Raw genomic sequence first — 54,771 nt, 5'->3', positions numbered from 1 at the left:
GGGACTCCTCCAGGGCGCCGCCGCCGACCCGGCCGCGCGAGGCGGCGAAGGCGGGCCAGCGCAGGCCCTCGGCGCTCTCGCCGCCGAGGAGCACGTCGAGTCCGCCGCCCAGCGGATCGGCGTCCACCAGAAGGGTGCGCACGCCCTCGCGGGCGGAGGTGACGGCGAGGGCGCAGGCGAGGGTGGAGGCCCCGGCACCGCCCCGGCCGCCGATGACCCCGACGGTGAGGGCGGGGCGGCCGACTCCTTCGGCCACGTCGGCGATGCGGTCGACGAGCCACTGCTCGCCGTCGGGCAGCATCAGGACGTGGTCGGCGCCGATCTCGACGGCGCGTTTCCACACGTCGGGGTCGTCCTGGTCACGGCCCACCAGCACCACTCCTCTGCGGCGCGCGGCCCCGCGCACCCGGCGGGCGGCGTCGTCCCCGACGAGCACGAGCGGGGCCTCCGACCAGCCGCCGAGGTCGGGGACGCAGTGGTGGACCTCGGGTGTGGCGCCCGCCGCCGCGCACAGGCGCAGCAGGTCGTCCAGGAGCAGGGCGTCCTCGGTGACGATGAGCGGGCGGGCCGCCCGGTCTCCGGCGGTCGGTGGCGGATCGTGGGTGACGATTCCGGTCATGGCGGATTCCCTTTCGCTGCGTGGTGCGCGCGGTCCCCTCGGGCCACGCGATTCCCCAAGTTGTGGAGAACCGGTAAAGGTCTCCATATGAACGGCCGATAGGAACCGGCCATACGCGCCCCCGGCATTGCGATCAGGCCATCGAGCGGCCCGCTCCGGAGCGCGGTGGAATCACGATGCGGCGAACCCGGAAATGATGTGGATCTTGATCGAAAACTGTGGATGCCGAAGGGCCTGTGAATATCTCCGTCACTCAAACCAGTGACGCGCACACGGTTCGTGTACGACTTCCAGAGAGCACCCTGATGATTACCGTACGTAATCAATCATGGGCATGACGAAACGGCGGCCAGCCTTCGGCCGCCACCGGATCCACACCGGAAAAGGAAGGAGAAACCCCACTTGGACATGCGACGACCCCCGCCGGGGGGGAGAGCGGGGGTCGTCCCCACGGTCCGACTCGGGGGGGGAGGAGCCGGACCGGGTTAGCACGGTCGCGAACGATCCGTGACTTCCATGGTGTACCCGAGAGGCCTCTCAGGCAAACCCACGCGCCACACCTTACGCCGAATGGTGGGCGCCTATGCTCGGGGTCGTGGAAAACCACTCCTTGCCCCGCGCAGCGGCCTTCTTCGACCTGGACAAGACGGTCATTGCGAAGTCGAGCACACTCACCTTCAGCAAGTCCTTCTACCAAGGCGGACTGATCAACCGCAGGGCGGCCTTGCGCACCGCATATGCCCAGTTCGTCTTCCTGGCCGGAGGTATGGACCACGACCAGATGGAGCGGATGCGCGAGTATCTGTCCACGCTGTGCCGCGGCTGGAACGTGCGGCAGGTCAGGGAGATCGTGGCCGAGACCCTGCACGACCTGATCGACCCGATCATCTACGACGAGGCCGCCTCGCTCATCGAGCGCCATCACGCCGCCGGACGCGACGTGGTAATCGTGTCCACCTCCGGCGCCGAGGTGGTGGAGCCGATCGGCGAACTGCTCGGCGCCGACCGCGTGGTGGCCACACGCCTGGTCGTCGGCGAGGACGGCTGCTACACCGGCGAGGTCGAGTACTACGCCTACGGCCCCACCAAGGCCGAGGCCGTCCGTGAACTGGCCGCGTCCGAGGGGTACGACCTCGACCGCAGCCACGCCTATAGCGACTCGGTGACCGATCTGCCGATGCTCCAGGCGGTGGGCCACCCGCACGCCGTGAACCCCGACCGCGCGCTGCGCCGCGAGGCGGTCGCGCGCGGCTGGCCGGTCCTGGAGTTCCGCAAGCCGGTCCGGCTCAAGCAGCGGCTGCCCGCGCTCTCGGTGCCACCGCGGCCCGCACTCGTCGCGATGGCGGCCCTGGGCGCGGCGGCGGCCACGGCCGGCCTCGTCTGGTACGCCAACCGGCGCCGCACCACGACCGCCTGACCGTTTCTCCCCTGTCCGCACCGGTTCACCCGGGATTCAAACCTGAAATCCCGGATGGGACGATAAGCAAAGAAGTGCGGCCAGGGGTTCCGATTCCTCCACTTTTGCAGTACAAAGGAATCAACGGCCCGCGAGACCAAAGGACATCCGCGAGGATTACCTGTTACTACGCACTTGGCCCCACGGACCTTGCATGAACACTGGGCACCCACGCGACGTCGGACCGTCGATTACGGGCCTGCTACACCAGGGCCGGGCAAAGCACCCCGACCTGATGAGCAACACACGAGGACGCTTGGTAACCCGGGTGAACATGCCAGCGGCGGTACGAGAGGGATTCGTACCGCCGCAACCCTGTCCGGGGCGCCCCGCGTTCGGCCGCCCCTGATCCGTCCCGGCTCAGGCCGCTCCGCGCTGCAGCGCCTCGCACACCGCCGTCGACTCACGGGCGCCGAGTTCGACCGCGCGGCCGCAGTGTGCGATCCAGGCCGCCATGCCGTCGGGAGTGCCCGAGACGTATCCCTCCAGCGCGCCCAGATAGGCCGCGCGCCCCAGTTCGGCGTGGCCGACCTCGGAAGGGCACACCGCCTTCGGGTCCAGACCGCTGCCGATGAGCACGATGCGCTCGGCGGCGCGGGCGACGAGCCCGTTGTGCGAGGTGAAGGGGCGCAGCGCGAGCAGTTCACCGTGCACCACGGCGGCCGTCACCAGGGCGGGCGCCGAGCTGCCCGCGATGATCAACTCCGCGAGGCCGTCCAGGCGGCCCGAGACCTCGGGGGCGTCCGGCAGCGGCAGCTCGATCAGCGGCTCGTCGGCCGTCTCACCGGCGCGGCGCGGACGGCCCACCTCGTCGCCGTCGCTCGCGGCCGCCACCAGATGCAGCCGGGCCAGCACCCGCAGGGGTGACTGCCGCCAGATGGACAGCAGCTGACCCGCCTCGGCGGTCAGCCTGAGGGCCGCGCCCATGGCGCGCGCCTCGGTGTCGGTACTGAAGTCCGTACGCCGCCGCACCTCCTCCAGGGCCCAGTCGGCACCGGACAGCGCGGCCGAACCACGCGCAGCGCGCAGCGCGGCCTCGGAGGTGATCGCGTTGCTGCGGCGCCGCATGATCCGGTGCCCGTAGACCCGGTCCACGGCCTTGCGCACGGACTCCACGGAGTCGGCCACACCGGGCAGCGACCCCAGGGCGGCGAGCGGGTCGGCGGTCGCACCAGTCGTACTCATGCGTACGACCCTACGCGTCCGCCCCTCGACCGGTCCCGCACCCCTGGGGAAGCCCTGCGGGCACCTGACGGCCACCCCACGAAGGAGTGGTCTTCGCCGGACTCCCTGACACGTAAAGCGATGAAGCGACTACCGTTCGTGAACATGAAAATTGCTTTCGTCGGGAAGGGCGGCAGCGGCAAGACCACGCTCTCCTCCCTCTTCATCCGCCATCTGGCGGCCGCCGGAGCCCCCGTGGTCGCCATCGACGCCGACATCAACCAGCACCTCGGCCCCGCTCTCGGCCTCGACGAGGCGGAGGCGGCCGCGCTGCCCGCCATGGGCGACCGGCTGCGGCTCATCAAGAACCATCTGCGCGGCAGCAACCCGCGCATCGCCTCCGCCGAGACGATGATCAAGACGACCCCGCCCGGCGAGGGCTCGCGGATGGTCCGGGTGCGCGAGCCCAACGCGATCTACGACGCCTGCGCGCGCCCGGTGGAACTCGACGGCGGCGCCGTCCGTTTGATGGTCACCGGCCCCTTCACGGACGCCGACCTGGGGGTCGCCTGCTACCACTCCAAGACGGGAGCGGTGGAGCTGTTCCTGAACCATCTCGTCGACGGCCCCGACGAGTACGTGGTGGTGGACATGACCGCCGGTTCGGACTCCTTCGCCTCCGGCATGTTCACCCGCTTCGACATGACGTTCCTCGTCGCCGAGCCGACGCGGAAGGGGGTCTCCGTCTACCGCCAGTACAAGGAGTACGCCCGCGACTTCGACGTCACGCTGAAGGTCGTCGGCAACAAGGTCCAGGCCCAGGACGACATCGACTTCCTGCGCAAGGAGGTCGGGGACGACCTGCTGGTGACGGTCGGGCACTCGGACTGGGTGCGTGCCATGGAGAAGGGGCGCCCGCCCCGCTTCGGGCTCCTGGAGGAGACCAACGCGGCCGCGCTGCACCGGCTGAGGACCGCCGCCGACGCGACGTACGCGCTGCGCGACCGGGAGCGCTACACCCGTCAGATGGCGCACTTCCATCTGAAGAACGCCGAGTCGTGGGGGAACGAGCGCACCGGGACCGACCTGGCGGCGCAGATCGATCCCGGCTTCGTACTGGGCGAGGGTGTCGCCACCCCCGCCTGACGCGTCCTACTGCTTGGCCGCCGGCGCCCCGGGTACGCCCTTCGGCGCCGGTGCCGGGCGGCCGGAGAGGAAGGACGCCCAGCCCTGCCTGGGCGTCTCCCCGACCTCCAGGGTGCGCAGCTTCGTGAGGGTCTGCGGGTCCTGCGTGTCCAGCCAGTCGGCCAGTTCACGGAAGGAGACGCAGCGCACGTCGGGCTTGCCGCACACCGTCTTCACCACGTCCTCGATGGCCCGCATGTAGGTGCCGCCGTTCCAGGACTCGAAGTGGTTGCCGATGATCAGAGGCGCGCGGTTGCCGTTGTAGGCACGGTCGAAGCCCTTGAGCAGGCCGTCACGCATCTCGTCGCCCCAGAGGCCGAACTTGTCGGGGTCGCCCTGGGTCTGGGTGCCGGACTGGTTGACCATGAAGTTGTAGTCCATGGTCAGCTGCTCGAAGGTGTGCCCGGGGAAGGGGACCAGCTGCATCGACAGGTCCCACAGGCTGTCCTTCTTCTTCGGCCAGAGCTGGTTGTTGACGCCGCTGGAGTCGTAGCGGAAGCCCATCTGGCTCGCCGCCTTCATGAAGTTCTTCTGCCCCTCCAGGCAGGGGGTGCGGGCGCCGATGAGTTCCTTGTCGTAGTCGAAGGGCAGCGGAGAGGCGTTCTTCAGGCCCGAGTTGGTCTTCCAGGTCTTCACGAACTGCTTGGCCTGGTCGATCTCGCTCTTCCACTCGTCCACCGACCACTGGCCGACCCCGCCGTCGGGTCCGCAGAAGTGGCCGTTGAAGTGGGTGCCGATCTCGTTGCCCTCCAGCCAGGCGAGGCGGGCCTGTTTGGCGGTGTCGGCGATGCCCTGGTCGTCGTTGAAGCCGATGTCGGAGCGGCCCGGCGAGTGCTGCGGCGGCTTGTAGAGGTCGCGCTTGGCCTCCGGCAGCATGTAGACGCCGCTGAGGAAGAACGTCATGTTCGCGTGGTTGTCCTTGGCGACCTTGCGGAAGTGCGAGAACAGCTTCTGGCTGTCCTCCCCGGCGCCGTCCCAGGAGAACACCACGAACTGCGGCGGCTTCTGACCCGGCTTCAGCTTCTCGGGCCTGGGCAGGTGCGGCTGCGATCCGGTGTAGGCGGTGGATCCGTCACCGATCAGACGGACCACGCTCCTGGGGGCGTCGACCCCCTTCTGCGGGCCCGGCGCACCTTCCTTCACGGGGTGGGAGCCGGTGGCGCAGCCGGCGAGGGATGCGGCACCGGCCGCGGCGACCATGGCACAGACGGCGATCCTCTGGGTGGCGGCCATGTTTCCGCCCACCTTCTTCCTTCTCTCAGGCGCTTCTCTCGGGCGAGTTGATGACGGCGTTCTGTGGTGCTGCGCCGGGTTCGCCCCGACGGCGCCGCCAAGGTCGCACGGGGCCGAGAAGGAATTAGTACGACAAGCCGATGAAATGCCCCCTTCACTCTGGAGGGTGGAGATATGCGCCATATGCCTCGAAAGGCTATGCGGGACATTTACTCGCCATTACGATTCATTTACCGAAATTTGATCCATCCCGCCGCTGTACGCCGTGACCCACGGCCGCGACCGAACACCCGCCCCATGTCCGCCACCACACGGCGGAATACGGGCGAGCCACCCCAAGTCAGCGACCGCGCAGCCCCGGAGGAGACGGGAAACGATGTCAGCCACCGCCCCCACCCGCGTTCACTCCCATTCCCCACCCACCGACCCACCGCCCCGGCGCCGCCGTTTCGCCGTCGAGGGTGCCGACCTGTCCGCTTCCGTCGCCGTCTTCCTCATCGCCCTGCCGCTCTCGCTCGGCATCGCGCTCGCCACCGGCGCGCCCCTGCAGGCGGGCCTGGTCGCCGCCGCCGTCGGCGGGATCGTCGCCGGCCGGATCGGCGGCTGCCCGCTCCAGGTCAGCGGCCCGGCCGCCGGACTGACCGTGGTCACCGCCGACCTGATCCACCGGTACGGCTGGCGGGCGACCTGCGGCATCACCGTCCTCGCCGGACTCGCCCAACTCGGCCTGGGCTGCCTGCGGGTGGCGCGCGGCGCCCTCGCGGTCAGCCCGGCCGTGGTCCACGGGATGCTCGCGGGCATCGGCGTCACCATCGCCGTGGCCCAGCTGCACATCGTGATCGGCGGCAGCCCGGACAGCTCGGTGCTGAGCAACCTCCGTGCGCTGCCGCACCAGTTGGCGCACCTGGACCCGGCCGCGGTGACGGTGAGCGCGCTGACCCTGACACTGCTGCTGGCCTGGCCGCGCCTGCCCGGCGAACCGGGACGCCTGCTGCGCAAGGTCCCGGCCCCGCTCGTCGCGGTCACCGGGGCCACGGCGGCCGCCCTGCTCACCGGACTCAGCCTGCCCCGCGTCGACCTGCCCTCCTGGAGCAGCCACGCGCTGGCCGGGCTGCCCGAGGGACCGGCACTCGGTGTCGTGGCCGCCGTGCTCACCACGACCCTGGTGTGCAGCGTGCAGTCCCTGCTCGGCGCGGTCGCCGTGGACAAGATGGCCGCCGCCCGCACCGGAGCCCAGGCCCGGCTCGGCCGCTCGGACCTCGACCGCGAACTCCTCGGCCAGGGCGCGGCCAACATCGTCTCCGGCGCCCTCGGCGGCCTGCCCGTCGCCGGAGTGGCCGTCCGCAGCACGGCGAACGTGAACGCGGGCGCGGTGAGCCGCAACTCCACGATGCTGCACGGCGTCCTCGTGGTGATCGCCACGCTGCTGATGGTCCCGCTCCTGGAGCACATCCCGCTCGCCGCGCTCGCCGCCCTGGTGATGGCCGTCGGGATCCAGATGGTGTCCCTGCACCACATCCGCACGGTGAACCGCCACCGCGAGGTCCCGGTGTACGTCGCCACCACGCTCGGCGTCGTCGTCCTCGGCGTCCTGGAGGGCGTGCTCCTCGGGATCGCCGTGGCCGTCTTCCTCGCCCTGCGCCGCCTCACCCACACCCGCATCACGCGCGAGGAGAAGGACGGGGTCCACCATGTGCACGTACGCGGCCAGTTGACGTTCCTCGCCGTGCCCCGGCTCAGCAGAACCCTGCATCACGTGCCCCAAGGCGGCCGCGCGGTCGTGGAGTTGGACGGCTCCTTCATGGATCACGCGGCGTACGAGGCGCTGCAGGACTGGCGGACCTCCCACACCGCGCGCGGGGGCTCGGCCGAACTGACCGGCAGACACGGCACGTTCCACTCCCCCGAGGCGCCCTCCACCGCCTGCCGCTGCCGCCCCTGGACACCATGGCGCAACCACCAGTGCGCGATGCCGTCCGGCGGTTCGGCGCAGGGCACGCGGCCGGAAGCAGCCACCTCGAAAACGGCCTCGCCGGGAACGGCCGCAACCCTGGTGCCGGGACACACGGACCTCGCCCCCGCCGCCGCCCCCGACACCACCGCCAACACCCCGGCCCCCGACACCTACCCCCACGAACTCGCCCGTGGCATCAGCTCGTTCCAGCGGAACACCGCCCCGCTGGTCCGGGAGGAGCTGGCGCGGCTGGCGCGGGAGGGGCAGCGGCCCTCGCAGCTGTTCCTCACCTGTGCCGACTCCCGGCTGGTGACCTCGATGATCACCGCGAGCGGTCCCGGCGATCTCTTCGTGGTGCGCAATGTGGGGAACCTGGTCCCGCCGCCGGGAGAGGAGCACGGCGACGACTCGGTGGGCGCCGCCATCGAGTACGCGGTGGACGTGCTCGGGGTCCGCTCGATCACGGTGTGCGGGCACTCCGGGTGCGGCGCGATGCAGGCGCTGCTCACCGCGGAGCCCGGCGCCGCCCCGACCCCGCTCAGACGCTGGTTGCGGTACGGGCTGCCGAGCCTGGAGCGGATGGCCACCGACGCGGGCACGGCGCCCCGGCTGGCGGAGCGGGCGGCCGCCGACGCGGTGGAGCGGCTGTGTCTGACCAACGTGGTCCAGCAGCTGGCGCATCTACGGGCGCACGAGTCGGTGGCCCGCGCCCTGGCGGCCGGTGCGCTGGAGTTGCACGGGATGTATTTCCACGTGGGTGAGGCACGCGCCTATCTGCTGGGCGGCCCCGTGGAGGAAGGGGTGTTCCACGACGTCAGAGAGGACATGAGAGAGGTGGAAGAGGTCTGCGGTCCCGCGTGAGCGGTCATTCCGGAGGGGCCGCAGAAAGGTCTAAACCAATTCTGCGGCCCACCCTTGTCATCGGCCTCCGGGTCTGATGAGGTGTGGCCCGGGACACAACGGACACCCTGGGAAAGGGAGATGTCGTGAGCAACGAGAGCCTGGCCAACCTCTTGAAGGAGGAGCGCCGCTTCGCGCCGCCAGCTGACCTGGCGGCCGACGCCAACGTCACGGCCGAGGCGTACGAACAGGCCAAGGCTGACCGGCTCGGCTTCTGGGCCGAGCAGGCCCGGCGGCTGAGCTGGGCCAAGGAGCCGACCGAGACGCTGGACTGGTCGAACCCGCCGTTCGCCAAGTGGTTCCAGGACGGCGAGCTGAACGTCGCCTACAACTGCGTGGACCGCCATGTCGAGGCCGGGAACGGCGACCGGGTGGCCATCCACTTCGAGGGCGAGCCGGGCGACAGCCGCGCGATCACCTACGCGGAGCTGAAGGACGAGGTCTCCAAGGCCGCCAACGCCCTGCTGGAGCTGGGTGTCCGCAAGGGCGACCGGGTCGCGATCTACATGCCGATGATCCCCGAGACCGCGATCGCGATGCTGGCCGCGGCCCGCATCGGCGCCGCGCACTCGGTCGTCTTCGGCGGCTTCTCGGCGGACGCGCTGGCCACCCGCATCAAGGACGCGGACGCCAAGGTCGTCATCACCTCCGACGGCGGTTTCCGGCGCGGCAAGCCGTCCGCGCTCAAGCCCGCCGTGGACGAGGCGGTCGCCAAGGCCGGCTCGGTCGAGCACGTGCTCGTGGTGCGCCGTACCGGGCAGGACGTAGCGTTCGACGCCGAGCGGGACGTCTGGTGGCACGACCTGGTCGGACGCCAGTCGGCCGAGCACACCCCGGAGGCGTTCGGGGCGGAGCACCCGCTCTTCATCCTCTACACCTCGGGCACCACGGGTAAGCCGAAAGGCATCCTGCACACCTCGGGCGGCTATCTCACCCAGGCGGCGTACACCCACTGGGCCGTCTTCGACCTCAAGCCGGAGACGGACGTCTACTGGTGCACGGCCGATGTCGGCTGGGTCACCGGGCACTCGTACATCGTGTACGGCCCGCTGGCCAACGGCGCGACCCAGGTGATGTACGAGGGCACCCCGGACACCCCGCACCAGGGCCGGTTCTGGGAGATCGTGGAGAAGTACCGCGTCTCGATCCTCTACACCGCCCCGACGGCGATCCGGACGTTCATGAAGTGGGGCGACGACATCCCCGCGCAGTTCGACCTGACCTCGCTGCGTGTCCTCGGTTCGGTGGGCGAGCCGATCAACCCCGAGGCGTGGATCTGGTACCGCAAGAACATCGGCGCCGACCGCACCCCGGTCGTCGACACCTGGTGGCAGACCGAGACCGGCGCGATGATGATCTCGCCGCTGCCCGGCGTCACCGAGACCAAGCCCGGTTCCGCGCAGCGCCCGCTGCCCGGCATCGGCGCGACGGTCGTGGACGACGAGGGCCACGAGGTGCCGAACGGAGGCGGCGGCTATCTGGTCCTGACCGAGCCGTGGCCGTCGATGCTGCGCACCATCTGGGGCGACGACCAGCGGTTCCTGGACACGTACTGGGCGCGCTTCCCGGACAAGTACTTCGCGGGCGACGGCGCCAAGAAGGACGACGACGGCGACATCTGGCTGCTCGGCCGGGTGGACGACGTGATGCTGGTGTCCGGGCACAACATCTCCACCACGGAGGTGGAGTCGGCGCTCGTCTCGCACCCGGCGGTCGCCGAGGCGGCGGTCGTGGGCGCGGCGGACGAGACCACGGGCCAGGCCATCGTCGCCTTCGTGATCCTGCGAGGGAACGTGACGGAGGACGACAAGCTCGTCGCCGAGCTGCGCGACCACGTGGGCGCCACGCTGGGCCCGATCGCCAAGCCGAAGCGCGTCCAGCCGGTCGTGGAGCTGCCCAAGACCCGCTCCGGCAAGATCATGCGCCGTCTGCTGCGCGAGCTGGCGGAGGACCGTGAGCTGGGTGACGTGACGACTCTGGCCGACTCCACGGTCATGGCGCTCATCCAGAGCAGGATGCCGTCCAAGCCCAGCGACGACTGAGCGACGCGGTACGGCCGAGTGGGGTGCCCGGTGCGCGGGAAGCGCCGGGCACCCCTCGCGCGTACGGTCCACTGCAGGGGATGCGTCACCCCCTGAACTTAGGTAAAGTAAACAAAATCGGCACGCGCGACGTGCCCAAGGTGCGCCGGGAAGTCTGGTCGGCAAGCGTTTCGTCCTGCCCACGACCGGAAGGCCCCCGTGATGACCGCGCCCCGCACCCCGAACGCCACCCGCCGGGCCCTGGGACGTCTGTCGCTGCCCGAGCGGACCGCCGTCGCGGACGCGCTGCGCACCGAGACCGTGGGCGGTGTCCTCGTCCTCGTCGCGGCGATAGCCGCCCTCGTCTGGGCGAACGTCCCGGCACTCCGCGACAGCTACGAGGCGGTCAGCCACTTCCACCTCGGCCCCGCCGCGCTCGGCCTGAACCTCTCCGTCGCGCACTGGGCGGCCGACGGCGTGCTCGCGGTGTTCTTCTTCGTCGCCGGGGCGGAACTCAAGCGCGAGCTGGTCGCAGGCGATCTGCGCGACCCCAGGGCGGCCGCGCTGCCCGTGGCGGCGGCACTGTGCGGAATGGCCGTACCCGCGCTGGTGTACACCCTCACCGGCCTCACGGGGGGTGGCTCACTGGCCGGGTGGGCGGTGCCCACGGCCACCGACATCGCCTTCGCGCTCGCCGTGCTCGCGGTCATCGGCACCTCGCTGCCCAGCGCCCTGCGCGCCTTCCTGCTCACGCTCGCCGTCGTCGACGACCTCTTCGCCATCCTGATCATCGCGGTGTTCTTCACCGGCCGGCTCGACTTCGTCGCGCTCGGCGGGGCCGTCGCCGCCCTGGCCGTCTTCTGGCTGCTGCTGCGCAAGGGGGTGCGCGGCTGGTACGTGTACGTGCCGCTCGCGCTGGTGGCCTGGGCGCTGATGTACCGGAGCGGGGTGCACGCCACCATCGCGGGCGTCGCCATGGGGCTGATGCTGCGCTGCACCACCCGTGAGGGCGAGGAGCGCTCGCCCGGGGAGCGGATCGAGCATCTGGTGCGGCCGGTGTCGGCCGGGCTCGCGGTGCCGCTGTTCGCGCTGTTCAGCGCCGGGGTGCCGGTCTCCGGCGGTGCGCTCGTGCAGGTCTTCACGCGGCCGGAGACGCTCGGTGTGGTGCTCGGTCTGGTCGTGGGCAAGACCGTCGGTGTCTTCGGCGGCACCTGGCTCACCGTGCGCTTCACCCGGGCCACGCTCGGCGAGGGTCTCGCGTGGGCCGACGTGTTCGCGGTCGCGACGCTCGCGGGGATCGGTTTCACCGTCTCGCTGCTGATCGGCGAGCTGGCCTTCGCGGACGACGCCGCGCTGACCGCCGAGGTCAAGGCGGCCGTCCTCGTCGGATCGCTGATCGCGGCCATCTGTGCGACCGTGCTGCTGAAGGTACGTAATGCGAAGTACCGGGGCATGTGCGAGGAAGAGGAGCGCGACGAGGACGAGGACGGCATCCCCGACATCTACGAGGAGGACGATCCCGCGTACCACCTACGCATGGCCGCGATCCACGAGCGCCGGGCCGCCGAACACCGTCGGCTGGCCGCCGAGAAGGCCGCCGCCGCGCGGCACGCGCGTGCGGAAGTGCCCGGCGGGGCAGGCGACGGGAACGGTCGTCCGGCATGATCTGACGAGACGGTACAAACCAAGCGGTACACCAAGACGGCACCACTTCAGAGGGAGAACGCGATGAGCGCACCCGACGGCAGCCCGGTCGGCGCCGAACACAGCATCGGCCAGTTGTTCGCTTCGGCGTCGACCGACTTGTCGGCGCTGGTGCACGACGAGATCGCCCTGGCCAAGGCGCAGCTCAGGCAGGACGTCAAGCGCGGTGCGATGAGCGGCGGTTCGTTCTCGGTGGCGGGCGCGCTGCTGCTGTTCTCCCTGCCGATGCTCAACTTCGCGCTGGCGTACGGCATCCGCACCTGGAGCCACTGGAACCTCGCGATCTGCTTCCTGCTCTCCTTCGCGGCCAATGTGCTGCTCGCCGGGCTGCTCGCGCTCGTCGGCCTGATGCTCGCCAAGAAGGCCAAGAAGAGCAAGGGCCCGCAGAAGGTGGCCGCTTCGATGAAGCAGTCGGCGGGCGTGCTCCAGAAGGCCAAGCCGCACCCGCGCGGAACCGGCCCGCAGCACCCGCGCGCGCTGCCTCCGGCCGAACGCGGGCGCAAGGCTGTGGCACGCTCGTCCTCATGACGGAACCCGCCGCCGCCCCGGCCGTACGCATCGGCATCCCCTCCGGGGAGAAGGTCACCCACCGGGACGTCGCCGCCAACGGCGCACGTTTCCACATCGCCGAACTCGGCGACGGACCCCTGGTGATGCTGCTGCACGGCTTCCCGCAGTTCTGGTGGACCTGGCGCCATCAGCTGTCCGCGCTCGCCGCGGCGGGCTATCGCGCCGTCGCCATGGACCTGCGCGGCGTGGGCGGCAGCGACCGCACCCCGCGCGGTTACGATCCCGCCAACCTCGCGCTCGACGTGACCGGTGTGATCCGCTCGCTGGGCGAGCCCGACGCCGCCCTGGTCGGTCACGACCTGGGCGGCTATCTGGCGTGGACGGCCGCCGCGATGCGGCCCAAGCTGGTGCGGCGGCTCGCCGTGGTGTCGATGCCGCACCCCAGGCGCTGGCGGGCGGCGATGCTCCGGGACACCCGGCAGACGGCGGCCAGTTCGTACATCTGGGGTTTCCAGCGGCCGTGGATTCCCGAGCGCAGGCTGACCGCCGACGACGGGGCGCTGGTGGGGCGGCTGATCCGGGACTGGTCCGGGCCGCGCCTGCCGGAGGACGCGGACGTGGAGACGTACCAGCGGGCCATGTGCATCCCTTCCACCGCGCACTGCTCCATCGAGCCGTACCGCTGGCTGGTGCGCTCGCTGGCGCGGCCCGACGGCATCCAGTTCAACCGCCGGATGAAGCGGCCGGTGCGGGTGCCGACGCTGCATCTGCACGGCTCCCTCGACCCCGTCACCCGGACGCGCAGCGCGGCCGGTTCGGGCGAGTACGTGGAAGCGCCGTACCGCTGGCGGCTGTTCGACGGGCTCGGCCACTTCCCGCACGAGGAGGACCCGGTGGCGTTCTCCACGGAGCTGATCAACTGGCTGAAGGACCCCGAACCCGACCGGTGACCGTACGGGCCGCGGAGTGCCCCTTTTCCCGACCGTTCCTGAACACTTGTCCGCCGAACGGCCACATGCCTGACGCATAGGCCGATCGGTGGGCGCGGAAGCGGTTATCGACCTTGGGGCGGGGGCACACGTCGGGGTATGGGCTGGACGCACGACTACAGTGACGCACCCCGCGACCGCCGTTCCCTCGCCGGACCCGGTTCGGCGCGGCGAGGGACACCGCAACTGGCGGAAGCGGACCCGAGGGTGGGGATTCCGCGCATTCTGCGCCGCCGGGCCCGCTGGGTCTCGGTACGCCTGCGTCACCCGCGCGGCTGAACGCACGGCTCAAGCGACACCGGCCGTCGGGCCGCCCCCACACCAAGCCTCACAGGGCGCAGTTGTCCGTGCCCACCTGCTCGGTGGCGGTGCGTCCCTTGGCGATGTCGGCGCGGATCTCGTCGGCGGTCAGGGCGTAGCCGGTCTCGGCGTCGTCCAGCGACTTGGCGAACACCACGCCGTACACCTTCCCCTTGGGGGTGAGCAGCGGGCCGCCGGAGTTGCCCTGGCGGACGGTGGCGTAGAGCGAGTACACATCGCGGGCGACGGTGCCCCGGTGGTAGATGTCCGGCCCGTTGGCCGTGATGCGCCCGCGCACGCGCGCCGCGCGCACGTCGTACGAGCCGTTCTCCGGGAACCCGGCCACGATCGCGCCGTTGCCGCCGTCGGCGTCCTCGGTGGAGAACCGCAGTGCGGGCGCCGTCAGGTCGGGCACGTCCAGGACGGCGATGTCGCGCCGCCAGTCGTACAGCACGACCCTGGCCTCGTACGTGCGGCCCTCGCCGCCTATCTGGACGGTGGGTTCCTCGACGCCGCCCACCACGTGCGCGTTGGTCATCACGCGGCGGTCGCCGAAGACGAAGCCGGTGCCCTCCAGGACCTTGCCGCAACTGTGCGCGGTGCCGGTGACCTTGACGATGGAGCGCTGGGCCCGCACGGCGACCGCGCCGCGCGCGAGGGCCGGGTCGGGCGGCTGGACCTCCTGGATGGGCTCGTTCGAGAACGGGCTGAAGACCTGCGGGAAGCCGTTCTGCGCGAGGACGGAGGTGAAGTCCTTGAACCAGATGTCGGCCTGACCCGGCAGCACCTGGTCCATGCCGACCAGCACCCGGGAGTCGCGCACCTCGCGGCCGACCGTCGGCAGCGTGGTCTGGGCGAGGGCGGAGCCGAGCAGCCAGGCGACCAGCAGCATCGCGGCGACGTTGACGAGGGCGCCGCCGGTGGCGTCCAGGGCGCGGGCCGGTGACCACGTGATGTGGCGGCGCAGCCGGCCGCCGAGGTGCGTGGTCAGAGCCTGGCCGACGGAGGCCACGACGATGACGACGACCACGGCCACCACGGCGAGCGTGGTGCCGACCTTGCGGCCTCCGGTCACGGCGTCCCAGATCACCGGGAGCGCGTAGACGGTGACGAGACCGCCGCCGAGGAAGCCGGTCACCGACAGGATGCCGACGACGAAGCCCTGGCGGTAGCCGACGACCGCGAACCAGGCGGCCGCGGCCAGCAGGAGGATGTCGAGCACGTTCACCGCTTCTGGCCCCGCCCCATCACGTTCGCTCCGGCCCCGGCGGCTCGGCCGGGGACCCGGGGAGCGGCGGCAGTCCCGCCGCTGTCGTGTCCCCGGGGAAAACACCGCACGGACACCCTGTCACGACCGCCGGTCGAGCGGGACCTGCCGGGATCGGTCCCAGGGCATTTCCCAGCCCGCGTAGTGCAGCAGCCGGTCGATCACCCCGGCGGTGAAGCCCCACACCAGGGCCGATTCGACCAGGAACGCCGGGCCTCGGTGGCCGCTGGGGTGGGTGGCCATGGCGCGGTTGGCGGGGTCCGTGAGATCCGCCACGGGGACGGTGAAGACCCGCGCGGTCTCGTTGGGGTCGACGACACCGACCGGGCTGGGCTCGCGCCACCAGCCGAGGACGGGCGTGACGACGAACTCGCTGACCGGGATGTAGAGCGCGGGCAGCACGCCGAAGAGCTGCACGCCCGCCGGGTCGAGCCCGGTCTCCTCCTCGGCCTCGCGCAGCGCGGCCCGCAGCGGCCCGTCGGCCTTCGGGTCGCCGTCCACCGGGTCGAGCGCGCCGCCGGGGAAGGACGGCTGGCCCGCGTGCGAGCGCAGCGAACCGGCGCGTTCCATCAGCAGCAGCTCGGGGCCGCGCTCGCCCTCGCCGAAGAGGATCAGCACGGCCGACTGGCGGCCCGAGCCGTTCTCCGGCGGCAGGAAGCGGCTCAGCTGGAGCGGCTGGACCGTCTCGGCCGCACGGGCCACCGGCTCCAGCCAGCCGGGCAGCCCCTCCCGGCGCAGGGCCACCGGCCCCTCGTGCGTGTCCCGCGTGTACGTCATGCCCGCCCCTCGCCGTCGCCCAACGTCCGTGCTCCCCGCACCCCTGCCGTCATCCGGCCCCCAGCGGCGGGGCCGCGATGCCGCCCGCGTCCAGATACGCCTGCGGCGGGTTCAGTCGCTGGCCGGGGAAGCCGCCCTTCTCGTACTTGAGGAGCTTCCGCGCCTTCTCGGGGTCCGTCTCGCCCTCGCCGTACGAGGGGCAGAGCGGGGCGATGGGGCAGACGCCGCAGGCGGGCTTGCGGGCGTGGCAGATGCGGCGGCCGTGCCAGATCACGTGGTGGGACAGGTCGGTCCAGTCCTTCTTGGGGAACAGCTCCCCTACGGCCGCCTCGATCTTCTCGGGCTCGGTCTCCTCGGTCCACTTCCAGCGCCGCACCAGCCGCTGGAAGTGGGTGTCCACGGTGATCCCGGGGCGCCCGAAGGCGTTGCCGAGGACCACGAAGGCGGTCTTGCGGCCGACTCCGGGCAGCTTGACCAGGTCTTGCAGCTTTCCGGGCACCTCGCCGCCGAAGTCCTCCACGAGGGCCTTGGAGAGCCCTATGACCGAGCGCGTCTTGGCCCGGAAGAAGCCGCAGGGCCGCAGGATCTCCTCGACCTCCTGCGGGTCGGCGGCCGCGAGGTCCTCGGGGGTCGGGTACTTGGCGAAGAGCGCCGGGGTCGTCTGGTTGACGCGCAGGTCGGTGGTCTGGGCCGACAGGACCGTGGCGACCACGAGCTGGAAGGGGTTCTCGAAGTCCAGCTCGGGGTGGGCGTAGGGGTAGACCTCGGCCAGCTCGCGGTTGATCCGGCGGGCGCGGCGGACCAGGGCGGTGTGGGACTCACCGGTGCCGGACGTTCCGGGGACGCGGGAGCCGGTCTTCTTCGCCGGAGCCTTTTTTACGGTTTTCACCTTTTTGCCACTTCCATCGGAACCCTGTTCGCCCACGGCGGAATCGCGGCGCACGGTCACCCGTTCAGCCCCCTCGGCCTGTGCTCTCACCGGCTGTTTGGACACCCGGCCAGCCTAAAGCCCGGCACCGACATCCGCCCCGGACCCGGAGGATCAGCCCCCGATTGGACCCCTGCCGCTCACGTTGGGACACGTGTGCGGCATCCTTGTGACAGATCACACTGTTTGGACCGTCCGGCAAAATGGGGAGCACGGTCCCCTGGCACGTGGGGGAGAACCATCCCCTGAGCAGGTCGACAAGGAGAGAACTCGTGGACGACGTTCTGCGGCGCAACCCGCTCTTCGCGGCTCTCGACGACGAGCAGTCCGCGGAGCTTCGCGCCTCCATGAGTGAGGTGACCCTCGCCCGTGGAGACTCCCTGTTCCACGAGGGCGACCCCGGCGACCGGCTGTACGTCGTCACGGAGGGCAAGGTCAAGCTTCACCGCACCTCCCCCGACGGGCGGGAGAACATGCTGGCCGTCGTCGGCCCCGGCGAGCTGATCGGCGAGCTGTCGCTGTTCGACCCGGGCCCGCGCACGGCGACCGCCACCGCGCTGACCGAGGTCAAGCTGCTCGGCCTCGGTCACGGCGACCTCCAGCCCTGGCTGAACGCGCGCCCCGAGGTGGCCACGGCCCTGCTGCGCGCCGTCGCCCGCCGTCTGCGCAAGACCAACGACGCCATGTCGGACCTGGTCTTCTCCGACGTCCCCGGCCGCGTCGCGCGCGCTCTGCTCGACCTCTCGCGCCGCTTCGGCGTGCAGTCCGAGGAGGGCATCCACGTCGTCCACGACCTCACCCAGGAGGAGCTGGCCCAGCTGGTGGGCGCCTCCCGCGAGACCGTGAACAAGGCGCTGGCCGACTTCGCCCAGCGCGGCTGGCTGCGCCTGGAGGCGCGGGCCGTGATCCTGCTGGACGTGGAGCGCCTGGCGAAGCGCTCGCGCTGACCCGACACACTCACGCGGTGACAGGGGCCCTGCCGGACGGCGGGGCCCTTTCCCGTGTTCCCGTTGGCCCACGGTGACCCGTCCCGGAGCGGCCCGTCGTGATCGCCGTAATTCGGCTGATCGCAACCGCCCCGTACCGGCAGAGTGCGGGGTATGCCCGAGCCTCAGCGCCTTCCCGCCCCGCACGGCCTGGACCCCGACGGGTTCATCGCGCGCGAGGGCTCCCTCGCGCGCGTGCCGCCCTCCTTCCGCCCGGTCGTGGCCGCCGCGCGCGACCGTCTCACCGCCGCCTACGGCGACCGCCTGGACAGCGCCTACCTCTACGGCTCGGTCCCGCGCGGCACCGCGCGCGAGGGCCGCAGCGACCTGGACCTGCTGGTCGCGCTGGTCGCGGAGCCGACCGAGGCCGACCGGACCGTCGCGCACGCCCTCGGGGCGGCCCTGGACCGGGAGTACGGCGTGATCGACGGCGTGGGCACCCTCCTGTACGGCCAGGAGCGGCTGCTGAGCGAGGCGGAGCGGCACGACCTGGGCTGGTTCGTGGCCTGCCTGTGCACCCCGCTCGCCGGGGACGACCTGGCCGCCCTGCTGCCCCGCTACCGCCCGACGTCCCTGCTGGCCCGCGAGACCAACGGCGACCTCGCCCGGCTGCTGCCCCGCTGGCGGGCCCGGATCGCGGCCGCGCCGGACACCGAGGAGGCGCGCAGACCGCTGGTGCGCTTCATGTCCCGGCACCTCGTGCGCACCGGCTTCACCCTGGTCATGCCCCGCTGGCGGGGCTGGACGAGCGACCTGGGCGAGATGGCCGAGGTCTTCGGGGCGTACCACCCGGAGCGGGCCGCGCCGATGCGGGTGGCGGCGCGCTACGGCCGCGAGCCCGCCGGGGACACCGGGGTGCTGCGGCTGTACACGGACGACCTCGGCCCCTGGCTCGCCGCCGAGTACGCGCGCGTGCACGGCGAGAAGGTCCTCCGTCCGGAGGAGGAGGCGACGCCGTAGCGCCGGTCAGATCAGCCCGTGCTCACCCAGATAGTCCAGCTGGGCGCGGACGGACAGCTCGGCCGCGGGCCACAGCGAGGGGTCCACGTCGGCGTAGACGTGGGCGACGATCGCGGGCGCGTCGCGGTGGCCGTTCTCCACGGCCGTCTCGACCTGGGCGAGCCGGTGGGCGCGGTGGGCCAGGTAGAACTCGACGGCGCCCTGGGCGTCCTCCAGGACCGGCCCGTGGCCCGGCAGGACGGTGTGCACGCCGTCGTCCACGGTGAGCGAGCGCAGCCTGCGCAGGGAGGCCAGGTACTCACCCAGACGGCCGTCGGGGTGCGCCACCATGGTCGTGCCGCGCCCGAGGATCGTGTCGCCGGTCAGCACCGCGCGGTCGGCCGGGAGATGGAAGCTCAGCGAGTCGGAGGTGTGCCCGGGGGTCGCCACGACCCGCAGTTCGAGGCCGCCGGTGGTGATCACGTCTCCGGCCGCCAGGCCCTCGTCGCCCAGGCGCAGCGCCGGGTCGAGGGCACGCACGCGCGTGCCGGTCAGTTCCGCGAAGCGGGCGGCGCCCTCGGCGTGGTCGGCGTGGCCGTGGGTGAGCAGGGTGAGGGCTATGCGCCGCCCGGCCCGCTCCGCCGCGTCCACGACCGCGCGCAGATGGCCCTCGTCGAGGGGCCCGGGGTCTATGACCACGGCCAGGTCGGAGTCCGGCTCGGCGACGATCCAGGTGTTGGTGCCGTCCAGGGTCATCGCGGAGGCGTTGGGCGCGAGGACGTTGACGGCCCGTTCGGTCGCGGGGCCCGAGGCGACCACGTTCCGGGGCTGGCCGGGCAGTACGGCGGCGTCGGTCATGCCGCACCTCCGCCGGGGGCCGCCGGGACGTGCTTGGTGAACTCGTCGTGTCCCGGCCAGCTCAGCTCGACCTCGCCGCCCCGCAGCCGGGCGCGCGCGAGCACCGGGGTCATGTCCCGCTCCGGCGCGGCCGCGAGCACGTCGGCGGCGGTGCCGTACGGCAGCAGCTGGCGCAGGGTGGCGATGGTGGGCGGCATCATCAGCAGCTCGCCCCGGTCGTACCCGGCGGCGGCCTCCTCGGGGCGTGTCCAGACCGTGCGGTCGGCCTCGCCCGAGGTCTCGCGGGTGCGCTGGCCCTCGGGGAGGGCGGCGACGAAGAACCAGGTGTCGTAGCGGCGGGACTCGAACTCCGGGGTGATCCAGCGGGTCCAGGCGCCGAGCAGGTCGGAGCGCAGGACCAGGCCCCGGCGGTTCAGGAACTCGGCGAAGGACAGCTCGTGGGCGGTCAGGGCGGCGCGGTCGGCCTCCCAGTCGTCGCCACTGGTGTCGCCCACGACCGCGTCGGGGCCGCTCCCGGCGAGCAGGACGCCCGCTTCCTCGAACGTCTCCCGCACGGCCGCGCAGACGACGGCCTGGGCGCTGTTCTCGTCCACCCCGAGCCGGTCGGCCCACCACGCGCGCGAGGGGCCCGCCCAGCCGATCTCGCGGTCGTCGTCGCGCGGGTCGACCCCGCCGCCCGGATACGCGTACGCGCCTCCGGCGAAAGCCATGGAGGCGCGTCTGCGCAGCATGTGCACGGCCGGTCCGCCCGGCGTGTCCCGCAACAGCATCACGGTCGCCGCGCGCCTGGGCGCCACGGGAGTGAGCGTGCCGTCCGCGAGCGCGCGGATGCGGTCCGGCCACTCCGGGGGGTACCACTGACCGTTCGCCATGGCCGGAGGCTATCCCGGACAGAGCGAATGTTCGAGAGGTGGCCGGGGGTCGTGCGAGGGGTTTGACGTGGGTGTTACGTGAGCTGCTCCCCCTGGACCGGTGAGGACCGGGGAAGCGGCTCGCACCCGGGCTTCCGGACCTACGGAAGCAGCTCCACCTGGATCTCGACCTCCACCGGCGCGTCCAGCGGCAGCACCGCGACGCCGACCGCGCTGCGGGCGTGCACGCCCCGGTCGCCGAGGACCTGGCCGAGCAGTTCGCTGGCGCCGTTGAGGACGCCGGGCTGGCCGGTGAAGTCGGACGCGGAGGCCACGAAGCCCGTGACCTTCACCACGCGGGCGATGCGATCCAGATCACCCGCGACGGACTTCACGGCGGCCAGCGCGTTCAGCGCGCAGGTGCGGGCGAGCTCCTTGGCCTCCTCCGCGGTGACCTCGGCGCCCACCTTGCCGGTGACCGGCAGCTGCCCGTCCACCATGGGCAGCTGGCCCGCGGTGTAGACGTACACACCGGACAGCACGGCCGGCTGGTAGGCGGCCAGCGGCGGCACGACCTCGGGCAGTGTCAGCCCGAGGTCGGCCAGCCGGGCCTCCACCGCGCTCACGCCTGCTTCTCCCGCTTCAGGTAGGCCACGAGCTGCTCCGGGTTCGGTCCGGGCACGACCTGGACGAGCTCCCAGCCGTCCTCGCCCCAGTTGTCCAGAATCTGCTTCGTGGCGTGGACGAGCAGCGGCACGGTCGAGTATTCCCACTTGGTCATGGGGCCGACTGTAGTCGCTGTTATCCACAGCCTCCCGCGTGACCGCGGCCCGGACTGGTTAGTCTCGAAGACGTGAGCAGGCTCCAGGTCGTCAGCGGCAAGGGCGGGACCGGAAAGACGACGGTCGCCGCCGCCCTCGCGCTGGCCCTCGCGACCGAGGGGAAGCGGACGCTTCTCGTGGAGGTCGAGGGCCGGCAAGGCATCGCACAGCTCTTCGAGACCGAGGCGCTGCCCTACGAGGAGCGGAAGATCGCCGTCGCTCCCGGGGGCGGGGAGGTGTACGCACTCGCCATCGATCCCGAACAGGCCCTTCTGGACTACCTCCAGATGTTCTACAAACTCGGCGGCGCGGGCCGCGCCCTGCGGAAACTGGGCGCCATAGACTTCGCGACCACCATCGCGCCGGGCCTCAGGGACGTCCTGCTGACCGGCAAGGCGTGCGAGGCGGTGCGCCGCAAGGACAAACAGGGGAAATTCCTCTACGACCACGTCGTGATGGACGCGCCCCCGACCGGCCGCATCACCCGCTTCCTGAACGTCAACGACGAGATGGCGGGCCTCGCCAAGATCGGCCCGATACACAATCAGGCGCAGGCCGTGATGCGGGTGCTGAAGTCGCCCGAGACGGCGGTGCACCTGGTGACGCTGCTGGAGGAGATGCCGGTCCAGGAGACCGCCGACGGCATCGCCGAACTCCGCGCGGCGGGGCTGCCGGTGGGCGAGATCATCGTCAACATGGTCCGCCCCGAGGTGCTGGACGCGGCCGACCTGGAACTCGCCCGCACCGTCTCGCACTCCGCCGTCGCCCGCGCGCTGTCCTCGGCCGGACTCGGCGGCGCCCGCCGGGGTGGCAACGCCGAGCGGCTGGTCGACCCGCTGCTGAACCAGGCCGCCGAGTACGCCGAGCGGTACGCGCTGGAGCAGGAGCAGCGCGCGGTCCTCGCCGAGCTGGGCCTGCCCATGCGCGAACTGCCGCTGTTCGCCGAGGGCATGGACCTCGCGGGCTTGTACGAACTCGCCACCGAGCTGCGGAAGCAGGGGTTGTCATGAGTCCGGACCCGGCACGGCCGAAGGCCGCCGGAGCGCACGCCGAGGACGGCGAGCGCCCCGGCCTGTCCCCCGCCCGCGCGCTCGACGTGGACGCGCTCCTGGACGACCCCGGGACCCGGATCGTGGTGTGCTGCGGCTCCGGGGGGGTCGGCAAGACCACGACGGCGGCGGCGCTCGCGCTGCGCGCGGCCGAGCGGGGCCGCAAGGTGGTCGTCCTCACCATCGACCCCGCCAAGCGGCTCGCCCAGTCCATGGGCATCGACTCGCTGGACAACGTGCCGCGCCGGGTCAAGGGCACCGAGGACCGCCGTCCGGACGCCGGGTCCGACGACACCCCGGGCGGCGAACTGCACGCCATGATGCTCGACATGAAGCGCACCTTCGACGAGGTCGTGGAGGCGCACGCGGATCCCGAGCGGGCCGCCCAGATCCTGGCGAACCCCTTCTACCAGACGGTCTCCGGAGGCTTCGCCGGTACGCAGGAGTACATGGCGATGGAGAAGCTCGGCCAGCTCCGCGCCAAGGACGAGTGGGACCTGATCGTCGTCGACACCCCGCCCTCCCGCAACGCGCTGGACTTCCTGGACGCGCCCAAGCGGCTCGGCTCGTTCCTGGACGGCCGCCTCATCCGCGTCCTCACCGCCCCGGCCAAGCTGGGCGGCCGCGCCGGAATGGCCTTCCTGAACGTCGGGATGTCGATGATGACCGGCACGCTCGGCAAGCTGCTGGGCGGTCAGCTCCTGAAGGACGTACAGACCTTCGTCTCCGCGATGGACACCACCTTCGGCGGGTTCCGTACGCGCGCGGACGCCACGTTCAAGCTGCTCCAGGCACCCGGTACGGCATTCCTCGTGGTGGCCGCGCCGGAGCGGGACGCGCTGCGCGAGGCGGCGTACTTCGTGGAGCGCCTCGCGGCGGAGAAGATGCCGCTGGTCGGGCTGGTCCTCAACCGCGTGCACGCGAGCGGGGCCGGGCGGCTGTCCGCCGAACGGGCGCTCGCGGCCGCGGAAAATCTTGCGGAGGACCGCATTGTCGATCAGGGGGACGGGAAAGCTGGATCTCGTAACTCTCCCGACATGTACGGAAGTTCAGACTCCGCTCCGTCCGAAGACCCGGCCCCCGGCGCAGGCTCCCCCGCCACGGACCCGGACCGGTCCGTGGACGAGCTGACGGCGGGCCTGCTCAGGCTGCACGCCGACCGGATGCAGTTGCTCGCACGCGAGCAGCGCACCCGGGACCGCTTCGTCGCCCGCCACCCCGAGGTGGCGCTCGTCGAAGTCCCGGCCCTCCCCGGTGACGTACACGACCTGGCGGGCCTGCGCGACATCGGAGACCGTCTCTCCGAGGGCCGCACGGAACTGACCTGACGGGGGCCGCACAGAGCTGGCCTGATGAGAGCCGCACGAAACTGACCTCATGGCGCACACGCCCGTACGGCAGCAGCACACACGGCCCCGCCGCACCTGGGCAGCGGCACACGCAGCCGCCCGGTACCTAGCCCGTACCCAGCCCGTCGGCCTATGCCGGGGGCAAGCCCTCAGCTGACCGCCGCGTAGTTCTCGTACACCTCGTCGTTGTCGAGGGGCACGATTCCCGCGCCGCGCTCGTACTCCGAACGGGCGGTCTCCAGCAGACGCCGCCAGGAGGTGACGGTGGGGCGCCGGCGCAACAGGGCGCGGCGCTCGCGCTCCGTCATGCCTCCCCACACACCGAACTCCACGCGGTTGTCCAGCGCGTCCGCCAGGCACTCCGTCCGCACCGGGCACCCGGTGCACACCGCTTTCGCCCTGTTCTGCGCTGCTCCCTGAACGAACAGTTCATCCGGATCGGTAGTGCGGCAGGCGGCCTGCGCACTCCAGTCGGTAACCCAGCCCATACCGGCGCCGTCCTCTCCCGAATCGAGGCTCCCCCACGGCGGCAGCGGCATATTCACCGCCGCCAGTTGAGGACGTTACGGAAGGCGCGGACAGCGCAACACCCCCGTCGGGCCCAATCTTGAATGGCCCGAACGGACTATGGGTAAGCGGCAGATCACCCGGAGGAGTGAGCTGACGACATGCGTGATCATCCCGGCGAAGCGGGACAGTTGTGGTGCACCACAAGGGGCGTCCGGTGACACATGAGGCGGATTCGGACACGCCCCGCCGGAAAGTGGGGGTACTCCCGGAACGATTCGGGGTCGCCGGACGTATTGCTACATGGCCGCACCGCTGTGACAGTTGAGAGCAGCTTAGGCCAATGCCTGTGCGCGTGTCCGGCGAATGAACACGGACGCGCCCCGCCGCGCCGTGCCATGACGCCCGCGTGTCCCCATGACGCCCGCGTGCCATCGGCGTACGTCACGATCCTGCACCCGAACATCCCGAAGGACTGTCGGTCCATCGGAACGCTCATCAGTACGGATTAGGCTGCCCCCATGCCAAAGAAGCGCTCCGGCGGTGGCCTCTCGACGACGCAGCAGGCCGCCAAGTTCCTCGGTGTCAGTGTGCTGGCGGGGGCGGTGCTCGCGGGCATCGCACTGCCCGCCGCGGGCGCGCTGGGCCTCGCGGCGAAGGGCTCCGTCCAGGGCTTCGACGAGATCCCCGCCAACCTCAAGAGCCCCCAGCTCAGCCAGCGCACGACCATACTGGACAGCCGGGGCCACCAGATCGCGACCGTCTACTCCCGTGACCGCACGGTGGTGGACCTCAAGGACATCTCGCCGTACATGCAGAAGGCGATCGTCGCGATCGAGGACTCGCGCTACTACCAGCACGGCGCGGTCGACCTCAAGGGCGTGCTGCGCGCCCTGAACAAGAACGCCCAGGAGGGCGGGGTCGCGCAGGGCGCCTCCACGCTCACCCAGCAGCTGGTGAAGAACTACTTCATCGAGGAGGCCGGTGACGACCCGACCAAGGTCGCCCAGGCCACCCAGCAGACCCTCGGCCGCAAGGTCCGCGAGCTGAAGTACGCGATCCAGATCGAGGAGAAGCTCGGCAAGAAGAAGATCCTGGAGAACTACCTCAACATCACGTTCTTCGGCGAGCAGGCGTACGGCGTCGAGGCCGCCTCGCAGCGCTACTTCTCCAAGCACGCCAAGGACCTCAACCTCCAGGAGTCCGCGCTCCTCGCCGGCATCGTGCAGTCCCCGAGCCGCTACGACCCGGTGAACGACGAGGCCGAGGCCACCAAGCGGCGCAACACCGTGCTCCAGCGCATGGCCGAGGTCGGCGACATCTCCCAGGCGGACGCCGACAGTGCGATGGACAAGCCGCTCGGGCTGCACGTCAGCCAGCCGAAGAACGGCTGCATCACCGCGACCCGCGGCGCGGCCTTCTTCTGCAAGTACGTGGAGTACGTCTTCCTGACCGACCCGGTCTTCGGCAGGACCCGCGAGGAGCGCGCCAAGCTCTGGAACAAGGGCGGCCTGACGATCCGTACGACCCTGGACCCGCAGGCCCAGGACTCCGTGCAGGACTCCCTCAAGGACCACGTCTACAAGTCCGACAAGGTCGCCGCGGCCGCCACGCTGGTCGAGCCGGGCACCGGCAAGGTCCTGGCGATGGGCCAGTCGAAGCCGTTCGGCTACGGCAAGGACGAGACCGAGTACAACTTCTCGGTGGACAAGGCGTACGGCGGCTCCAACTTCGGCTTCCCGACCGGCTCGACGTTCAAGCCGTTCGTGGCGGCGGCCGCGATCGAGGGCGGCAAGCCGCCGACCCAGTCGTACTCCTCGCCGTACAAGATGGAGTACCCGAGCCCGGTGCAGGGGTGCAAGGGCACCGCGTACCGCAACACCGAGCACGAGACCGTGGAGAACGAGAACGAGTCCGAGAAGGGCCCGTACCGCATGAAGGAGGCGATGGCCAAGTCGGTCAACACCTACTTCGTGCAGCTCATCTCCGACATCGGCCTGTGCCCCGTCGCGAAGATCACCGACGCGATGCACGTGGTGCAGGGCAACGGCACCAAGATCCCGCAGTCGCCGTCCATGGCGCTCGGCTCGATCGGCCTGTCGCCGCTGACCATGGCGAGCGCGTACGCCACCTTCGCCTCGCGCGGCACGTACTGCACGCCGGTCGCCATCGAGTCCATCACCCAGAGGGTCGGCACCGAGAAGAAGTCGCTCCCGGTCCCGAGGACGAGCTGCTCGCGCGCGATGAGCCAGAAGACCGCGGACACGGTGAACACGCTGCTGCGCGGCGTGGTCGACTCCGGCACCGGCAAGGAAGCGGGCCTCACGGACCGCGAGAGCGCGGGCAAGACGGGTACGACGGACGAGCGCAAGAACGCCTGGTTCGTCGGCTACACGCCCAACCTGGCCGGCGCGGTCTGGGTCGGCAGCGCCCAGCAGGACCTGAAGATGTCCCGTATCACCATCGGCGGGATCTACCGCCCGCTGGTCTACGGCGGCGAGGTCCCCGGCCCGATCTGGAAGGACGCCATGGCGGGCGCCCTCGTCGGAAAGGCCGCCCCGGACTTCCAGCTGATCGACATCCCCGACGACGATGACGACGACCACGGCAGGGACGGCGGCCGGGACAACGGCGGCGACAACGGCCGTACGGGCGGCGGTCATCGGGGCAACCCGGGCGGCGGCGGCCTGATCGGCGGTCTCTTCGGCGGCCTGACGAACGGCGGCGGCACGGGGACCCGGGGCGGCACCGGCGGCGGCACTCCCGGTACGACGAACCCGACCGTGACGGTGCCGCAGAACCCGACGCAGGGCCAGGGTCAGGGCAACGGCGGGGCGAACGGCGGCCGCCGGAACTGAGGCACGTACGACGGCGGGGCCGCACCTTCTGCGCGAGCAGGGGGTGCGGCCCCGAAGTCGTTTTACGGGCGGGACTCCCGGAGTCCGGCCGGGGCCGTCAGCCCTGGAGGAGCTTCTTCACGACGGCGGCGACGCGGCCGCCCTCGGCCAGACCGGCGACCTTCGGGTTCACGATCTTCATCACGGCGCCCATGGCACGCGGGCCCTCGGCACCGGCGGCCTTCGCCTCCTCGACCGCCTGGGAGACGATCGCGTTCAGCTCGTCGTCGGAGAGCTGCCTGGGCAGATACGTGGCGAGGAGCTCGCCCTCCGCCTTCTCCCGCTCGGCCGACTCCGCACGACCACCCTGCGCGAACGCCTCGGCCGCCTCGCGACGCTTCTTGGCCTCCTTGGTGATCACCTTGAGGACCTCGTCGTCGGACAGCTCGCGCTTCTCCTTGCCGGCGACCTCTTCCTTGGAGATCGCGGCCAGGGTCAGCCGGAGCGTGGAGGAGCGCAGCTCGTCGCGCTCCTTGATCGCGGCGTTGAGGTCGTCGTGCAGCTTCGCCTTGAGCGTGGTGGTCATGGTCCGATTGTCGCAGGTGCGCGGTCGGGGGCGCGCCCGGATTTCGCGGCCCGAACACCCCTTGCGCCAAAGGGCTCCCGGTCTCGCCGTCGCACCGGGGTCTGACACGATGGTCGTATGCGCGCGCGATACGGAGTACCCCTGGGGATCATGGCGGCAGGCGCCGCCGGAGTGGCCTACGCGGCGGGGTTCGAGGCCCGCTCCTTCCGCCTCCGACGAGTGACCGTGCCGGTCCTGCCGCCGGGGATGCGCCCGCTGCGGGTGCTCCAGGTCTCCGACATCCACATGGTGAGCGGCCAGGGCAAGAAGCGGCGCTGGCTGCAGTCGCTCGCGGGGCTGCGCCCCGACTTCGTGATCAACACCGGCGACAACCTCTCGGACCCCGAGGGCGTCCCCGAGGTGCTGGACGCGCTCGGCCCGCTGATGGAGTTCCCGGGCGCCTACGTCTTCGGGTCCAACGACTACTACGGCCCCAAGCTGCGCAACCCCGCCCGCTACCTCCTGGAGAAGGCCAGCGGCCGCCACGGCCTGAACGGCAACGCGCCCGCCACCGGCGTCGTCCACAACCCCTGGGAGGACCTCAGGGACGGGTTCGACTCCGCGGGCTGGCTCAACCTGACCAACACCAGGGGAACCCTGAAGATCGACGGCTCCTCGATCGAGCTGACGGGCCTGGACGACCCGCACATCAAGCGCGACCGGTACGCCCGGGTGGCCGGTGGACCCACGGCCGGTCACGACTTCTCGATGGGCGTCGTCCACGCGCCGTACCTGCGCACGCTGGACGCCTTCACGGAGGACGGCTACCCGCTGATCCTCGCGGGCCACACCCACGGCGGCCAGCTCTGCATCCCCTTCTACGGCGCCCTGGTCACCAACTGCGACCTGGACACGGACCGGGTGAAGGGGCTGTCGACGCACTCGGTGGCGGGCCGGACCTCGCATCTGCACGTGTCGGCGGGGTGCGGGACGAACCGGTACACGCCGGTGCGGTTCGCGTGTCCGCCGGAGGTGACGTTGCTGACGCTGGTGGGGCGGGTCTAGCGATCTTGGGGGCTTACGGCGGTGTCCCTCTCCCGGAGTACTCCAAATAGCCCCTTTCACCCCTTATGCCTAGCGTGAGGGCATGACCGCACCGATACCCAGGGACATCCCCGACCTGCCGGCGATCCCCAGCCCGCCCGTGCTCCAGCCGTCGCCGGTGCCGGTGACGGCGGTGGTGGCTCCGATCCGGCGCCCCTGGGTGGCGCTCTTCCGCCTGGGAACCGCGCTCCTCGCGGCGGCGGGGATCGCCCTGGAGCTCATGATCGGCGCCCCGTCGCGCATCCTGAGCTACTTCGGCGTCCAGGCGGCGATCCTGCTGGCGCTGGTCATGCTCGTGTCGGCGTCGCGGTCCTGGCGGGCGCGGCGGGCCGTGCCGGCCGCGGTGTCGGGGGCGGCACTCCTCTACATGGTGACGAGCGCGCTGACGTACCACGTGCTGCTCGCCCACACGACACCCCCGTTCACGATGACGGGCACCTCGGCGATCCCGGAACGCTGGCACGCCCAGTGGGGCGCGCTCCAGATCCTCCACACGGTGCTGCCGCTGGCGGCCCTGCTGGACTGGCTGCTGTTCACCCCGGCCCCCCGGCTGCACCTGCGCCAGGCGGCGGCGTGGCTGGTGTTCCCGCTGGCGTACCTGATCTTCACGCTGACACGAGCGCTGTTCATCCCCTCGGACAGCGTGCGGGGCCGCTACCTCTACCCCTTCCTGGACGCCGCCGCCCACGGCTACCGCAGCACCCTCGCGAACGCCCTCCTCATCGGCCTCGCGATCTACGCCCTGGCCCTCCTCCTGATCGCCCTCGACCACACCCGCCCGACCCCCACCCGCCGCCGCGTCTGACCCCGCCCAGAACCGGATTTCGCCTCCGGCCCCCAGTGGGCTAAAGTAAACGTCGTCGCCGCGAGAGCAGCGACAATCGGGGTGTAGCGCAGCTTGGCAGCGCGCTTCGTTCGGGACGAAGAGGTCGTGGGTTCAAATCCCGCCACCCCGACAGCCGTAACACCAGGTCAGGCCCGGCGCTGAGAGATCAGCGCCGGGCCTGATTTGCTGTGCGGGCCCGCTTTGGGAGCCATTTGGGAGCCGACTTCGGCAAGCGGCTCCCCGGCGGCTCCAGCAAGTAGCGTTCCGCGGTCGAGATGGATGTGCGCTGCGTGCGCTCCGTCCAAGCCATCCCCATGGCTTGGACGGAGGAAACGGCAGGCGGTACGACGATCGGAACAACTCCGGGGAGCGGCTGGCGGGTGGGAGTGGCTGTCGCCGTGACGGACGCAGCCGGCATGCCCGGGGCTGTCGCCGCGCCAGCGCCCTTCAGCTCCCCGCCGCCACCCGCCGTACCACCGCCAGCGCCTCGCGCACTGCCCCCGGGATGTCCGTCACCGGGAAGCGCACCTGGCGCACCACGCGTTCGCGGTCCACCACCAGTACCGCCCGCTTCAGTCGCAGTGTCTGCCCGGCACGGAACACCGGTAGCCTCAGAGCGGCGGCGAGGCTCAGGTCGACGTCTGAGAGCAGGGTGAAGGGGATACCCTCCTCAACCGCGAACATCCGCTGCTCGTCCGGGCGTTGAGTACTCACGCCGCGCACCTCGGCGCCCGCCGCGCGGAAGTCGGCGTACGCGTCCCGAAACAGCCGGTTTTCCAGCGTGCAGCCGATGGCACCCGGGATGTCGGTCCAGCCGTCCGGCAGCGGGCCCGGGCGACCGGTCGCCGGGTAGCAGAACAGGACGGTGGCCGCAGCCTCGGCCACCGGATCCAGCCGCTCACCGTCCCGGTGTCCCGGCAGTTCGAGGGGCGGCAGCCGCTCGCCCACCAGGCCCGCCACCCGCCGCGCCTCGGCACTCTCCTCGTCGGCCGTGCCGCTCAACGAGCCGTTGCCGAGCAGCCAGCGGTCCGCCCAGTCCTGCATTGAGAGCAGCACGGGCAACAGCCCCCGCCCGCTGTCCGTCAGCCGGTACTCGTACCGCACCGGGCCGCTGTGATACGGAACCTTCTCCAGGACCTCCGCCTCCACCAGGTGCGCAAGGCGCTCGGTCAACACCTTGCGGGAGATCCCCAGCTCCTCCTGGAGCACGTCGAACCGGTGGTGCCCGCGTGCGGTCTCCCGCACCAAGAGCAGACTCCACCAGTCGCCGACCACCGCCGCCGCCTGCGCGATCGCACAGGCGGCGTCCCGCTCGGGTACCGACCTGACCATGGGTCTCCTGTCCTCCGGATGCAGCATCCAGCCTTCGAAGCCATCTTGCGCCATGTGGTCAGTTCCGGATAGGAACTCACTCACAACCAGGTAAGTTCCCATAAGAGACTAAGTGAAGGTGAGCGTCGCATGAGCGAGGCAACAACGGTCCCGGAGCACGATCACCGCAGCACCCGTCACGCGACCTCGCCTCCGGCCGTCTTCTGGCGTTACTGGGCCGCTGCCACCGTCAGCAGCGCGGGCACTGCCGTCACCGCTCTCGCTCTCCCGTTGGTCGCCCTCACAGTCCTCGACGCCACCGCGCTCCAGGCCGCCCTGCTCGCCGCCGCCGGACAGATCTCCTGGCTGCTGCTCAGCCTCCCGGCCGGAGTGATCGCCCAGCGCGTCCCGCTCCGCCGCCTCCAGGTCACCCTCGATCTCGTACGGTTCGCCGCAGTCGGATCCCTCCCGCTCGCCTGGTGGCTTGACCGGCTCACCTATCCGCACCTGCTGCTCGCGGCTCTGGTCACCGGCGCCGCGACCGTACTCTTCGACATCGGCAACTCCACCTTTCTGCCCGCCATCGTCCCGGAGCGGCAGCTCGCCGCCCGCAACAGCCTGATGTCCGGCACGCACGCCGTCACCGAAACCGGAGGGCCTTCCGGGGGCGGCCTCCTCGTGCACGCCGCGGGCCCGGTCGGCGCGCTCCTCGTGGACGCGGCCAGCTACCTGCTCTCAGCGGTGCTGCTGCGCACCCTCCCCGAGCGCCGTCCCGCCGCCCGCACCGGTGACGGCGCCCTCCGGCTGATCCGCGAGGGCTGGACGTACGTGACGCGGCACCCGGTGATGCTGCCCTGCATGCTCTGGGCCACCGTCACCAACTTCGTCTGCGCCGCCCTGGTCGCCCTCACACCCCTCTACCTGGTCCGGGAGGCCGGGCTGACGCCCGTACAACTCGGCCTGGTGCTCGCCATGGACGGAGTCGGCGCGCTCGCCGGATCCGCCGTGGCGGTCCAACTGACCCGGCGGTTCGGCACCGCCCGGGGGCTTGTCGGGACCGCGTTGGCCGGCGGCGCTGCCGCCCTGCTGGTCCCGCTGACCACGTCCGCGGCCGACGCGTACTGGTTCGCCCTGGGCAACGCCGGCTTCGCCTTCGGCGTCGTCATCGGGTCGATCACCACCCGCACCCACCGCCAGACCGAGTCCCCGCCCGAGCTCCTCTCCCGTGTCATGGCCACCGTCCGCTTCGTCTCCTGGGGCGCCCAGCCGCTCGGCGCCCTCACCGCCGGCCTGCTCGCCACCTACGTGGGGACGCACGCGGCCCTGTGGACGGTGTGCGCGGCCGCACTCCTGCCGCCGCTGTACCTGCTCGCGGTCCCGGTGGGCCGCCGCCGGGACCTCACCTGACACAGACACCCCAGGCTGTGAGGGAACCCGCCCCCTTCCGGCGCTGCCGCAGCAACACCAAGGGCCATGAACCTCGCCGAGACGAGCCTGGAATCGGACGCGGACGGCGACGAGGCCAACGGGGAGAACGAGGCCAGGGGCACTACCGCGTCCATGGAAACCCTGACCAGGACGGATACACCATCGCGGCTTGACCATCACAGTCCCCGAAGCAGAGCTACACCCTTCGCCGTAACCGCCGGAGCGAGCTGGCGGCTCCAGGTTGACTCTGCTCCGGAAACGCAAAAGGTCCTTGGGAAGAGCTGTGCCCCCTTAACGGTGAACGCCAAGGGAGCACAGCAACATTGGCCATCAGGGCTCGATCGGTATACGCGACTCCCTGCGTGCGTGCAGGAGATTGCGCAGTACGCGCACCGATGACGTGGGACTCATCACCAAGCGTGCGTCGAGTGCCGTCTCCCATTGCTCGGTGAGCCCGAGCATGAGGCGCTTGCGCATGCCCGGGGTGACGTGGGCGTAGCGCGCGGAGACGGAGCCGTCGATGTGACCCATGCGCTCGTCCATGAGCGCTTTCTCCGTGCCGAGGTCCTCCATGACGGTCCGGTGAGAATGGCGCAGGCCGTGCGGGGTGAGGCCCTTGGCGATCGGGGTCCAGCAGGAGTCGGCCCGCTCACTGGCACCACGCCCCCGTGCCGGCACTCCTGGCCACGGCTCACCGAGCAAAGGCACGGGCCGCGCCTCCTGCGGTGCCTTCTTCGGGTACCAGCCGGAGACCGCCGGGGTGAACAGCCAGGTGGTGAAGCCGTTTCGGCGCCAGTGGGAAGCGTGCTCCGGCAACGCGCCGCCTCGTACGAACCCGAGGTCCGCGATGGCCTGTTTCACCTCCGCTCGGGTGACTTCGGTGACCCGGTTGGGGTGGTTGAGGACGTTGGACACCGTGCCCGTGGAGACTCCGGCGCGGCGCGCGACGTCGACGAGCTTGGCGACCTGGTGGCCGCCTGTGCGGGCCGCTCCTTGCCCTCGGAAGACGTAGGTCTTGCCGTGGCACGGGCACGGTACGGGTTTCGTGCGGGCGATGTGGTTGGCCACCAGCGCCGACAGCCAGTCCATCGAGTCGATGGTGCGGTAGCTGTCGTCCTTGGGCGGACAGCGCACCAGCTCGCCCGTGTCGAGTTCGTACAGCTGCCATTCGACGCGGACAGCCCCAGGACGGGCGAACTCGGTCTCCAGGCCGACGATTTCGCCCCAGCGCATGCCCGTGTACCCCTTGAGGACCACGGCGACGAACTCGTCGTCGCGGCCAGAGAGCATCACGCCCGAGCCTCTGCCGTCCGCGACGCGCAGCGTGCTGACCACCGACTACCTCGCCGACAGCTACCTCGGCGGACGCACGCATCAAGCCGGACTGCGCCTGGGGCAGGCCGCACGAAGCGTCCTCGCCACGCCCTTCCCCTCGGCTGCCGACCTCATCGAAGGAGGCGAACAATGATCCTCACCGGACCCGAGATCACCGCCGCGAACCACGATGGCCGCCTGGTCATCAACCCCTTCGAGCCGGACCAGGTCAACCCCAACAGCTACAACGTCCGCCTCGGCCCCACACTGCTGACCTATACCGCCGCCGAGATCGACGCCCATCGCCCCAACCCCACCGACGAGGTCGAGATCGGCCAAGGCGGATACGTACTTCAGCCCGCCCTTCGCTCCAGTGATTCGTTCATCACTCCGCGGGCCCCGCAATGACGCCATGGGCGGACGGACGACTCCAGGAAGAATCCCGAGCCATTCCGATGGGCCTCGAGGAATCTCAAGCTGCGGTCCCCTTCGCCTCACCGCACCGTCACGGTGACGAGACCGGGATCCGGGAGTTCCGTCGGAGCGGTGTCGCCGTACCAGGAGAACTCCAGAGCCGAGAGCCTGCCGTCGCTCACCCAGACCAGCAGTTCGCCGAACAGTTCGCCGGAGTCGTCCGTGACCGTACCGGTGGCCGGGATGACGCCGTCCTCGATTGCCGCTTCCGGAACACCGGGTGGCACGTCCAGATCGAGGCTCGGAGAATCGCTCCCCCAGGGGCGGGTGACACGGGTCTGCGCCAGCTGGTTCCTCAGCGCCTGCGCGCCCGGGAATTCCGCCGAGAGGAGCTTGACGAGGATGCCGGGTATCTTGCCGTCGCCCATCGCTGTCCTCCCCCGGTTGGCAACTGCGGCTTCCGACCATAGGACAGACGGGTAAAGGTAGTGCCATGCCGGCCCCGCGCGTGATGGTGCCCGTCGGCTGTTCGTCTCAGGGTCTCCCGCTGGTTGGCCGTTATGACCCCGCCGAGCGCCGCCGCGCCGGCCCGCAGCAGCCGACCGGCGCAGCCGCTTCCGGTTGCGGGCGACGTACGGTTGAAGTACCGAGGGCATCACGCACTCCGGCCGCCACGCCGGGTCGTCCTCGGCGAGAGACGAATCCGGGCCGCCCCAGTGGCCGGCGCGGAGACGGGTCGGCATCATGTCCGCCGCGGTCGAAGCAACTCCGCGCAAGCTCACCATGGCCGGAGCCGCGCTGAGCACCCGCGCGGGTCGGCGCCCCCACCGGGGGGAGGCGTGATGGCCCTTTCCCGACTGGACATCCATCGGTGGAACCGAGGGGAGCGGACGCTCGTCACGCTTGCCGGTGACATCGGTCCGGCCACGACGCCGCTGCTGCGGGCCGCGTTGGAGCAGTGTCTGCTGGACGGGGTCACCGTGATCGACATCGACCTGACCACGGTCGGATCCTGCGACGCGGGGGGCCTGGACGTCCTCCGGTCGGCATCGCGACGCGCCGGCCGGGTCCACGCCCGCCTGAGGCTGCGGCACCCGTGCGCGCAGATCACCCGGCTCCTCGATGCCACCGGATCCGCTTCGCTGCTCCTCACGGTCCCCGTGGGCCCCGTCGTGTCCGGCGACCTCGTGAACGCCGCGACGCGGACGCCCGGGGACCCCGCTCGTCGGCCGGATCAGCCGGTCCTCAAGGACGGGATCCGGCTTCGCCGGCTGACCCGCTGGCAGGCCGAAGACATGCGCGAGGACATCGCGGACCTGGCTGCGGAGTCCGTCGCGGGCACCCCGGGTGAGGCGTACCACGACCGTGGAGACTTCCTGCACCGCCTGGCGGTCGCTGCCCACCGCCCCGGCTTCGCCCTGCTGGTCGCGGAGACGACGGTGCTGGTCGGCTGCGCCTTCGGTTTTCCGGTGGGGCCTGCCGGTTCCGGTCGGCGGGGGTTCGACGGAACGCTCCAGGGGGTCATCCAGCGGCTCACCTCCCGTGCGCGGTTCGTCGTCCTCACCCAGGTCGTGGCCCATCCGCACGCTCAACACCGCGATATCGCCCGCCGCCTGCAACAGCGTCTGCTCACAGACCTGCACTCCCGCCTCGGGGTCACCCTGCTGCATCCCGCCGACCAGGCAGGACAAGCCACCCTCTCGTACTGGGGCTGGCAGAACAGGGGTGAGGTCGTCGGACTGCCCGGCCTCGTCGCCCCTTGCGTGTTGACCCTGTCTCTCGAAGGGCTGCCCTGGGCACGCCGATGATGCGGCAGAGGGGATGCGGCAGAGGGGCGACGAGCCGGCGGTCGTACCGGCCGGGACGGAGGTGCTCACACCCCCGCCGTCCGCCGTACCGGCGTGCCTCCACGGGCCGGCTGTCCGCCTCTCCGCCATGGCCGCGCGCCAGGCCGCCCTCCACGGCCGGGAGTAGCCTGACAGGTACCGAGAGCTTTCGGGCGCACGACCACGGTGGCGCCGTTCCCGGCGAGTGACGGACTCGGGCGGCCGGCGGCCGCCCGGAACGGGGTCGCACGATGAACGCCATCACAGAGCCCGCCGAAGGTACGACACCGGGTGACGGCCGCTCCTACCGGATGCCCTTGCCCCGGCTGCGCCTCACGCCAGGCGTCAGCCACGGCCCGCTGGACGGCGCGTGGTGGCCGCGCTGCGACGCACTGGAACTGGAGCTGCCCGCGCTGGTCGGCTCCTTGGACCCGAGCATCGGCACCGTCACCCACGTCACCGTGGGGACCGCCGCCTGGCCCGATGCCCCGCAGGAGGTGATGGCGCCCGGCCATGTGATCGAGGTGGTCCTGACCGATCGTGCCGCCGAGGCGCACGCCATCACCGTGGACTGCGGCACCGTGGGCCGCTGGGAACTGCTGGTGATCCCCCCGGACGAGCCGGCCGGAGCCGCCACCCGGCTGCTGACCGCCGCCGCCGACCCCGGGAACCCGCTGTCGGCTCCGCGCCTGCTGGCACTCGCCGAGAGCGGCCTCGACGGACAGGACACATGGGAGTCGGAAGGAGGGGCCGCACTCAGATGAGAGGCCCGATCCGGACGGGCCCGGGTGCCGGAGCCAGTCCCGGAGTGTCTACGACCCCTCGACGGAGCGATGACACCGAGCAGACGCTGCGCCGTTCCAGCCCGCCGCTCCGGCAGGCTCGGATCATGGCGGGTGACGGGATGACCGCCGGACAGCGCGCGGACCGCTCCGAGAGCTTCGGGGAAGCTCTGCTGGGTGAGGTCCTCGACCGCGCGCATGAACTGCCGCCCCATCTCATCGGGCCGTTGGTCGCTGACGTGGTGGAGCGGCTCGGGGGCCGCGGGCCGCAGATTCTGCTGCAGGACTACGGCCAGCTGCTGCTCGTCCCCCTGCCTGGCGACGGCCTCGCGGACGGGGAACCGCAGGTGATCGACGACTCCGAGGCGGGCCGCTGCTTTCTCGACGCTCAGCCCGTCGAGCTGCCCGAGGACGACGGCGTGCGCATCCTCCTGCCGCTGCTGGACGGCGGCGACCAGGTCGGGGTCATGGCGCTGACGTTGGACAGCGTCGATGAACACGACCGCCGCATACTGCGCAGGGTCGCCGCCCTGGTGGCCGACCTCCTGGTGACCAAGCACAGCTACTCCGACCTTTTCTTCGGTGTCCGACGCGGTGAACCGATGAGCGTCGCCGCCGAGATCCAGTGGGCCCTGCTGCCACCGCTGGCGATGATCATGCCTCGGGTCGCCGTGGCCGGGATTCTGGAACCCGCCTACGACGTGGCGGGTGACAGCTTCGACTACGCCCTCAACGAAGACGTCCTCCACGTGGCCATGATCGACGCGATGGGACACGGCCTGGACGCGGCCACGATGGCGACCGTGGCCATCGGCGCCTACCGCCACGCCCGCCGCGCCGGCACGGGACTGGCGGAGATCTACGCCTTCATGGACCGCGCCGTGGCGAACCAGTTCGGCCCCGAACACTTCGTCACCGCGCAGATGCTGCAGCTGGACACCGCGACGGGGCATCTTCAGTGGGTCAACGCCGGGCACCCGACACCGATGCTCGTCCGTGATCACCGCGTCACACTCCGGCTGACCGGTCCGACGACCCTCCCGGTCGGCCTCGGCGGTCCGGAGCCGCAGACGAGCGAGATGACGCTGGAGCCGGGGGACCGCCTCCTCTGCTTCACCGACGGACTGATCGAGGAGCACCAGACCGGGGAGCAGGAGTTCGGTGAGGACCAGCTGATCGACTGGGTGAACCAGTTGGAGAGAACCGGCCGCGGAATCCGGGCGATGGCGCGCTCCCTGTCCCACACGCTCATGCGGGCGCGGGGCGGACACACCACGGATGACGCGACGCTGCTCCTGCTGGAGTGGCGCGGCTGACCTCACTGCGGCGGAATCCGCGCGCTTCCGGTGTCGATGAGGATCTGACGCGCCTGGGTGACGTTGTCGGCCCGGACGGCCTGGGCCATCGCGGCGCGGGCGGCCTCGGGTGCTGTGTCCGGCGGAACCACCAGCAGCGAGAAGATGTCCTGGTCGCCTCGGGTGATCAGCACGGTGTCGTCGCCCAGCGGAAAGGAGTCGATGCGCACCACCCGGCCGTCGACGACGATCCGCGTCGGAAGCCCTTCCCAGGCCGTGGTGTCCAGCCCGACGCGCGTGAGGGGGCCGAGGTGGCCGGCGAGGGCGCTCAGCAGCGCGGGCAGCTCGGCGGCGATGTCGCGTGAGCGCGGCCACCACGCACCGTCGAGGACACCTTCGCGCGACTCCGTGGTCTCCAGCCGGAGCAACGCACACCCCGGCCGCACGGCCTCGTGAACACCGCTGGGCAGATGCCGCGGAACAGGCCGTGCATCGGGGCCGGTCATGAGGATCACCCGTCTTCGGGAATCGGGGCGACCACAGGACTCGCCTCGCCTTTCTCCACGCTACTCCTCGTGCCACGGGCGCCGGCCCGCTGAACACGAAGTCAGCTTGGCAGGCGTGCGGTGCTTCTTCCCGAGGAGCCCGAGCCGGGCATGGCGGGTGCGGTCAGGTCGAGCAGGAGCAGGGCGTCGTGGTCGGGGCTGCCGGGTTCGGCGGTGTAGACGCCGATGCGCTGGCCCGGGGTGCCCTCGACGTGCAGGGACTGGGATGTGAGGGTGAGCGTGCCGACCTGGGGGTGTTGGAAGGTCTTGTGGGCGGGCTTGCGTCCGGTGACTTCGTAGCGTTCCCAGAGCCCTGCGAAGTCGGGGCTCTTGAGGAGGAGTTCGCCGACGAGGTTGGTGAGGTCGGGGGCGTCGGGGGCGGTTCCGGCGATGGCGCGCAGGCGGGCGACGCAGGCGGTGATCTGCCGGTCCCAGTCGGTGAAGAGGTCGCGGGCCGCGGGGTGCAGGAAGAGGTAGCGGGCGAGGTTTCGGTGCTTGGCCGGCCAGTCGTCCAGGCCCGCGTAGAGGGCGAGGCCGCCGGGGTTCCAGGCGAGCAGGTCCATGCTGCGGCTGATGACGTAGGCCGGGTTGGGGCGCAGTGACTCCAGCAGCAGTCTGAGGTGGGGCCGTACGGTACGGCTGGGGGCGGGCGGCGGCTCGGGGGCGTAGCGGGCCGCGCGGGCGGCGAGTTCGCGCAGGTGCTGGTGTTCCTGGTCGTCCATGTGCAGGGCGCGGGCGAGCGCGTCGAGGACGGCGGGGCTGGGGCGCGTCTCCTTGCCGCGTTCCAGGCGCACGTAGTAGTCGATGCTGATGCCGGCGAGGGTGGCCAGCTCCTCGCGGCGCAGGCCGGGGGTGCGGCGGATGCCCGCACCGACGGTGAGGCCGACGTGTTCGGGACTGGTCTGGGTGCGGCGGGCGCGCAGGTAGCGGCCCAGCTCGGCTCCCTCGCTGTTCGCGCTCATCGATGCCATGACTCCAGTCTCGCCCGCCGGCCATCCGCTGCGGGGGTGGGAGGGGGGCCCTGTCGTTACCCCTGAAGAGCCCGCCCTGCCACCCGCGCGTGATGCGGGCGAAGGTGGACGAGGAAGACGCCGGTACCCCGGCCGCTCGCTCCGCGGCAGGCACGACCTGCCGGGCCGGGCGAGAGTGAGGGGGCGGGCAACGACACGGACCGGAGAGGGCGAGATGCGGCATATCAAGCTGCGTGACCTGGAGGTTTCCCGGATCGGGCTCGGTGCGATGGGGATGTCCCACGGCTACACCGGTTCCGGCACCGACGACGCGGAGTCGGTCAGGACCGTGCACCGGGCGCTGGAGCTGGGCGTCACGCTCGTCGACACCGCCGAGATCTACGGCCCCTACACCAACGAGGAGTTGCTCGGCCGGGCGCTGAAGGGGCGCCGGGACCAGGTGGTGCTGGCCACGAAGTTCGGCCTGGTCTCCCACGGCGGCGGCGCCCGGACCCTGGACTCCCGCCCCGCCAACGTCCGCACCGCCGTCGAGGGCTCCCTGAGGCGGCTGGGCACCGATCACATCGATCTGTACTACCAGCACCGGGTGGACCCGGACACGCCGATCGAGGAGACGGCCGGGGCGGTCGCCGGGCTGATCGCCGAGGGCAAGGTCCGCGCCTTCGGGCTCTCGGAGGCCGGGCCGGACACGATCCGCCGCGCGCACGCCGTCCAGCCGGTCACCGCGGTCCAGTCCGAGTACTCGCTGTGGACGCGCGGGATCGAGGACCGGGTCCTGCCCGTCCTGCGGGAGCTGAACATCGGCCTGGTGCCGTTCTCCCCGCTGGGGCGCGGTCTGCTGACGGGCGCCGTCCGCTCCACCGACCAGTTCGACGAGGACGATTTCCGGCGCGGCAACCCCCGCTTCACCGGCGAGAACTTCCGGCGCAACCTCGCGCTCGCCGACGAGGTCGGGGCCGTGGCCGCCGAGGTGGGCGCCACTCCCGCCCAGGTGGCACTGGCCTGGCTCCTCGCCCAGGGCGACGACATCGCCCCGATCCCCGGCACCAAGCGGGTCGCCCGCGTCGAGGAGAACACCGCCGCCGACGCGATCACGCTGACCGCCGCGCAGCTGGACAGGCTCGGCAGCCTGCCGCCCGCCGCCGGAGACACCCACAACGAGGCACAGGCCCGGATGCTCGAGCGCTGATCTCTCCCCCGCCACGACACACCCCCCCGTTTGGAGCAACCCCCTCTCATGCGTGCAGCAGTGATGTACGGAGCCGGAGACGTCCGCGTCGAGGACCGGCCCGACCCGAAGATCGTCAAGCCGACCGACGCCGTCGTCCGTGTCGTCGCCTCGTGCGTGTGCGGCAGCGACCTGTGGCCCTACCAGTCGATGCCCGCCACCGACACCGGCCGCCCCATGGGCCACGAGTTCCTCGGCGTCGTCGAGGAGACCGGCGCCGACGTGACCGGACTGAAGGCGGGCGACCTGGTCGTCGCGCCCTTCACCTACAGCGACAACACCTGCGACTACTGCGCCAAGGGCCTGCAGATCTCGTGCCGCCACGGCGGCCGGTACGGCTTCGACGGCGTCGACGGCGGGCAGGGCGAAGCCGTCCGCGTCCCGTACGCGGACGGCACCCTGGTGAAACTCCCGGTGGCCGCCGACTCCGCGCTGGTGCCGTCCCTGCTGGCCCTGTCGGACGTGATGACCACGGGCCACCACGGCGCGGTCACCGCAGGCGTCCGCCGCGACGATGCGGTGCTGGTCGTCGGGGACGGCGCGGTCGGCCTGTGCGCGGTGATCGCCGCCAAGCGGCTGGGCGCCGAGCGGATCGTGCTCGCGGGCCGTCACGAGGAACGCACCGCTCTGGGCCGCGAGTTCGGCGCCACCGACGTGGTCGCGGAGCGCGGTGCGGAGGGCGTCGCCCGCATCCGCGAACTGACGGGCGGCGTGGACAAGGTGATCGAGGCCGTCGGCACCCGCCAGGCCCTCGACACCGCCCTCGGTGCCGTCCTGGACGGAGGCACCATCAGCCGCCTGGGCGTCCCGCAGTACGAGCAGGGGCCGCTCGGCCCGGCCCAGTTCATGCGGAACATCACCCTGACCGGCGGCGCCAGTCCCGCGCGCGCCTACATCGAACAGCTGCTGCCCGATGTCCTGGACGGCACGATCACCCCCGGCCGCGTCTTCGACCGGACCTTCACCCTCGACCGGATCCCGGACGCCTACCGGGCCATGGCCGACCGCCAGGTCCTCAAGGCACTCGTCCGCCCCTGACCTCCCCTCTCCACCGCACAGCGAAGGACTTCCGCTCATGCAGTACGTGACCTTGAACAACGGTGTCGAGATGCCGCTCCTCGGCTTCGGCGTCTACCAGATCCCCGCGGAGGACACCGAGCGCGCCGTCTCCGACGCGCTGGCCGCCGGCTACCGCCTGCTGGACACCGCCGCCGCCTACGGCAACGAGGAAGCCGTCGGCCGGGCGATCAAGTCCAGCGGCATCGCCCGCGAGGAGCTGTTCGTCACCACCAAGCTGTGGGCGCAGGACGCCCCCGCCGAGGAGAACACCCGCCGCGCCTTCGAGGCGTCCCTGGACAAGCTGGGCCTGGACCACCTCGACCTGTACCTGATGCACCAGCCCTACGGCGACGTCTACGGCCAGTGGCGCGCCATGGAGGCTCTCAACCGCGAGGGCCGGGCCAGGGCGATCGGCGTGGCCAACTTCTACCCCGACCGGCTGCTCGACCTGATCGTCAACAACGAGATCACCCCGGCGGTCAACCAGATCGAGACCCACCCCTTCTTCCAGCGCGCCGACTACCAGGACCTCATGCGCGAGCACGGGGTGCAGATCGAGTCCTGGGGCGGCTTCGCCGAGGGCAGGAACGACCTGTTCACCAACCCGCTGCTGGCGGAGATCGGCAAGGAGTACGGCAAGTCGGTCGCCCAGGTGGTGCTGCGCTGGCTCACCCAGCGCGGCGTCGTCGCCATCCCCAAGTCCGTGCGGCCCGAGCGCATGGCGGAGAACATCGACATCTTCGACTTCCAGCTCACCGACGAGCAGATGGCCCAGATCGCCACCCTCGACACCGGCAACTCCCTGTTCTTCGACCACCACGACCCCGAGATCGTCACCTGGCTCGCGGGGCGCCGCCTCGACGCCTGAACCGCACAGATCACGACAGCCGTAGCACCAAGGCCAGGGGCCTGATCCGCGAGAGCGGGCCGGGCCCCTGAGCGGTTTCCCGGGCGGCTGGATGTCAGGTGGGGGCAGCGGGTGCGGGTGGGGGTCGTTGCCCAGGTGGGCCGAGGTTCTGAGGAGCAGGGTGACGAGCGTCTTCTGCGCGCGGGCGTAGTCCGAGTAGGCGGTCGGCCGGCGGTCTTCCCAGCGGACGGTTCGCCTCCCCGCGGAACCGTGAACGGTCGCCGAGCCTGACGGCCAGGTAGGAGCCCAGGGAGCCGAAAACCCCCTGCGGGTGAGGGGCAGAGCGCGGACAGTTGCCGGATGGATCTGATGGAGACCGCGCGCGCCCTGGTGCTGGAGCGCCACCCCGACGCCCGGGCCGCGTTCCTCGGGGGCAGTGTCGTCACGGAGCGGCGTACGGCGATGTCGGACCTCGATGTCGTCGTCGTGCTGCACGGGGCGCCGGCGCCGTATCGGGAGAGCTTTCGGGGTGCGGGGTGGCCGGTGGAGATGTTCGTGCATACCGAGGGGACGTGGGGGGCGTATGTCGGGCGGGAGGTGAGGAAGGGGCGGTCGCCGTTGCTCTTCATGTGTGCCGAGGGGGAGTTGCTGTTCGACGTCGATGGGGTGGGGGCCCGTATCGCCGCCAAGGCACGGGAGTTGGTCGCCTCGGGGCCGCCCGTGGTGGACGGGGAGGTGGTTGGGGATCTGCGGTATGCGATCACCGATCTGCTCGACGACCTCGCGGGGAGCGGGGACCGGAGTGAGCGGCTGTTCATCGCCGGTGAACTCGCCAGACGGACAGGTGAGTTGGCGCTGGTCGTCCGGCGTTCCTGGCGCGGGGGCGGGAAGTGGCTCGCGCGGCGACTGGAGGTGGCCGCGCCGGGGCTGGGGGATCGGTTGCGGCGTGGAGTGAGAGAAGTACTCGACGGGCGGGACGAGTTGCTCGTCTCCGTCGTGGACGAGGTGCTGGGGGAAGCCGGCGGCCGGCTCTGGGCCGGGTATCGGCGGGGTGGAACGGCGTCTTAGCGAGCGAGCCGAACGGGTCTGCCGCGCAGGCCCGTTGAGCATCGATCCCCACGCCTCTACGCTCGGCTGCCATCCCCACTGAAGGAGCCACGCGTGCCCCTGGTCGACGTCAATGGCGTTTCCGTCTTCTACACCGATACGGGGGCGCCGCCCGGTAAGCCCGACGCGCCCGCCGTCGTCTTCGGGCACGGGCTGCTCTTCAACGGGTGGATGTTCCACGCGCAGGTGGAGGCGCTGCGGGGGGACTACCGGTGCGTGACCGTGGACTGGCGCGGGCAGGGGGACACTCCGGCGACGCCGGGCGGGTACGACATGGACACGCTGACGGGTGATGCCGTCGCGCTGATCGGGCGGCTCGGGCTCGGGGCCGTGCATTACGTCGGGCTCTCCATGGGCGGCTTCGTCGGGCAGCGCATCGCGGCCCGGCACGGGGAGGTGCTGAGGTCGCTGACGCTGCTCGACACCAGTGCGGGTGCCGAGGAGTCCGCGCGGGCCCGGGAGTACCGGCTGCTGGCGAACGTCTATCTGCTCACCGGGGTCCGGCCGGTGCTGGGGAGGGTGAAGGCCGAGATGTTCGGGCCGGAGTTCCTCGCGTCACCGGCGAGCGCGCCCGTTGTCGAGGAGTGGGTACGGCGGCTGCGGCGCTGTCGGCGGTCGGGGATACGCAAGGCGGTGCTCGGGGTGGTCGAGCGGCCCGACATGGGCGAAGAACTCGGCCGTATCGCCGTGCCCACGCTGGTCGTGGTCGGTGCCGATGACGTCGCGACGCCCGCCGTCGAGTCGGAGCGGATCGCGGCGGCGGTGCGGGGGGCCCGGCTGGAGGTGGTGCCGGGGGCCGGGCACAGCAGCACGGTGGAGCAGCCCGCGGTGGTGAGCGGGCTGCTCCGGGAGTTCCTGGAGACGGTCGACCGGGGGTGAGAGGCGCTCTCGCTCAGGCCGGCCGTTCCGTCACGCCTCCCCGATCTCGCGGTCCGCTCGCTTCATCTCCCCGGTGGCCAGGATCGCGTACGCGGAAGTGATGTAGAGGAGTGCCGGGACCGCGAGCCAGTGGGGGTTGTCGTTCCCGGCGCCGGTCGTCAGGTTGAGGGCCAGCAGGGCGATGCCCACGAGGAAGGCGGCGGCCAGGGCCAGTTGGACCTTCTCGGGGAGGCAGCGGAAGGCGAGCCAGGCCGTGCGGTGGTCAGCTCGGACGAAGTAGGCGCGGACCAGGGCCGACAGGACGGTCGGGATCACCAGGGCGAGGATCGCCATCGTCGGCCATCCCGGGCCCGTCGGCCGGATCGGCGGTGTCGTCGTGGGCAGCAAGGCGAGTGCGGTCAGTGCCAGCAGTGTGATGCCCAGCGCGTACGCGAGGGCACCGTGAGCTTTGAAGGTCCACCCCATGGCGTGCAGCTTGGCACAGGGCCGACGGCCCGTCATCGCCCTTTGCCGGAAAATGATCAGCACCCGTACGGCCGACCGGCAGCGTCACGCCCGCCTCCGCTCCCCCAGTACCACCACCGCCCCCACCAGCACCGACATCACGCACCCCGTCGCCAGCACCGGGCTCGGGGTGAACGTCACCGCCAGGACGGCCAGGATGCCGACGGCCCACACCACGTCCAGGGCCCCGGCCCGTCCATGGCGGTGCAGCAGGCGCAGGACCAGGAGGTACAGGGCCACCGGCACCGTGTACGCCGCCGCCACCGCGGCCCGGCTCAGCTGCGCGTGGCCAGTCAGGTGGGCGATCTCGACCGCGAGGCCCGCGCCCGCGGCCGCCGCCGAGGCGAAGACGACGTAGTGGCCGTAGCCCCAGAGCAGGGCCATGCGCAGAGAGTTCAGGCGTTCGACGGCGTCCTGGGTGAAGTAGAGCCACCACATCGCGAAGACGGTGAGGATGCCGCCGACGACCAGCGGGGCGATGTCGCCGAGGGAGACGGTGGTGTCGAGGGCGGTGCGTACGGTCGCCGTCGCCGCGGTGATCGACTCACCGAGCACGATGAGCGTGAACAGGCCGTACCGCTCGGCGATGTGGTGCGGGTGCCAGGTGGTGCGGACGGCGCGCTCGGCCCAGGCCGGTACGGCGAGTTCCGCGACGGCGAGGACGAAGAAGGAGGGCAGGCCCAGGGAGTGCGGCAGGGCGAGGCGGGCCACCCAGCCGATCTGGACGACGAGGATACCGACCGCGTAGCGCAGGCTGGAGCGCCTGCGGCCGGGGTCGGAGCGGGCCGCGCGCAGCCACTGGGTGACCATGGCGAGCCGCATCACGACATAGCCGTAGGTGACGACCGTGAAGTCGTAGTCCTCCAGTGCCTTGGCCGCACCGGCCGCCATGATGAGGGCGCCGGTGATCTGGATCAGGGTGAGGACGCGGTACGGCACGTCGTCGGTGTCGTAGGCGGAGGCGAACCAGGTGAAGTTCATCCACGCCCACCAGATCGCGAAGAACACGAGCGCGTAGCCGAGTACCCCGTGTCCCAGGTGGCCGCCCGCCAGCTCGTGTTCGAACGCCGCGGCGGCCTCGGCGACCGCGGTGACGAAGCAGAGGTCGAAGAACAGCTCCAGGACGGTGGCGACGCGGTGCCGTTCGTCGGTGGGGCGGGCCACCATGGGGCGGTACCAGGACCGGCCGTTTCCGATGGGTTGTGACTGGTTCATGCCGACACCGTAATGGCGGCGCCCGCACCGGCATCGGATGCGATCACTCCCCGCCGCGCGATGGAATGGAACGCCCCGGCCACCCCGGCCCCCTGGAGTGCCCATGACCAGCGCCCGCCCGCCCTTTCCGCCCTTCACCCGCGAGTCCGCCGCCACGCTCGGCCGACGGCCCGACGATCACCCGGGGTTGTCGGAACTCGGGCTCTGAAGCCCGGGCAGCGTCAGCTCCGAGTCCGCGTGGAGGGTGATGCGCGCCGGGACGCGGGTGGTGGCGTCGGCCGGGAGGTCCCCGGTGCCGGTGGAGGGGGCGTAGCGGGGATGGGCACCGCCGCTGATCTGCCAGCGGACGCGGTGTCCGGCGGGGAAGCGGTGGGCGGTGGTGCTCATCGGCACGGTGAGCTTCGCGGGCGTTTCACCGGTGGTGCGGGCCCGGCCGAGCCCGTCGCAGACGTTGACGGAGCGGCCCTCGGGGTCGACGTCGCACAGCCGGGTGAAGACGTCGGCGTACCCGGTGTCGGTGGAGACACTGAGCCGCGCGGTGACCGGGCCCAGGATGTCCAGCGGCTCGGTGAGCGGCGGGCCGGTGAAGGTCAGGACGTCGGCGCGGGCCTCCAGGGGCCGGTTGTCGCGGGGTCCGGCGCCGGGCGAGAGCAGGGGGCCGCCGACGGACGGGGTGGGGTCGGCGGGGTCGTAACGGAAGGACGCCACCGGGGAGTCGTCCACGGGGGAGTCGTCCACAGGGGACTGCCGGGTGAGCCGGGCGCCGGAGAGCGGGTACCAGGAGGCCGCCTCCGTCTTCACCGGCCAGCCGTCCAGGTCCCGCCACGCACCGCCGAGGTGGACGCGCACCTCGGTCGGGCGCAGCTCGGAGCGGTCCTCGCACAGGTGGGCGCGCAGCCACGCGAGGCTTTCCGCGAACACCTCGGGCCAGCCCTGCTGGAGGGCGGAGGAGTGGGTCCAGGGGCCGACGAGCAGGGCGGTCTCGCATCCGGCGCGGCGCAGGCGCTCGTACTGCTCGAAGGTCTGGTCGGCGAGCGCGTCGTGCCAGCCGGAGATCAGGCTCGTGGGGACGCGGAGACCGTCGGCCGCCTCCGCCAGTGAAGCGCCTTCCCAGTGTGGGTCGTTGGGGTCCGGGTGGGTCATCATGCCGTCCAGCCAGGGCAGTTCGCCGAGGGCGGGCCGGTACGCGCCGCGCAGCGGGCGGGCGCCGACGATGTCGCCCAGGTGGCGCTTCATACGCAGGGTCGCTCTCACGAACGGTATGACGCCCCGGTGTTGATGGGTGAAGCCCACCCCGCAGCTGAGGGAGTTGTCCAGGTGCAGGGCGCCGTCGGTGTGGAAGACGGCGTGCGGGTCGTGGAGGGCGACCTGGAGCACCATCGCCTTCAGCTCCGGCGGCGGGTCGAGGGCCAGGGCCCACTGGGTGTAGCCGAGGTAGCTGGGGCCGACAGTGCCCAACACTCCGTTGAACCAGGGCTGTTGACGAAGCCAGGCGACCGCCGCCTGGGCGTCGCCGGGCTCGTTGCGCCAGAAGTCGAAGGTGCCGCCGGAGCCGCCGGTGCCCCGGCAGCTCTGGACGACGACATGGAAGCCCTGTTCGGCGAAGAGCAGCCCGTACATCGCGGACCACGGCAGGCCCCGGCCGTAGGGCGAGCGGACCAGAAGGGTGGGGAAGTCGCCCTCGGCGCGCGGGAAGTAGTGGTCGGTGAGCAGGGGGCTGCCGTCGGCGGCGGGCACCGGGATCGCGGGCTCGTACCCCACGGGGTGGCGCGGGTCCGGAAGTCCGCGGAAGGTCGCCCGCAGCAGGCGCGCGGACAGCGGCGGGCGTCCTTTGGGCAAGTGCGCCGCGGTCACGGCGTCGGGCGTGGATGATGACATCGGTCCCCTCCTCATCGTTCCCCTCCTCATTTCCGTACGGTGCACGAGAATAGGGGATGCTTGGATGACCTTGGCAAGGGCCGACGCCGGTCGGCAGGGTAAAACCAAGGGAAACCAAGGGAAACCAAGGGAAACCAAGAGACAGGGAGCGCGGGAGACGTGCCGCACGACAAGGGAACGGGCGCCTCGGGCGTCGACCCGGAGCGGCTGTGGCTGGGGCCCACGCCGGCGTCCACCGGGCCGCGCCGGGGACGGCGGCCCACGTTCAGCCGTGCGGCGATCACGACGGCGGCGGTCGCCCTCGCGGACGCGGAGGGGCTGGACGCGGTCACCATGCGGCGGGTCGCCGCCGAGGTCGGCGCTGGCGTGATGTCGCTCTACACCTACGCCCCCGACAAGGAGACCCTGCTCGCGCTGATGGCCGACCACGTCTGCGGCGAGCTGCCGCTCACGGACCCGCTCACCGGCGACTGGCGGGCCGACCTGAAGACGCTGGCCCACCGGCAGCGCGCGCTCATGCTGCGCCACCCGTGGCTGGCCACCGTCCTCGTCACCCGGCACACCCCCGGACCGCGCGCCCTGGACTTCCTCGAACGCGCCCTCGCCGCGCTGCGGCCGAGCGGGCTCGACGGCGCGGCACGGCTGGAGGTGTTCGCCCAGCTCACGTCCTTCGTGGCCGGGCATGTCCGCCATGAGCTGGCCCAGTCCGCGAGCACGGGCTCACCCGACTGGAGCGCGGCCGAGGCCCGCTATCTCACCGCCATGGCCGCCGACGGCCACCACCCGGAACTCGCCGAGGCACTGGCCGCACCGGTCCGTCCGGTCACCCCCGAGGCGACCTTCGGCAGATTCCTGAACCGGCTGGTCGACGGCCTGGACACGGGCTGACGGCCTGACGGGGCACACCCGAAACCCGACGGCCTGACGGCCTGACGGGGGGGCGCACCCGGAGCCGCCCCCGCCCCCACCGCCTCAGACCCAGATCGCCTCCGCCACCGCCGTCCCCACGAACGCGGCCCCCAGCCCGGCCACCAGGCTCGCGACCACGTTGGCCGCCGCGAGAAACCGCGCCCCGTCCTCGGCCAGGCGCAGGGTCTCGAAGGAGAAGGTGGAGTACGTCGTCAGGGCGCCGCACAGGCCCGTGCCGAGCAGCAGCTGGACGTTGCTGGACGCGGCCCCGGCCACCACCGCGCCCGTCAGCAGGCCGAGGATGAAGCAGCCGATGACGTTGACGGTGAAGGTGCCCCAGGGGAACACGGCGTCGTGACGTTTCTGCACGAAGCGGTCGGTCAGGTAGCGCAGCGGGGCGCCCGCCATGCCTCCGACGATCACCAGCAGCCAGTTCACGCGTGCCTCTCCCTGCCCACGTAGCGGATGACCTCGCAGTCGTCCAGAATCACCAGTCCCGAGCCCACCAGCTCGTCCAGCTGGGGCAGGAACGCCCGCACCCGGTCCTCCGTGTCCACGATCACGACGGCCACCGGCAGGTCCTCGTTGAGGGACAGCAGCCGGGCGGTGTGGATCAGGGAGGTCGCGCCGAAGCCCTCGATGCCCCGGAAGACGCTCGCGCCCGCGAGCCCGGCCGCGTGCGCGCGGTGCACGATCTCGCTGTACAGCGGCTTGTGGTGGTACGTGTCGTGCTCGCCGATGAAGATCGTCACCCGCAGGGCGTCTCCGGTCAGCCGGGTCGCCGTCATGGCTGCCTCCAGGCGAGGACGCGGCGCGTGGCCGTGACCGCGAGGGTCACCGCGCCGAGGGCCGCGAGCAGGGTCGCGGCCAGGTAGACGAGCGCGGTGCGGGCCTCGCCCGCGTTCACGAGGCGCTCGATCTCGACGGCGTACGTCGAGAAGGTCGTGTAGCCGCCGAGGACGCCGGTGCCGAAGAACGGGCGCAGCAGGCGGTGGGCCGTCCAGACCTCGCTGACGAGGACCAGGAAGACGCCGATGACCGCGCAGCCGGTCACGTTGATCACGAAGGTGGTCCACGGGAACCCGTCGGCGGCCGTGGGCCACAGCAGTGAGGCCGCGTACCGGGCGGTCGCGCCGATGGCTCCGCCCACCGAGACGACGGCCACGACGGGCGCCTGGGCCCGCCAGGACCGCGCGCGTTCGCGGGGTACGCGCAGATCCACGTCGGGGTCCACGGGTTCGCCCGTGGTGGCGGGTCGCGATGCTGTCATGAAGGTACGTCTCCCTACTCGCCCGGGGCCCGCGCACACGGGCACACTCCATCGCAAGCAGGGACTGTCGGCGGCTTCGATGCCGCGGTTCGGGTACGGCGAGCCCCACCGCCGCGCCGCGCCCCGAGGGCACGGCCGGTCACCCAGCCTACCCGGGGCCCGCGGTGAGTGACCACGTCACCGGCGGGCCCCGACTCCTGCGGCTCTACGGCTCTACGGCTTTACGGCTTTACGGCTTTACGGCTTCACGAGCCGACGGTCAGCGGCAGGTCGTCCGTGTAGGCGTTGATCGGCTGGGCGACGGGGTGGGACTCGTGGACATCGAGGGCGGCGGCAGCGGACTTGGTGCCGAGGGCGCCCGCCGGATGCCAGGTACCGGTGACCGAGAGCCAGGTGTTGGCGGGCGGGGCCTCGGGGCCGTACATGCGGAGTTTCACCGTCTGGGAGTCGGCCGCGCAGCACGTGAAGATGATCCGGGTGAGATACCAGCCGCCGTCCGCGCCGCCCGGCGTGACGAAGCCGGTCAGCTGGACCGCGCGGCCGCTGAGCGTCTTCGCCGGGTCCTGTTGGACGCGGTTGGTGAAGCCGGTCAGGGTCATGGGGACGGGGGCCGTGGAGGCGGGGAGCGGGTCGAAGCGGGTCTGTCTGACCGGCGGTGCCGACTTCGTGCTCGCGTGGGACGCCGTGTAGGCGCCGAGGGCCGGTGGGGCGTAGATCAGGAGGCTGAGGGCGGGGAGGGCGAGGAGCCAGGCGACCTTGGGGGCGCGGGAGTGGTCGTGGCCGTGGTCCATGTGCCCGTGACCCATGTGGTCGTCGTCCATGTGCCCGTGACCCATGTGGTCGTCGTCCATGTGCCCGGGGTCCATGTGCCCGTGGCCCGTGTGGTCGTGGCCGCCCGGCAGCCGTCGTCCGCTCCCCCGCACCTCCAGCACCAGGTTCATCACCCCCAGCACGATCAGCACGACCCCCGACGCCACGAGCAGCGGCCGCAGCCCCTCCTTCACGTACCGCAGATACAGCGTCGTGAAGAGCGACGAGTGGAGGAGTCCCGCGCCGGTCAGCAGAAGCAGCGTGCTCTGTACGGTCCGTCTCACAGCAGTCCCCCTCCGACCAGGACGCTCGCGGCGACCGCCACGACCGTCGTCGCCGCCGAGAAGCGGAGCGCGAACGCGCGGCCGAACGTGCCCGCCTGAAGGGCGATCAGTTTCAGGTCCACCATGGGGCCGACCACCATGAAAGTGAGCCGGGCTGTGGGTGAGAAGCCCGTCAGCGAGGCCGCCACGAACGCGTCCGCCTCCGAGCACACCGCGAGCAGTACGGCGAGCCCGGCGAGGAAGGGCACGGCCAGCCAGGGCGAGCCGGAGAAGGTGTCGAGGACCGAGCGCGGGACGGTGACGTTGAAGGTGGCGGCGGCCATCGCGCCGAGGACGAGGAAGCCACCCGCGTGCAGGAAGTCGTACTGGAAGCCGTGCCGGAACTCCGTCCAGCGGCTGTGTCCGTGCCGGTGTCCGGTGTGCCGTACGGCGGGCCGCAGCCACTTCTCCTTGCCGAAGCAGAGCCACAGCCAGCCCATCACGGCGGCGGTGGCCAGCGAGGCGAGCAGCCGGGCGGCGACCATCGCGGGGTTGCCCGGGAAGGCGACGGCGGTGGCGGTGAGGACGACCGGGTTGATCGCGGGCGCGGAGAGCAGGAAGGCGAAGGCGGCGGCCGGGGTGACACCCCGTCTGATCAGGCTGTTCGCCACCGGGACCGAGGCGCATTCGCACCCCGGCAGCACCGCGCCCGCGACCCCCGCGACCGGTACCGCGAGGGCGGCCCGCTTCGGCAGGATCCGGGTGAACAGGTCGGCGGGGACGAAGGCGTTGATGGCGCCGGACAGGACGGTGCCGAGGAGCAGGAAGGGCAGCGCCTGGACGGCGATGGCGAGGCAGACGGTGCGCCACGCCTGGACGGCGGGCCGGTCGAGCCATCCGGTGCCGGCGAGCAGCAGCACCGCGATGCCGACGGCGGCCGCCACGACGAGGGCCACGGCGGCGGGTCGGCGGCGGGGCCCGGGCCGTAGGACAGCGGTGGGCACCGGCGGGTCGGCAACAGCCGTCGCCGTCCCGTCGACCACACCCACCAGTTCATCCGTTTTTACCATTTTCACTCCGGATGTCGGGTGTGGCCGACCTTATGCGAGCGGCGTGCGCGCGACCGTGCGCACACGCCGTCTCACAGGTTCCGCTCAGGCGTACTGGCCCACCTGGTAGTCCCCCGCGGGCAACTGGAGCGCGACGTTCATCCGGTTGTACGCGTTGATGAGGGCGATGAGCGTGACCAGCGCGAGCAGCTGCTCCTCGTCGTAGTGCTTGGCCGCGTTCGCCCACACCTCGTCCGGGACACCGCCGGCCCCGTCCGCGATACGGGTGCCCTGCTCGGCCAGCTCCAGGGCGGCGCGCTCGGCGTCGGTGAAGACGGTGGCCTCGCGCCACCCGGCGACCAGATGCAGCCGCTGGTGGGTCTCCCCCGCGTGCACGGCGTCCTTGGTGTGCATGTCGAGGCAGAAGGCGCAGCCGTTGATCTGGCTGGCGCGGATCTTCACCAGTTCCTGCGTCGAGGCGGGCAGCGAGGACTCGGAGAGCGCGAGCCCGGCCGCGCCGAGGTGCTTGATGATCTTGCCGGAGATCGGGTTGGCGAAGACGTTGAGCCGTGCTTCCATGTCGCACTCCCTGGTGCCGTTTCCGATGGATACACGGTTACGACGGAGGGCGGCGCCGGGGTGTGACATGGCCTGATGTGACCTGCGTCACCACACTCACTTGTTCCAGGTCTCGTCGTACGGGTCGCGCGGGGTCGGCACCGGCTTCGTGGACGTGACCAGCAGATACGGGATCGGGCCGCCGTTCACCGGATCGCGGGTCAGCTTCGGGCTGTACGTGCCCTCCACCTCCAGCCAGGCGTCCGGGCGCAGCACCGGCGGGAGCTGTCCGGTCAGGGCGACCTTGACCGGCTGGGCGTCGGCCGCGCAGCAGTTGAGGGCCATGCGGACGAGGTACGGCCTGCCCGAGCCGTCCAGCGCGAGGAAGCCGGTGACGCGGACGGCGCGGCCGTGCAGGGTCTGCCCGTGGCCGTACGCGGCGCGGGAGGCGTAGTCCACCACGCTCAGCGGGACGGGGTTGCCCGCGGGCAACGGGTCGTAGCCGAACGGCTTTTGGAGCGCGGTGCCGGTGCGCAGGGCGCTGTACGAGCCGAGGGCGGGCGGGGCGACGAGGATGAGGGCGAGGAGGGGGAGGACGAGGAGCCAGGAGACGCCGGGTTCGGGGTGGGTGTGGGCCTCGTGGCCGTCCGGTGCGATCTCTTCCGCTGAACTCCCTTCCCGTACCGCCGACTTCGCCCGCCGCCACTCGTACCAGACCGTCGCCCCCGCCGTCACGATCAGCACCATGCCCGCCGCCAGCAGCAACGGCTGCAACCCCGCCTTGACGTACCGCAGATACAGATCCGTCGTGCCCGCGTGCAGCAGCGCGCCGCCGAGCAGGAACAGGACCGCCGCCTGGGCATGCCGGTTCACAGCAGCACCGCCCCGGTCAGGACCGCGCCCGCGATGGCCGCCGCGAAGGTGGCGGGGGCGAAGCGGAGCGCGAAGCCGCGGCCGAACGTGCCCGCCTGCATGGCGAAGAGCTTGAGGTCGATCATCGGGCCCACCACCAGGAACACGAGCTTGGCCGTCATCGAGAACTGGGTCAGCGAGGCCGCGACGAACGCGTCCGCCTCCGAGCAGATGGAGAGCAGGACGGCGAGGACGGCGAGGGCGAGGACCGACAACACCGGGTTGTCGGCGGCCAGTCGGAGCCAGGTCGCCGGTACGACGGCCTTCAGCGTGGCGGCGGCCATCGCGCCGAGCACCAGGAAGCCGCCCGCGTGGACGGTGTCGTGGCGTACGGAGTTCCAGAACGTCTCGCCCTTCGTCGCGCCCTCGTGGGCGCCGTGGGCGCGGGTGCGCAGCCAGTCGGTGCGGCCTAGGCGCTGCCAGAGCCAGCCCATGCCGCAGGCCACGAGGAGGCTCGCGCCGAAGCGGGCGGCGACCATCTCGGGGTTGTTCGGGAAGGCCACGGCGGTCGCGGTGAGGACGACGGGGTTGATCGCGGGCGCGGACAGCAGGAACGCGAAGGCGGCGGCCGGGGTCACGCCCCGGCGCACCAGCGCGCCCGCGACCGGCACCGAGGCGCACTCGCAGCCGGGCAGCACGGCGCCCGCGAGCCCGGCGACGGGTACGGCGAGCGCGGGCCGGGCGGGAAGCGCGCGGGC

At 71.4% G+C, this 54,771-nt stretch carries 52 protein-coding genes, 1 tRNA gene and 3 pseudogenes; 28 read left to right on the top strand and 28 right to left on the bottom strand.

Annotation, left to right across the window (positions count from 1 at the left end; all coding sequences use genetic code 11):
• On the bottom strand, positions 1–619 hold a 619-nt coding region (gene ssd, locus GTW40_RS31850; protein WP_343245833.1), incomplete at its 3' end, for a septum site-determining protein Ssd.
• A gap of 583 nt (positions 620–1,202) precedes the next feature.
• On the opposite strand from ssd, the gene GTW40_RS31845 reads away from it, so the two are divergent.
• On the top strand, positions 1,203–2,036 hold the full coding sequence (locus GTW40_RS31845; protein ID WP_161183599.1) for an HAD-IB family hydrolase: 834 nt from the start codon (positions 1,203–1,205) through the stop codon (positions 2,034–2,036).
• 399 nt (positions 2,037–2,435) lie between these two features.
• Here the strand turns inward: GTW40_RS31845 and GTW40_RS31840 are convergent, their stop codons facing one another.
• Positions 2,436–3,260 (bottom strand): Fic family protein, encoded by an 825-nt coding sequence (locus GTW40_RS31840; protein WP_161183598.1) that lies wholly within the window; start codon positions 3,258–3,260, stop codon positions 2,436–2,438.
• Positions 3,261–3,404: 144 nt separating this feature from the next.
• Here GTW40_RS31840 and GTW40_RS31835 point away from each other — a divergent pair, with 144 nt between their 5' ends.
• Positions 3,405–4,385 (top strand): ATP-binding protein, encoded by a 981-nt coding sequence (locus GTW40_RS31835; RefSeq protein WP_202486683.1) that lies wholly within the window; start codon positions 3,405–3,407, stop codon positions 4,383–4,385.
• A 6-nt stretch (positions 4,386–4,391) separates the two neighbouring features.
• Here GTW40_RS31835 and GTW40_RS31830 read toward each other — a convergent pair whose 3' ends face one another.
• The gene (locus tag GTW40_RS31830; RefSeq protein WP_161183596.1) at positions 4,392–5,657 is read right to left on the bottom strand and encodes a hypothetical protein; all 1,266 of its coding nucleotides are present in this window, start codon (positions 5,655–5,657) and stop codon (positions 4,392–4,394) included.
• A gap of 376 nt (positions 5,658–6,033) precedes the next feature.
• On the opposite strand from GTW40_RS31830, the gene GTW40_RS31825 reads away from it, so the two are divergent.
• The 6 genes from GTW40_RS31825 to GTW40_RS33470 all read left to right on the top strand — a co-directional run bounded on the left by GTW40_RS31825 (position 6,034) and on the right by GTW40_RS33470 (position 14,014).
• Positions 6,034–8,472, top strand: coding sequence for a SulP family inorganic anion transporter (locus GTW40_RS31825; protein ID WP_161183595.1), 2,439 nt, complete (start codon positions 6,034–6,036; stop codon positions 8,470–8,472).
• Positions 8,473–8,597: 125 nt separating this feature from the next.
• On the top strand, positions 8,598–10,553 hold the full coding sequence (gene acs, locus GTW40_RS31820; protein ID WP_161183594.1) for an acetate--CoA ligase: 1,956 nt from the start codon (positions 8,598–8,600) through the stop codon (positions 10,551–10,553).
• Positions 10,554–10,754: 201 nt separating this feature from the next.
• A complete protein-coding gene (nhaA, locus tag GTW40_RS31815) occupies positions 10,755–12,197 on the top strand; it encodes a Na+/H+ antiporter NhaA (RefSeq protein ID WP_161183593.1) in 1,443 nt (480 codons plus the stop codon).
• 63 nt (positions 12,198–12,260) lie between these two features.
• A complete protein-coding gene (locus tag GTW40_RS31810) occupies positions 12,261–12,764 on the top strand; it encodes a phage holin family protein (RefSeq protein ID WP_161183592.1) in 504 nt (167 codons plus the stop codon).
• A complete protein-coding gene (locus GTW40_RS31805; protein ID WP_161183591.1) occupies positions 12,761–13,696 on the top strand; it encodes an alpha/beta hydrolase in 936 nt (311 codons plus the stop codon). The genes GTW40_RS31810 and GTW40_RS31805 overlap by 4 nt, the downstream gene beginning before the upstream one ends.
• A gap of 138 nt (positions 13,697–13,834) precedes the next feature.
• Positions 13,835–14,014 carry a hypothetical protein gene (locus GTW40_RS33470; RefSeq protein ID WP_161183590.1) on the top strand — a complete coding sequence of 60 codons (180 nt, stop codon included), beginning with the start codon at positions 13,835–13,837 and terminating at the stop codon, positions 14,012–14,014.
• A 49-nt stretch (positions 14,015–14,063) separates the two neighbouring features.
• Here GTW40_RS33470 and GTW40_RS31795 read toward each other — a convergent pair whose 3' ends face one another.
• The 3 genes from GTW40_RS31795 to nth form a co-directional block, all read right to left on the bottom strand.
• The gene (locus tag GTW40_RS31795; protein WP_161183589.1) at positions 14,064–15,263 is read right to left on the bottom strand and encodes a MarP family serine protease; all 1,200 of its coding nucleotides are present in this window, start codon (positions 15,261–15,263) and stop codon (positions 14,064–14,066) included.
• Positions 15,264–15,383: 120 nt separating this feature from the next.
• A complete protein-coding gene (locus GTW40_RS31790; protein WP_161183588.1) occupies positions 15,384–16,079 on the bottom strand; it encodes a CoA pyrophosphatase in 696 nt (231 codons plus the stop codon).
• Between the two features lie 49 nt (positions 16,080–16,128).
• The gene (gene nth / locus GTW40_RS31785; protein ID WP_343245835.1) at positions 16,129–17,004 is read right to left on the bottom strand and encodes an endonuclease III; all 876 of its coding nucleotides are present in this window, start codon (positions 17,002–17,004) and stop codon (positions 16,129–16,131) included.
• Between the two features lie 275 nt (positions 17,005–17,279).
• On the opposite strand from nth, the gene GTW40_RS31780 reads away from it, so the two are divergent.
• Both GTW40_RS31780 and GTW40_RS31775 read left to right on the top strand, forming a co-directional pair.
• The gene (locus GTW40_RS31780) at positions 17,280–17,954 is read left to right on the top strand and encodes a Crp/Fnr family transcriptional regulator (protein ID WP_018547939.1); all 675 of its coding nucleotides are present in this window, start codon (positions 17,280–17,282) and stop codon (positions 17,952–17,954) included.
• 153 nt (positions 17,955–18,107) lie between these two features.
• Positions 18,108–18,953, top strand: a complete 846-nt coding sequence (locus tag GTW40_RS31775; protein ID WP_161183586.1) for a nucleotidyltransferase domain-containing protein — start codon at positions 18,108–18,110, stop codon at positions 18,951–18,953.
• Positions 18,954–18,959: 6 nt separating this feature from the next.
• On the opposite strand, the gene GTW40_RS31770 is transcribed toward GTW40_RS31775, so the two are convergent.
• The 4 genes from GTW40_RS31770 to GTW40_RS31755 all read right to left on the bottom strand — a co-directional run bounded on the left by GTW40_RS31770 (position 18,960) and on the right by GTW40_RS31755 (position 21,422).
• Entirely contained in the window at positions 18,960–19,790 is an 831-nt protein-coding gene (locus GTW40_RS31770; protein WP_161183585.1) for an MBL fold metallo-hydrolase, read from the bottom strand.
• Positions 19,787–20,662, bottom strand: coding sequence for an NUDIX hydrolase (locus tag GTW40_RS31765; RefSeq protein ID WP_161183584.1), 876 nt, complete (start codon positions 20,660–20,662; stop codon positions 19,787–19,789). The genes GTW40_RS31770 and GTW40_RS31765 overlap by 4 nt, the downstream gene beginning before the upstream one ends.
• A gap of 140 nt (positions 20,663–20,802) precedes the next feature.
• Positions 20,803–21,267: a RidA family protein gene (locus GTW40_RS31760; RefSeq protein ID WP_161183583.1), complete on the bottom strand. Its 465-nt coding sequence runs from the start codon at positions 21,265–21,267 to the stop codon at positions 20,803–20,805.
• Positions 21,264–21,422: a DUF4177 domain-containing protein gene (locus GTW40_RS31755; RefSeq protein ID WP_018547934.1), complete on the bottom strand. Its 159-nt coding sequence runs from the start codon at positions 21,420–21,422 to the stop codon at positions 21,264–21,266. Before GTW40_RS31755 ends, GTW40_RS31760 begins: the two co-directional genes overlap by 4 nt.
• Positions 21,423–21,494: 72 nt before the next feature.
• Here GTW40_RS31755 and GTW40_RS31750 point away from each other — a divergent pair, with 72 nt between their 5' ends.
• Positions 21,495–22,472 carry an ArsA-related P-loop ATPase gene (locus GTW40_RS31750; RefSeq protein ID WP_161183582.1) on the top strand — a complete coding sequence of 326 codons (978 nt, stop codon included), beginning with the start codon at positions 21,495–21,497 and terminating at the stop codon, positions 22,470–22,472.
• On the top strand, positions 22,469–23,839 hold the full coding sequence (locus tag GTW40_RS31745; RefSeq protein WP_161183581.1) for an ArsA-related P-loop ATPase: 1,371 nt from the start codon (positions 22,469–22,471) through the stop codon (positions 23,837–23,839). Before GTW40_RS31750 ends, GTW40_RS31745 begins: the two co-directional genes overlap by 4 nt.
• 170 nt (positions 23,840–24,009) lie before the next feature.
• Here the strand turns inward: GTW40_RS31745 and wblA are convergent, their stop codons facing one another.
• The gene (gene wblA, locus GTW40_RS31740; RefSeq protein ID WP_018547931.1) at positions 24,010–24,348 is read right to left on the bottom strand and encodes a transcriptional regulator WblA; all 339 of its coding nucleotides are present in this window, start codon (positions 24,346–24,348) and stop codon (positions 24,010–24,012) included.
• A 540-nt stretch (positions 24,349–24,888) separates the two neighbouring features.
• On the opposite strand from wblA, the gene GTW40_RS31730 reads away from it, so the two are divergent.
• Positions 24,889–27,225: a transglycosylase domain-containing protein gene (locus tag GTW40_RS31730; protein WP_161183580.1), complete on the top strand. Its 2,337-nt coding sequence runs from the start codon at positions 24,889–24,891 to the stop codon at positions 27,223–27,225.
• 97 nt (positions 27,226–27,322) lie between these two features.
• Here GTW40_RS31730 and GTW40_RS31725 read toward each other — a convergent pair whose 3' ends face one another.
• Complete coding sequence (locus GTW40_RS31725) at positions 27,323–27,790, bottom strand: GatB/YqeY domain-containing protein (RefSeq protein ID WP_161183579.1); 468 nt, start codon at positions 27,788–27,790, stop codon at positions 27,323–27,325.
• A gap of 117 nt (positions 27,791–27,907) precedes the next feature.
• Between GTW40_RS31725 and GTW40_RS31720 the strand changes: the two genes are divergently transcribed.
• The 3 genes from GTW40_RS31720 to GTW40_RS31710 all read left to right on the top strand — a co-directional run bounded on the left by GTW40_RS31720 (position 27,908) and on the right by GTW40_RS31710 (position 29,829).
• Complete coding sequence (locus tag GTW40_RS31720) at positions 27,908–28,834, top strand: metallophosphoesterase (RefSeq protein ID WP_161183578.1); 927 nt, start codon at positions 27,908–27,910, stop codon at positions 28,832–28,834.
• 82 nt (positions 28,835–28,916) lie between these two features.
• Complete coding sequence (locus GTW40_RS31715) at positions 28,917–29,678, top strand: Pr6Pr family membrane protein (RefSeq protein ID WP_161183577.1); 762 nt, start codon at positions 28,917–28,919, stop codon at positions 29,676–29,678.
• A gap of 77 nt (positions 29,679–29,755) precedes the next feature.
• Positions 29,756–29,829: transfer RNA gene (locus tag GTW40_RS31710), tRNA-Pro, on the top strand.
• A 317-nt stretch (positions 29,830–30,146) separates the two neighbouring features.
• Here GTW40_RS31710 and GTW40_RS31705 read toward each other — a convergent pair.
• Positions 30,147–31,031, bottom strand: a complete 885-nt coding sequence (locus GTW40_RS31705; RefSeq protein ID WP_161183576.1) for a winged helix-turn-helix transcriptional regulator — start codon at positions 31,029–31,031, stop codon at positions 30,147–30,149.
• A gap of 129 nt (positions 31,032–31,160) precedes the next feature.
• Here GTW40_RS31705 and GTW40_RS31700 point away from each other — a divergent pair, with 129 nt between their 5' ends.
• On the top strand, positions 31,161–32,417 hold the full coding sequence (locus GTW40_RS31700; RefSeq protein WP_161183575.1) for an MFS transporter: 1,257 nt from the start codon (positions 31,161–31,163) through the stop codon (positions 32,415–32,417).
• 351 nt (positions 32,418–32,768) lie between these two features.
• Here GTW40_RS31700 and GTW40_RS31695 read toward each other — a convergent pair.
• Positions 32,769–33,728: pseudogene (locus GTW40_RS31695) on the bottom strand (LacI family DNA-binding transcriptional regulator); the annotation flags it as partial.
• Position 33,729: 1 nt separating this feature from the next.
• Between GTW40_RS31695 and GTW40_RS31690 the strand changes: the two are divergent.
• A pseudogene (locus GTW40_RS31690) lies at positions 33,730–33,906 on the top strand (bifunctional metallophosphatase/5'-nucleotidase); the annotation flags it as partial.
• Positions 33,903–34,112: pseudogene (locus tag GTW40_RS31685) on the top strand (dCTP deaminase); the annotation flags it as partial. The pseudogenes GTW40_RS31690 and GTW40_RS31685, both read left to right, overlap by 4 nt.
• A gap of 134 nt (positions 34,113–34,246) precedes the next feature.
• Here GTW40_RS31685 and GTW40_RS31680 read toward each other — a convergent pair.
• On the bottom strand, positions 34,247–34,594 hold the full coding sequence (locus tag GTW40_RS31680) for a hypothetical protein (protein ID WP_161183574.1): 348 nt from the start codon (positions 34,592–34,594) through the stop codon (positions 34,247–34,249).
• Positions 34,595–35,008: 414 nt separating this feature from the next.
• On the opposite strand from GTW40_RS31680, the gene GTW40_RS31675 reads away from it, so the two are divergent.
• The 3 genes from GTW40_RS31675 (at position 35,009) to GTW40_RS31665 (ending at position 38,090) form a co-directional block, all read left to right on the top strand.
• Positions 35,009–35,974, top strand: a complete 966-nt coding sequence (locus tag GTW40_RS31675) for an STAS domain-containing protein (RefSeq protein ID WP_161183573.1) — start codon at positions 35,009–35,011, stop codon at positions 35,972–35,974.
• A 269-nt stretch (positions 35,975–36,243) separates the two neighbouring features.
• On the top strand, positions 36,244–36,756 hold the full coding sequence (locus GTW40_RS31670; RefSeq protein ID WP_237525861.1) for a DUF5994 family protein: 513 nt from the start codon (positions 36,244–36,246) through the stop codon (positions 36,754–36,756).
• 140 nt (positions 36,757–36,896) lie between these two features.
• Positions 36,897–38,090 (top strand): GAF domain-containing SpoIIE family protein phosphatase, encoded by a 1,194-nt coding sequence (locus tag GTW40_RS31665; RefSeq protein ID WP_161183602.1) that lies wholly within the window; start codon positions 36,897–36,899, stop codon positions 38,088–38,090.
• Between the two features lie 2 nt (positions 38,091–38,092).
• On the opposite strand, the gene GTW40_RS31660 is transcribed toward GTW40_RS31665, so the two are convergent.
• Positions 38,093–38,575: a DUF5994 family protein gene (locus GTW40_RS31660; RefSeq protein WP_202486682.1), complete on the bottom strand. Its 483-nt coding sequence runs from the start codon at positions 38,573–38,575 to the stop codon at positions 38,093–38,095.
• A gap of 101 nt (positions 38,576–38,676) precedes the next feature.
• Positions 38,677–39,585: a helix-turn-helix transcriptional regulator gene (locus GTW40_RS31655; RefSeq protein ID WP_161183571.1), complete on the bottom strand. Its 909-nt coding sequence runs from the start codon at positions 39,583–39,585 to the stop codon at positions 38,677–38,679.
• A gap of 214 nt (positions 39,586–39,799) precedes the next feature.
• Here GTW40_RS31655 and GTW40_RS31650 point away from each other — a divergent pair, with 214 nt between their 5' ends.
• From GTW40_RS31650 to GTW40_RS31630, 5 genes are all read left to right on the top strand, one after another.
• Complete coding sequence (locus GTW40_RS31650; RefSeq protein ID WP_161183570.1) at positions 39,800–40,774, top strand: aldo/keto reductase; 975 nt, start codon at positions 39,800–39,802, stop codon at positions 40,772–40,774.
• A 48-nt stretch (positions 40,775–40,822) separates the two neighbouring features.
• A complete protein-coding gene (locus tag GTW40_RS31645) occupies positions 40,823–41,851 on the top strand; it encodes an alcohol dehydrogenase catalytic domain-containing protein (protein WP_202486681.1) in 1,029 nt (342 codons plus the stop codon).
• Positions 41,852–41,888: 37 nt separating this feature from the next.
• On the top strand, positions 41,889–42,740 hold the full coding sequence (locus GTW40_RS31640) for an aldo/keto reductase (RefSeq protein ID WP_161183569.1): 852 nt from the start codon (positions 41,889–41,891) through the stop codon (positions 42,738–42,740).
• Between the two features lie 339 nt (positions 42,741–43,079).
• Positions 43,080–43,787 carry a nucleotidyltransferase domain-containing protein gene (locus GTW40_RS31635; protein ID WP_161183568.1) on the top strand — a complete coding sequence of 236 codons (708 nt, stop codon included), beginning with the start codon at positions 43,080–43,082 and terminating at the stop codon, positions 43,785–43,787.
• A 93-nt stretch (positions 43,788–43,880) separates the two neighbouring features.
• Entirely contained in the window at positions 43,881–44,705 is an 825-nt protein-coding gene (locus GTW40_RS31630; protein WP_161183567.1) for an alpha/beta hydrolase, read from the top strand.
• A 30-nt stretch (positions 44,706–44,735) separates the two neighbouring features.
• Here the strand turns inward: GTW40_RS31630 and GTW40_RS31625 are convergent, their stop codons facing one another.
• The 3 genes from GTW40_RS31625 to GTW40_RS31615 all read right to left on the bottom strand — a co-directional run bounded on the left by GTW40_RS31625 (position 44,736) and on the right by GTW40_RS31615 (position 48,302).
• A complete protein-coding gene (locus GTW40_RS31625; RefSeq protein WP_161183566.1) occupies positions 44,736–45,170 on the bottom strand; it encodes a hypothetical protein in 435 nt (144 codons plus the stop codon).
• Between the two features lie 84 nt (positions 45,171–45,254).
• Positions 45,255–46,424 carry a low temperature requirement protein A gene (locus tag GTW40_RS31620; protein WP_161183565.1) on the bottom strand — a complete coding sequence of 390 codons (1,170 nt, stop codon included), beginning with the start codon at positions 46,422–46,424 and terminating at the stop codon, positions 45,255–45,257.
• A 177-nt stretch (positions 46,425–46,601) separates the two neighbouring features.
• Positions 46,602–48,302: a CocE/NonD family hydrolase gene (locus GTW40_RS31615; protein WP_161183564.1), complete on the bottom strand. Its 1,701-nt coding sequence runs from the start codon at positions 48,300–48,302 to the stop codon at positions 46,602–46,604.
• 159 nt (positions 48,303–48,461) lie between these two features.
• Between GTW40_RS31615 and GTW40_RS31610 the strand changes: the two genes are divergently transcribed.
• Positions 48,462–49,190, top strand: a complete 729-nt coding sequence (locus GTW40_RS31610) for a TetR/AcrR family transcriptional regulator (RefSeq protein ID WP_161183563.1) — start codon at positions 48,462–48,464, stop codon at positions 49,188–49,190.
• 84 nt (positions 49,191–49,274) lie between these two features.
• Here the strand turns inward: GTW40_RS31610 and crcB (GTW40_RS31605) are convergent, their stop codons facing one another.
• The 8 genes from crcB (GTW40_RS31605) to GTW40_RS31570 all read right to left on the bottom strand — a co-directional run.
• Positions 49,275–49,649: a fluoride efflux transporter CrcB gene (crcB, locus tag GTW40_RS31605; protein ID WP_018547917.1), complete on the bottom strand. Its 375-nt coding sequence runs from the start codon at positions 49,647–49,649 to the stop codon at positions 49,275–49,277.
• A complete protein-coding gene (locus tag GTW40_RS31600; protein WP_161183562.1) occupies positions 49,646–49,999 on the bottom strand; it encodes a DUF190 domain-containing protein in 354 nt (117 codons plus the stop codon). The genes crcB (GTW40_RS31605) and GTW40_RS31600 overlap by 4 nt, the downstream gene beginning before the upstream one ends.
• The gene (gene crcB / locus GTW40_RS31595; protein WP_161183561.1) at positions 49,996–50,481 is read right to left on the bottom strand and encodes a fluoride efflux transporter CrcB; all 486 of its coding nucleotides are present in this window, start codon (positions 50,479–50,481) and stop codon (positions 49,996–49,998) included. Before crcB (GTW40_RS31595) ends, GTW40_RS31600 begins: the two co-directional genes overlap by 4 nt.
• Before the next feature lie 245 nt (positions 50,482–50,726).
• Positions 50,727–51,575, bottom strand: a complete 849-nt coding sequence (locus GTW40_RS31590) for a TIGR03943 family protein (RefSeq protein ID WP_161183560.1) — start codon at positions 51,573–51,575, stop codon at positions 50,727–50,729.
• Entirely contained in the window at positions 51,572–52,597 is a 1,026-nt protein-coding gene (locus tag GTW40_RS31585; RefSeq protein WP_343245834.1) for a permease, read from the bottom strand. The genes GTW40_RS31590 and GTW40_RS31585 overlap by 4 nt, the downstream gene beginning before the upstream one ends.
• Positions 52,598–52,708: 111 nt before the next feature.
• Complete coding sequence (locus GTW40_RS31580) at positions 52,709–53,182, bottom strand: carboxymuconolactone decarboxylase family protein (RefSeq protein ID WP_161183559.1); 474 nt, start codon at positions 53,180–53,182, stop codon at positions 52,709–52,711.
• A 96-nt stretch (positions 53,183–53,278) separates the two neighbouring features.
• Positions 53,279–54,034 carry a TIGR03943 family protein gene (locus tag GTW40_RS31575; RefSeq protein ID WP_161183558.1) on the bottom strand — a complete coding sequence of 252 codons (756 nt, stop codon included), beginning with the start codon at positions 54,032–54,034 and terminating at the stop codon, positions 53,279–53,281.
• On the bottom strand, positions 54,031–54,771 hold a 741-nt coding region (locus GTW40_RS31570), incomplete at its 5' end, for a permease (protein WP_161183557.1). The genes GTW40_RS31575 and GTW40_RS31570, both read right to left, overlap by 4 nt.

It is taken from the genome of Streptomyces sp. SID4985, from assembly GCF_009863025.1.
Taxonomy (GTDB): Bacteria; Actinomycetota; Actinomycetes; order Streptomycetales; family Streptomycetaceae; genus Streptomyces.
This window is presented reverse-complemented; position numbering and strand designations above follow the sequence as displayed.

What these genes read in the sequence shown, in the direction of transcription:
- GTW40_RS31845 (WP_161183599.1), top strand. Translation starts at nt 1,203, where the DNA reads ATGCTCGGGGTCGTGGAAAACCACTCCTTGCCCCGCGCAGCGGCCTTC.
- GTW40_RS31840 (WP_161183598.1), bottom strand. Translation starts at nt 3,260, where the DNA reads ATGAGTACGACTGGTGCGACCGCCGACCCGCTCGCCGCCCTGGGGTCG.
- GTW40_RS31835 (WP_202486683.1), top strand. Translation starts at nt 3,405, where the DNA reads ATGAAAATTGCTTTCGTCGGGAAGGGCGGCAGCGGCAAGACCACGCTC.
- GTW40_RS31830 (WP_161183596.1), bottom strand. Translation starts at nt 5,657, where the DNA reads ATGGCCGCCACCCAGAGGATCGCCGTCTGTGCCATGGTCGCCGCGGCC.
- GTW40_RS31825 (WP_161183595.1), top strand. Translation starts at nt 6,034, where the DNA reads ATGTCAGCCACCGCCCCCACCCGCGTTCACTCCCATTCCCCACCCACC.
- nhaA (WP_161183593.1), top strand. Translation starts at nt 10,755, where the DNA reads ATGACCGCGCCCCGCACCCCGAACGCCACCCGCCGGGCCCTGGGACGT.
- GTW40_RS31810 (WP_161183592.1), top strand. Translation starts at nt 12,261, where the DNA reads ATGAGCGCACCCGACGGCAGCCCGGTCGGCGCCGAACACAGCATCGGC.
- GTW40_RS31805 (WP_161183591.1), top strand. Translation starts at nt 12,761, where the DNA reads ATGACGGAACCCGCCGCCGCCCCGGCCGTACGCATCGGCATCCCCTCC.
- GTW40_RS33470 (WP_161183590.1), top strand. Translation starts at nt 13,835, where the DNA reads ATGGGCTGGACGCACGACTACAGTGACGCACCCCGCGACCGCCGTTCC.
- GTW40_RS31790 (WP_161183588.1), bottom strand. Translation starts at nt 16,079, where the DNA reads ATGACGTACACGCGGGACACGCACGAGGGGCCGGTGGCCCTGCGCCGG.
- GTW40_RS31775 (WP_161183586.1), top strand. Translation starts at nt 18,108, where the DNA reads ATGCCCGAGCCTCAGCGCCTTCCCGCCCCGCACGGCCTGGACCCCGAC.
- GTW40_RS31770 (WP_161183585.1), bottom strand. Translation starts at nt 19,790, where the DNA reads ATGACCGACGCCGCCGTACTGCCCGGCCAGCCCCGGAACGTGGTCGCC.
- GTW40_RS31765 (WP_161183584.1), bottom strand. Translation starts at nt 20,662, where the DNA reads ATGGCGAACGGTCAGTGGTACCCCCCGGAGTGGCCGGACCGCATCCGC.
- GTW40_RS31755 (WP_018547934.1), bottom strand. Translation starts at nt 21,422, where the DNA reads ATGACCAAGTGGGAATACTCGACCGTGCCGCTGCTCGTCCACGCCACG.
- GTW40_RS31745 (WP_161183581.1), top strand. Translation starts at nt 22,469, where the DNA reads ATGAGTCCGGACCCGGCACGGCCGAAGGCCGCCGGAGCGCACGCCGAG.
- wblA (WP_018547931.1), bottom strand. Translation starts at nt 24,348, where the DNA reads ATGGGCTGGGTTACCGACTGGAGTGCGCAGGCCGCCTGCCGCACTACC.
- GTW40_RS31730 (WP_161183580.1), top strand. Translation starts at nt 24,889, where the DNA reads ATGCCAAAGAAGCGCTCCGGCGGTGGCCTCTCGACGACGCAGCAGGCC.
- GTW40_RS31725 (WP_161183579.1), bottom strand. Translation starts at nt 27,790, where the DNA reads ATGACCACCACGCTCAAGGCGAAGCTGCACGACGACCTCAACGCCGCG.
- GTW40_RS31720 (WP_161183578.1), top strand. Translation starts at nt 27,908, where the DNA reads ATGCGCGCGCGATACGGAGTACCCCTGGGGATCATGGCGGCAGGCGCC.
- GTW40_RS31715 (WP_161183577.1), top strand. Translation starts at nt 28,917, where the DNA reads ATGACCGCACCGATACCCAGGGACATCCCCGACCTGCCGGCGATCCCC.
- GTW40_RS31705 (WP_161183576.1), bottom strand. Translation starts at nt 31,031, where the DNA reads ATGGTCAGGTCGGTACCCGAGCGGGACGCCGCCTGTGCGATCGCGCAG.
- GTW40_RS31700 (WP_161183575.1), top strand. Translation starts at nt 31,161, where the DNA reads ATGAGCGAGGCAACAACGGTCCCGGAGCACGATCACCGCAGCACCCGT.
- GTW40_RS31680 (WP_161183574.1), bottom strand. Translation starts at nt 34,594, where the DNA reads ATGGGCGACGGCAAGATACCCGGCATCCTCGTCAAGCTCCTCTCGGCG.
- GTW40_RS31675 (WP_161183573.1), top strand. Translation starts at nt 35,009, where the DNA reads ATGGCCCTTTCCCGACTGGACATCCATCGGTGGAACCGAGGGGAGCGG.
- GTW40_RS31670 (WP_237525861.1), top strand. Translation starts at nt 36,244, where the DNA reads ATGAACGCCATCACAGAGCCCGCCGAAGGTACGACACCGGGTGACGGC.
- GTW40_RS31665 (WP_161183602.1), top strand. Translation starts at nt 36,897, where the DNA reads ATGACCGCCGGACAGCGCGCGGACCGCTCCGAGAGCTTCGGGGAAGCT.
- GTW40_RS31660 (WP_202486682.1), bottom strand. Translation starts at nt 38,575, where the DNA reads ATGACCGGCCCCGATGCACGGCCTGTTCCGCGGCATCTGCCCAGCGGT.
- GTW40_RS31655 (WP_161183571.1), bottom strand. Translation starts at nt 39,585, where the DNA reads ATGGCATCGATGAGCGCGAACAGCGAGGGAGCCGAGCTGGGCCGCTAC.
- GTW40_RS31650 (WP_161183570.1), top strand. Translation starts at nt 39,800, where the DNA reads ATGCGGCATATCAAGCTGCGTGACCTGGAGGTTTCCCGGATCGGGCTC.
- GTW40_RS31645 (WP_202486681.1), top strand. Translation starts at nt 40,823, where the DNA reads ATGCGTGCAGCAGTGATGTACGGAGCCGGAGACGTCCGCGTCGAGGAC.
- GTW40_RS31640 (WP_161183569.1), top strand. Translation starts at nt 41,889, where the DNA reads ATGCAGTACGTGACCTTGAACAACGGTGTCGAGATGCCGCTCCTCGGC.
- GTW40_RS31635 (WP_161183568.1), top strand. Translation starts at nt 43,080, where the DNA reads ATGGATCTGATGGAGACCGCGCGCGCCCTGGTGCTGGAGCGCCACCCC.
- GTW40_RS31625 (WP_161183566.1), bottom strand. Translation starts at nt 45,170, where the DNA reads ATGGGGTGGACCTTCAAAGCTCACGGTGCCCTCGCGTACGCGCTGGGC.
- GTW40_RS31620 (WP_161183565.1), bottom strand. Translation starts at nt 46,424, where the DNA reads ATGAACCAGTCACAACCCATCGGAAACGGCCGGTCCTGGTACCGCCCC.
- GTW40_RS31615 (WP_161183564.1), bottom strand. Translation starts at nt 48,302, where the DNA reads ATGTCATCATCCACGCCCGACGCCGTGACCGCGGCGCACTTGCCCAAA.
- GTW40_RS31600 (WP_161183562.1), bottom strand. Translation starts at nt 49,999, where the DNA reads ATGACGGCGACCCGGCTGACCGGAGACGCCCTGCGGGTGACGATCTTC.
- crcB (WP_161183561.1), bottom strand. Translation starts at nt 50,481, where the DNA reads ATGACAGCATCGCGACCCGCCACCACGGGCGAACCCGTGGACCCCGAC.
- GTW40_RS31580 (WP_161183559.1), bottom strand. Translation starts at nt 53,182, where the DNA reads ATGGAAGCACGGCTCAACGTCTTCGCCAACCCGATCTCCGGCAAGATC.